The sequence below is a fragment of the Pseudactinotalea sp. Z1739 genome, assembly GCF_049725055.1.
Classification (GTDB): Bacteria; Actinomycetota; Actinomycetes; order Actinomycetales; family Beutenbergiaceae; genus CALKWS01.
In genome coordinates, this window is sequence record NZ_JBMPQA010000007.1 from 168,628 (window position 1) to 220,196 (window position 51,569).

The following is a 51,569-nucleotide window of genomic DNA, read 5'->3' on the forward strand; positions in this document are numbered from 1 at the left end:
CGGGGCCGTCTTCCGGGCTGGTCATTCGATCAGGCTCCGCCCGGTCAGCCGCAGGAAGACGTCCTCCAGGCTGGACCGGCGCACCAGCGTGGCCGCCGGGTGGATGCCGCGTGCGGTCACCGTCTCCAGGGCCGCGTCGCCGTCGCGGACGTAGAGCAGGACCCGGTCGGCGAGCACCTCGACGCGATCGGCGAGATCGCGCACCTGGCCGACGACGTCGTCGTCGTGTTCGGCGAACCGCAGTTCCAGCACCTCCCGGGAGGCGTGCTGGGCGATCAGGGAGCGCGGTGAACCCTCGGCCACGATCCGTCCGGCGTCCATCACCACCAGTCGGTCGCAGAGTTGTTCGGCCTCGTCCATGTAGTGAGTGGTCAGCACCAGGGTGACCCCGGAGCGCTTGAGCTGGAACAGGCGCTGCCACAGGTTGTGCCGGGCCTGCGGGTCCAACCCGGTGGTGGGCTCATCCAGCAGCAGCAGGCGCGGTTCGTTGATCAGGGCGCGAGCGATGGTCAGACGCCGCTTCATCCCGCCGGACAGGCTCTCGACGACGGCGTCGGCCTTGTGGGTCAGATCGGCGAACTCCAGCAGCGGGCCGGCCCGGCGGGCGGCTTCGGCGCGGGACAGCCCGAAGTAGCGACCGTACACGAGGAGGTTCTCAGCGACCTTGAGTTCGGTGTCCAGCCAGTCCTGCTGCGGGACCACGCCCAGTTGGGCGCGGATGTCCGGGCCGTCGCCGGCCGGGTCCATCCCGAGCACGCGTAGGGTGCCGCCGCTCACCGGCGAGGTGCAACCGATCATCCGCATCGCCGAGGTCTTGCCCGCCCCGTTCGGTCCCAGGAAGCCGAAGGACTCCCCTGCCTCCACCGTGACGTCGATGCCGTCCACGGCGGTGAAGTCACCGAAGGTCTTGACCAGGTTGCGGGCTTCGATGAGGGGCATGCCTGGCACTGTAGGACATCGTCGGCACTGCTAGCAACCTATCTTGCTTGCCTGGGGCGTCATCGCCATGCCGGGTATCCGGGCAGGTCCAGCGCACCGTTCCCACCCCACTCCCGCAGTGCCCTGGTGATCGCCTCATCGGCCGCCGCGGCGGTATCGGGGAAGTCATCGGCGGCCTCGGCGATCACCTGGCGCCACCGGCTCACCAGCAGTTGGCGATGATTCGGCGCCAGCGCACCGGCGGGTCCGATGCTGGCCACCTTGGTCCGGGCCGAAGGAAGCAGCCACGCGGCCGAGACCACGGTGAAGATGACGACGGCGCCGCGCACCTGAGCGGGCCAGTGCGGGTCGGTCGCGAGCTGGGGAAGCTGCCCCGACGCGCCCGCGGTGAACTCGGCCAGCATCGCCTCTCGCAACCCCGACGGCGGAGTGAACACGCACCAGCAACTGCTGAACGGCTGCAGTGCGTAGGCGGCGTCGATGGCTACCGGATGTACCGCGGTGCCCTCGGTATCCAGGAAGCGCACCGCAGGTTCGGTCAGCACCGCGTTGTCCGGGCAGGTGTCTCCGGCTGAGATCACCTCGCGGGTGGAGTCGCCGAGCAGCGCTGTGAGCGCCTCGGAGATCTCGGCCCGCGCCGCCTCGGCGTGGCGCACGCCCCAGTCCGCCATCGCATCGAGCCCCGCGCCCGGCAGCGCGGCAATCAGGCGGCGGTTGGTCTCCTCGGCCGGGCCCAGGTCGGCGCGGAACTGCGCCAGCACGTCGGGATCGGCCACCACGTGGCCGCCCAGCGCCCGGGCCCAGCGCAGGCAGGCGGCCCAGGCCGCACCCGGGTCGTCACCCACGAGCAGGTCCGCCAGGGTGGGGGCCGCGCCGATGTCCTCCATCACCAAGGTGGTGTTCGGGGCGTCCTCGGCGAGCAGGGCCGGGGTACCCGGCAGGTAGCGCAGCCCGGCGCGTTCGCGCAGGAAGCCCTCGGTGTGGGCGCCCGCGCCGGCATCGGCTTCGTCCGGGGAGCCACCCTCCGGGGCCAGGAAGGTCTTGACGACCACGCTGCTCCCCCACTGCGCCGGTGCCTGGTTCACCCGGTGCCGGCTCACCCGGGAGCGAGCAGAGCCACCCAGTTCGGTGCCGGGAGCCAGGTCGATGTCGTCGGGAAGATTCGGCGGGAGCACGGTGGACACCGGTTCACCCTAGGACAGCGCCGGAAGCCGGATGTGCGGATTCGCCGCGTGAGATTACCGCTTGCGCGCCTGAGGTTGGCGGTGGTGCCAACGCACGTGCTCGGGCAGGTCGTTGACCACGCAGATCGCCGCCCAGACCTCGCGCGGGGACGTGCCCTGGTCCAGGGCCTCCTGCGCGGTCCGCCCACCGAGTGGCCCCAGCACCATGTCCTTTGCCAGCGATGCGGCGTAACTGCCGAAGGTGTCGGTCATGGCGGACCAGAATTCCGAGTGCTTCACCCGCCCAGCGTAATATCGCCCGGGATGAGTACCGCACTGAACTGGCTGTCCGCCCTGGACCACCCCGAGTTCCTCGCCGACCGCGTCAGCGCCGCACTGCGGCAGTGGCCCGATGGCGACGCCGAGGCCGTCCAGGTGGCCGAGATCGACCCTGCGATCGCCGACACATCCGCCCTGGTCGCCGCGACCGACATCACGCTGGAGTCCAGCGCCAACTGCCTGGTGGTGCGTGCCCGGCGGTCCGGCACCGAGACCCTGGCCGCCGTCCTGGTCCTGGCTACCACGAAGGCGGACATCAACACCGCGATCCGCAAGACGCTCGGGGCGCGCAAGTGCTCCTTCATGTCGATGGACGCCGCGGTGGAGGCCACCGGGATGGAGTACGGCGGCATCACTCCGATCGGACTCCCGCAGGACTGGCCGCTACTGATCGATGAGCGGGTGGTGGCTCAGGACCAGATCGTGATCGGCTCGGGGGTGCGCCGATCCAAAGTGCGCATGCCCGGCCCGCTCGCGCAACAGTTGCCCGGGGCCCAGGTGATCACCGACCTCGCCGTGCCGATCGCCTGAGCCTCGGCCGGGGTCTCCGGGCAGGGTGTCGGTACCTACCGTCACAATAGGGCGGTGAGTGGATCCACTGAGCGCGGACCGGACCCGGGCACCCTCCCGCGGGAGACCACGGCGCCCCTGACCGGGTTCAGCGAGCCGACGACGGCGTGGTTCTCCTCCGCATTCGCCGCGCCGACCGCCGCCCAGTCCCAGGCGTGGGAGGCGATCGCCTCCGGCGATCACGCCCTCGTCGTCGCCCCGACCGGGTCGGGGAAGACGCTTGCGGCGTTCCTGGCCGCGCTGGACGGGTTGCTCACCGGCCCGGACCCGGCCGACCCGGGCCTGCGGTGCAAAGTGCTCTATGTGTCCCCGCTCAAGGCACTGGCCGCCGACGTGGAGCGAAACCTGCGCTCACCGCTGGTGGGAATCACCCAGGCCGCCCAGGCCCACGGCCGCTCGGTACGCGAAGTCCAGGTGGGCGTGCGCACTGGGGACACTCCGGCGGCGCAGCGTCGGGCCTTCGCCACCAGGCCCACCGACATCCTGATCACCACTCCGGAGTCGTTGTTCCTCATCCTCACCTCCGCGGCGCGGGAGGGGCTGCGAGGTGTGCAGCAGGTGATCCTCGATGAGGTGCACGCCCTGGCCGGCAACAAGCGCGGTGCGCACCTCGCGTTGTCGTTGGAGCGGCTCGATGTGCTCACCGAGCGCCCGGTGCAGCGGATCGGACTGTCGGCCACGGTCCGTCCGCCCGAGGTGGTCGCGCGGTACCTGGCCGGGGCACGCCCGATCGCCGAGGGTGGGCGCGAGGTGCGGGTGGTGGCTCCGCGCATCGCGAAGGTCCTGGACATCGACGTGACCGTCCCGGTGCCGGACCTGTCCGACATCGGCGGGGCAGCCAGCAGCGCCGACCCACCGGCCACCGGCGGGGACGAGGAACTGGACCTGTCCGGGTCCGCGGCCGGGCGGCTCCCGGAACTGACCCGCCCGGGCGCAGGGCAGGCCAACTCGATCTGGCCGCACGTGACCGAGCGGATCACAGACCTGATCAACGCCCACCGGGCCACGATCGTGTTCACCAACTCCCGCCGGGGCGCGGAGCGGTTGGCAGCCCGGATCAACGAGTGCCAGGCCCGGCGGCTCGGCCTGGACGATCCCGACCCCGGTGCCGATCAGCCGGCGCAGGCACCCGGCCAGTCCGGCTCCCGCACCGACGTACCGCCCGAGGCGGTGATCGCCGCGGCTCACCACGGCTCGATGAGTCGGGAGGAGCGCGTCCGGATCGAGTCCGCCCTGAAATCCGGGACGCTTCCGGCGGTGGTTGCTACGAGTTCACTGGAACTGGGGATCGACATGGGCGCGGTCGACTTGGTGGTCCAGGTCGGGGCCCCGCCGTCGGTGGCCTCGGCGTTGCAGCGCATCGGTCGGGCCGGACACCAGGTCGGGGAGGTCTCCCGCGGGGTGGTCATGCCGACCCACCGCGGTGACCTACTGGCTGCGGTGACCACGGCCGCCCGGGCCGGGTCCGGGCAGATCGAGCAGGTGCACATCCCGGCCAACCCACTGGACGTGCTCGCCCAGCAGGTGGTGGCCGCCACCGCGGTGCAGGACTGGGACGAGGCCGAACTTGTGGCGTTGGTACGCCGCGCGACTCCCTTCACCGGTCTCACCGACGGGGTATGGCGTGCGGTGCTGGACATGCTCTCCGGGCGCTATCCGAGTGAGGACTTCGCCGAACTGCGGCCCCGTCTGGTGTGGGACCGTCGCAGTCGGACCCTGAGCGCCCGCCCGGGCGCGCTCCGCCTGGCGGCGACCTCCGGGGGCACCATTCCCGATCGTGGGCTGTACGGGGTCTACCTCGTGGGGGAACAGGACCCGCGCCGCGGCGGCAAGCGGGTGGGAGAGCTGGACGAGGAGATGGTGTTCGAGTCCCGCGTCGGGGACACCTTCACCCTCGGCTCGAGCACCTGGCGCATCGAGGACATCACGCCCGACCGGGTCCTGGTCTCCCCCGCCCCGGGCCTGCCGGGCCGACTGCCCTTCTGGAAGGGTGACGCCCCGCCCCGCCCGGCCGAGCTGGGCCGAGCCCACGGGGAGATGATCCGCCACCTCGCCACCGACCCCGACGGCGCCCACGCCCGGGCGGGGCTGGCCGGCCTGGACGACTGGGCGCGGCAGAACCTGCTGACCTACATCGGTGAGCAGGAGCAGTCCACCGGGGCGTTACCGACCGACCGCACGCTCGTGGCCGAGCACTTCCGCGACGAGTTGGGTGACTGGAGAATCGCGATCCACTCCCCCTACGGCGCGGCGGTGCACGCGCCCTGGGCGTTGGTGCTCAGCGCCCGGCTGCGGGAGCGGTTCGGCCTGGACGCCCAGGTGATGCACGCCGATGACGGGATCGTGCTGCGATTGCCCGAGACCACCTGGGCCGAGGATGAGGCACGCGGTCCGCTGGACGTAGGCGAGCTGGTGTTGGCGCCGGGGGATGTGCACGCCGACGTGCTCAGCGCCCTGACCTCCTCGGCGCACTTCGCCGCTCGGTTCCGGGAGGCGGCGGCTCGCTCACTGCTCCTGCCCCGCCGCCGCCCGGACCGGCGCCAGCCGCTGTGGCAGCAGCGTCAGCGCAGTGCCCAGTTGCTCTCGGTGGCGGGCCGGTTCGCCGATTTCCCGGTGGTGCTGGAAGCGGTGCGGGAGTGCTTGCAGGACGACTTCGATGTCACCGCCCTGACGGACCTGATGCGCGCCCTGGATCGGCGGGAGGTGCGCCTGGTGGAGGTGCAGACCCCCCAGCCCTCCCCCTTCGCCCAGTCCCTGGTGTTCGGGTATATCGCGCAGTTCCTGTACGAGGGTGATGCGCCACTGGCTGAGCGCCGTGCCGCCGCGCTGACCCTCGATGCCCGGCTGCTGACGGAACTGCTCGGCGAGGGTGCCGAGGTGGCCGAACTGCTCGACCTCGACGCGCTGAGTTCGGTGGAGGCCGAGGTGGGTCTACGCACCGAGACGACCCGGGCCCGCGACCTCGAGGCCCTGGTGGACCTGATCAGGCGACTGGGGCCGGTGCCGCAGCACGAACTCACCGCGCGCAGTGCCACGCCGCAGGACGTACCCGGCTGGCTGGCGGACCTGGCCGCCGCCCGGCGGGTGCTGCCGGTGCGCGTAGCCGGGCAGGACCAGTGGGTGATCGCCGAGGACGCCGGCCGTGTGCGCGACGCGTTGGGTGTGGCGCTTCCCCCAGGGCTGCCCGAGGACTTCACCGCACCGGCCCCCGATGCTCTCCTGGATCTGGTGCGCCGGCACGCTCGCACCCACGGTCCGTTCCGCGCCGGCGAGGTGGCGCAGCGGTTCGGCCTGGGCGTGGCCACGCTCACCCCCGCGTTGACCGCACTGACCGACCAGGGGGTGCTCGCTGCCGGAACGCTGCGTCCGGCGCAGGCCCATACCGCGGCCAGTGCGGCCATGGCCGGGCCGGACTATTGCGACGCCCAGGTGCTGCGCAGGATCCGGCGCCGGTCGCTGGCGGCGCTGCGCGCCGAGGTAGAGCCGGTGCCCGCCGCGGCGCTGGGAATCTTCTCCCCGCGCTGGCACCAGATCGGACGGTTGCGCGGGGTGGAGGGGGTGCTCAGCACGGTGGAGCAACTGGCCGGCAGCCCGATCGCCGCCTCGGCATGGGAGTCCCTGGTGCTGCCGGCCCGGGTGAGCGACTACCGCCCGGCGATGCTCGATGAACTCACCGCCTCCGGGGAGGTGGTCTGGGTGGGGGCCGGCGCCGGACCGGGCAGCGATGGCCTGCTCGCCCTGCTGCCGGCCGAGGCTGTTGCGGAACTGGCGCCCCCGCCCGATGACGACGCCGCCCACGGCCGGGTGCATCGGGCCGTCCTGGAGGCGCTGGCAGGTGGGGGCGGAGTGTTCTTCCGGGATCTGGTCGCCGGTGTGCGTTCGGCCTCGCCCGCACCGGAGGAGGACGGTGACGACCAGGAGCTCGCGCAGGTCAGCACCGAGGAGGTGGTACGGGCCCTGTGGGACCTGGCCTGGGCCGGCCATGTGACGAATGACTCCCTGGCGCCGCTGCGCGTGTGGATGTCGGCGGGCGGCGCCCGGCCCGGCACCCATGTCGCCGGCCGGCGGCCCGCCCGGCCGCGGTCGCTGCGGGCCGGGGCGTTGCGTGCAGCAGGCTTCGGGGCAGGCGGCCGGCACACCGGCGGCGCGGTGCCCACGCCTCCTTCCGCGATCGGACGGTGGTCGGCGGTACCGGAACGGGCTCCAACGCCCGAGCGGGCCGTCGCCGCAGTGCTGTCGCTGGTGGATCGGGACGGCGTACTGACCCGTGGCGCGGTCGGGACCCGGGTGCCGGGCGGGTTCTCCGCGGCCTACCGGGTGCTGGCCGAGGCGGAGCAGGGCGGTCAGGTGCGTCGGGGGTACTTTGTGGAGGGCCTGGGGGCTGCCCAGTTCGCCCTGGCTGAGTGCGTGGAGCGGCTGCGTGCCGATGCGGCCGAGGTGGAGCGTGATCGTGGGCAGGCAGTGCTGCTGGCTGCCACCGATCCTGCGCAGCCCTACGGCGGTGCGCTGGCGTGGCCGGAGACGGTCACCACCACGGCTACCGGACACCGGCCGGGCCGGAAGGTGGGGGCCAGCGTGGTGCTGGTGGACGGCCGGTTGGTGCTGTACCTGGAACGCGGAGCCAGGAGCCTGCTCTCCTTCACCTCCGCTCCCGCGGCGCTGCAGGCCGCGGCGACCGAACTGGCCCGGTGGGCCGGCGACGGAGCGCTGGGCAGGTTCACGGTGCAGCGCGCAGACGGCGCCGACGCCCTCACCGAACGGAGCCCGCTGGTAGCGGCCCTGACCGAGGCGGGTTTCATCGCCACCCCACGTGGGCTCCGGCTGCGCGCGGGCTCGGGACTGTCGGGGAGCTCGGGTGCCCGAGGGTGACGTCGTGGCCCGAGTGGCGCGCCACCTCACCCGGGCACTGACGACGGGACCCTTGGTGCGTGCCGAACTACGCTGGCCGGGCCTGGGCGATGCCGACCTTACGGGTCAGCAGGTGAGCGAATGCCTCGGCTACGGCAAGCACCTGTTCATCCGCACCGGGAACGGCTGGAGCCTGCACACCCACCTGCGCATGGATGGCACCTGGCGGGTGCGGCGCACCGCCGCCCCGCCCGAAGCGCTCCGAGGTCGTTGGATCCGTGCGGTGCTCGCCACTGCGCGATGGACCTGTGTGGGTTCACACCTGGGCATGATGGACCTGGTGCGTGCTCGTGACGAGCGCCGGCTCATCGCGCACCTGGGACCGGACCTGATGGCGAAGCACCCGGACCTGGATGGGGCCGCGCGGAATCTGCATGCCCAAGGCTCCCGTGGGGTCGGTGAGTCGTTGCTGGACCAACGGGTGGCGGCCGGGATGGGCACCATCTACATGGCCGAGACACTGTGGGAACACCGGCTCAGCCCGTGGTTACCCGCCGACCGGGTGCCAGATCCCCGCGCGCTGTACGCCACGGCGTCGTTCCTCATGCGCCGCAGCGCCGACGCACCCGAACTGACCGCCACCGGGCACCTGGGAGCGGGGCTGCACACCCACGTGCACGACCGGGCCGGGAAGCCCTGCCGGCGCTGTGGTGAGATGATTGCCGTTGCCGAGGTTGCTGCGCCACCGTTGGCACGGCCGGCGTTCTACTGTCCGGGTTGTCAGGAAGGCAGGCGAGCGGGGGCCGGGTATTGAGGTTGCGGGGAGATCCACGGACACCGGTGCTGTCCGCGCTGATCCTGACGATGGCCATGGTCGCGATGGACACCACGATCATCGCCACCGCCGTACCGCAGGTGGTCGGTGACCTCGGGGGGTTCGATCAGGTCGGCTGGGTGTTCTCGGTGTACCTCCTCACCCAGACCGTGACGATCCCGATCTACGGCAAACTCACCGACGTCCACGGCCGCAGACCGGTGCTCGTGTTCGGGGTGTCGGTATTCCTGGCGGCCTCGGCCCTGTCCGCGGCAGCCTGGGACATGGTCGCGCTGATCGCCTTCCGCGCGCTGCAGGGACTGGGCGCGGGGGCGATCGCGGGGACCGTGCAGACCGTAGCCGGGGATCTGTACAGCGTGCGCGAACGCGGCCGGGTACAGGGGTACCTGGCCAGCGTGTGGGGCATCTCGGCGGTGCTCGCCCCGACCCTGGGCGGCTTGTTCGCACAGTACCTGTCCTGGCGATGGATCTTCCTGGTGAACATCCCGATCGGGATCTTCGCCCTGGTGCTGATCCTGCGGGGCCTGCACGAGGACATCGTGCGGCGGCGCCACAGGATCGATTACCCCGGTGCAACGCTGATCCTGATCTCGGCCGGGCTGCTCATCTTCTGGCTGCTTCAGGGCGGTGCCACCTTCCCGTGGTGGTCGGTCACCAGTGTGGTGATGGTGAGCGTGGCCGTCGTGGCCGCAGCCGCACTGGTGCTGGTGGAACGTCGTGCAGCCGAGCCGATCCTGCCACCACACCTGTGGGCGCAGCGCATCACCCTCTCGGCCTACATCGCCTCGGGGGCCGCGGGGATGGCGGTGATCGGCCTATCGGTCTACCTGCCGAACTGGGGGCAGAGTGTGCTCGGGCTGTCACCGATCGCCGCGGGGTTCGTGCTGGCCACGATGAGTATCACCTGGCCGATCACCTCAAGCCTGTCCGCGAAGGCCTACCTGCGAATCGGGTTCCGGGACACCGCCCTGGTCGGCGCCCTGGTCACGGTGCTGGCCGGGGTGGGGTTGAGCCTGCTCGGCCCGGACGCCGGAGTGTGGCAGCCGGTGGCGTGCAGCGCCCTGATGGGCGTCGGGATGGGTCTGTTGTCCACCCCGTTGATGGTGGGCCTGCAGAACACGGTCGGCTGGGACCAGCGCGGAACCGTCACCGGGGGGTTGCTGTACGCCCGTTTCCTGGGACAGAGCATCGGCGCGGCCGGGTTCGGTGCGGTCGCGAACACGGTGCTGCGGCGCCGGGAGGGAGCAGCCGCCGAAGTCGCGATGCATGCGGCGACTCATGCGGTGTTCGTGGCGCTACTGGTGGTAGGCGTGCTGGCCGTGGTGGCTCTGCTCCTCGCGCCCCGGCGGTTTCCCACCCATGCGGTGGGCGGGGAACCGGTCCGGGACGAGGGCTGAGCCCGGGCTCAGACGCCGGCGAGGTCTTCCTGGCCGAACTGCTCGGCCATGGCCATCTGCTCGGCGAAACTGACCGGGACCGTGTCCGGAACGGCGATCCCCTCGACCAGCGCGATGCGGTCGGAGACTTCCCGCAGCACCACCGACAACGGCACGCTCAATGCCGAGGCGATGGAGTTGAGCAACTCCGAGGAGGCTTCCTTCTGTCCGCGCTCGACCTCGGAGAGGTAACCGAGGGACACCTGGGCGGCGGAGGAGACCTCGCGAAGGGTGCGGCCCTGGCGCTGGCGGATGTCGCGAAGGACATCACCGATTTCTCTGCGAAGAACCACCATGGTGCGTCCCTCCTCTCTCGCCCGCATCGAACTCTTGGATGTGTGTGCCGGTGTTGCAGTATTACCGTACCCCGAGATCGCCCGTGGCACCGTCCGGGGAGTGGACGGACGGCCGGCCGGGCGCCTGGAGCGCGGAGAGTGCATACGTGTGATCATTACTTGCTTCAACGCCCGGGCGCATCTTGTTTGTTCCCGGTGGGCCGGATCGCCGCCGCGCCGAGCGCCAGCGCCAGGTCCACCGAGGACGCCCGCAACTGCTCCCGACCCCCGGCGAGTCGGTAGTGCCGTACCCAGACGCCGCCCGGATGGGCGCAGGCCAGATAGATCGTGCCGACTCCCTGCCCGTCCTGACCGGCCGGGCCGGCCACGCCGGTGGTAGCCAGGGTGAGTTCGGTGCCAAGCAGTTGCGCTGCCCCGGTAGCCATCTGCGCGGCCACCAGCGGATGCACCGGTCCGTGCGCCGCGAGCAGACCAGCGTCCACCCCGAGCAGATCCCGCTTGACGTCGGTGGCGTAACTGACAACCGAGCCCCGGAAGGTCGCCGAGGCGCCCGGAACCTGCACGATCCGGTCGGCGAGCAGCCCACCGGTGAGGGACTCAGCCGCGCCCAGGCTCCAACAGGCCGCGCCCAGCCGAGCCAGGAGCGTCGCGGCCGGGTTCTCCGCCGTCTGACCGGTCATGGGCCCGCTACTGCGCGGTGGCACCGCTCCGGGCCACCTTGATGGCTCGAATGAGGTAGTCCAGCCCGGTGACCACGGTCACCAGCACCGCGGCCAGCATCACGACGAACGCAGCGGTCTCGATCCAACCCCCGAGGGTGGCGCCGAGGAGGCCGACCGCGGGCAGGATCATCAGGGCGATGAAGATCACCTGCATGACCGTCTTGAGCTTGCCGCCCTTGGAGGCTGCCATCACCCACCGACGCACCATGATGAATCGCAGGATGGTGATCGCTGCCTCCCGGGCGATGATCGTGATCGTGGCCCACCAGGGCAGGTCACCGAGCATCGAGAGCATGATGATCGCACCACCGACGAGCATCTTGTCCGCGAACGGGTCGGCGATCTTCCCGAAGTTGGTCACCAGGTTGCGGGCCCGCGCGATCGAGCCGTCCAGCTTGTCCGTCAGCGCGGCGAGCAGGAACACCGCCAGCGCACCGACCCGCGACCAGGTGGTGTCCTGCCACAGCAGCACCATGAAGAAGGGGACCATGACGATGCGGAGCATCGTGAGCATGTTCGGCAGGTTCCAGACCTGGCCGGCATGAGGATTGACCGGTTCACTCGTCACCCGCCCAGGGTAAGGGAGATTCACAGGCTCAGCGGCCGGTGAGTTCCCAGGCATCGGTGGAGTCGGCGTCGGAGGCCTCGTCGTCGTACCCGGTGGCCGCTGCGTGCTCGGCGGCCTGCACGCCGGTGTCCTCATGGGACGTCTGGTGCGGCTCGGCATCGAAGGGGATGTCGCCGTCGGACCCGGGGCCGGGCCCGTCGCCGCGCAGCATCGCCAGGGTGGAGGGCAGGTCATCGGGGACCACGAGCACATCGCGTGCCTTGGAACCCTCCGACGGCCCCACGATCTCGCGGGACTCCAACAGGTCCATCAACCGGCCGGCCTTGGCGAAGCCCACCCGGAGCTTGCGCTGCAGCATCGAGGTGGAGCCGAACTGGGTGGAGACCACCAGTTCGGCGGCCTGCAGCAGCAGGTCGAGATCATCGCCGATGTCCTCATCGATCTGCTTCTTGGCCGCCGCGACCGTCACGTCCTCGCGGTAGGTCGGCTTGAGTTGGCCCTTGACGTGATCGACCACGCCGTGGACCTCGGACTCACTGACCCAGGCCCCCTGCACCCGCATCGGCTTGGAAGCGCCCATCGGCAGGAACAGGGCGTCACCCTGGCCGATCAGCTTCTCCGCGCCGGGCTGGTCCAGCACCACCCGGGAGTCGGTCACCGAGGAGGTGGCGAACGCCAGCCGAGAGGGCACGTTGGCCTTGATGAGTCCGGTGACCACATCGACACTGGGTCGCTGGGTGGCCAGCACCAGGTGGATCCCGGCTGCCCGGGCGAGTTGGGTGATGCGCTGGATGGAGGCCTCCACATCGCGCGGGGCCACCATCATCAGGTCGGCCAACTCATCGACGATCACCAGCAGATACGGGTACGGGGCGAGTTTTCGCTCACTGCCCGGCAGCGGGGTGACCTTGCCCGAGCGCACTCCGGCGTTGAAGTCATCGATGTGCTTGTAGCCGAAGGTGGCCAGGTCGTCGTAGCGGGTGTCCATCTCCCGCACCACCCAGTCCAGCGCCTCGGCAGCCTTCTTCGGGTTGGTGATGATCGGGGTGATCAGGTGCGGGATGCCCTCGTAGATGGTCAACTCCACCCGCTTGGGGTCCACCAGCACCATGCGCACCTCCTCGGGCGTGGCGCGCATCAGGATCGAGGTGATCATCGAGTTCACGAAGGAGGACTTACCCGCACCGGTGGCACCGGCGACCAGGATGTGCGGCATCTTGGCCAGGTTGGCCACCACGTAGCCGCCCTCGACGTCCTTGCCCACCCCCATCACCATCGGGTGCTCGTTGCGGCGGGCCGGCCCGGAGCGCAGCACGTCCCCGAGGGAGACCGTCTCGCGGTCGGTGTTGGGGATCTCGATCCCGATGGCCTTCTTGCCCGGGATCGGGGACAGGATGCGCACATCGGCGCTGGCCACCGCGTAGGCGATGTTCTTGCTCAGCGCGGTGACGCGTTCCACCTTCACACCCGAACCCAGTTCCACCTCGTACCGGGTCACCGTGGGCCCGCGGGTGAACCCGGTGACCTCGGCGTCCACGTCGAAGTCGGTGAGCACCGCGGTCAACGCCTGCACCACCCGGTCGTTGGCCTCCGAGCGGGTCTTGTGCGGGGCGCCCCGGGCGAGCATGTCGTCGGTGGGCAGGGTGTAGGTCAGGTCCGGCGTGAGCATCAGCTGCTCAGCGCGCGGTGGTAGCGGCCGGGTGGGAGGCGGTTCGATGACCTCGGTGCCCCCGGCCTCGGTGGCCGCCGACGCGGTCGTCTTCGCCGCGGCGGCCTTGGCCGGCTTCTTCTTCCCGGCCGGAGCAGCGGCCCCGGAGACGGACGCGGCACCAGCACGGGCCTCATCGGTGTCATGGGGATGGCTGAATGCCTCATCGCCCGCGAAGGCGCCGGGGTCGGGCGCCGATCCACCGCCCTTCCTGCGGCCACGACGGCGGTCGGCGCCGCTTGCGGGTGCATCCGGTCCGGCGCCGTCCGCGCCGTGCGGGGAGCCCTCATCCTCGGTGACATCCGCACCGGTGAGCCACTGCCAGGCTTGCACGAACCGGCGCGGAACGGCAGCCACCGGGGTGGCGGTCACCACGAGCAGGCCGAAGACCGCCAGCAGTACCAGCAGCGGAATGCTCACGTAGGTGCTCAGGGCGAGCGACAGCGGGTAGGCCGCCACGTAGCCGAGCAGTCCGCCGGCGCTGAACATCTGTGGCCAATCCGGGGGGCTCGGTAGTCCGCGCGCCACGTGGATCAGACCGCTGACCGCCATGGTCAGGGCACCCAGGCCCACGGTGATCCGGCCGTTCACCTCGCCGCGTTCGGGATGGCGCATCAGCCGGACCGCCATGAACAGCAGGATCAGCGGGATGACGGCGGCCAGCACCCCCACAGAGCCGGCGACCGCGGCGTGGATGACGTCCCCGGCCGCGCCGGAGAGGCCGAACCACACCCGCACCGCGATGATGACCGCCAGGCCCAGCAGCAGGAACGCCAGGCCGTCACGCCGATGAGCCGGATCCAGCCCCTTCGCGCTGGATCCGATCGAGCGGGCGGCACCGCCGACGACGTGGGCGGTGCCCATCCAGATCCCACGCAGCATCCGCACCGGCAGGGAACGCGTGGGTTCCGAACCCTCACCCTTGGACGCGGTGTCCCTCGTCGCGGTGGTACGCGAGGCCGTCGCTGTCTTCTTCCTACGTCCTGGTGGGGCTGACCGTCCGGGGGAAGTCGTCCGGGTCGCCATGGTACCTGCTGTCCTCCTGCCCTCGGGCATCGCTCATACGCGCCCGTCGCTGTCCACTGAACCAGAGGAACGGCAGAATCCTGCGGTGTGACACGCACTCCAGGGGCCCCATCCCCCGGGACCGGCGCGGCTGGGCGGCGCTCAGACGGCGATCAGACCGACGCCGAGCGTCAGCAGACCCGCGATCAGGAAGGAGGCACCGGCGTAGATCAGCACACTCCACCGGTTCGGCGTGCGCCGGTCCGGACCCATCGCGGAGAAGAAGAAGCCCGCCGGCATCAGGATCGCCGCGACCAGCACCCCGGTACGGGCCAGCCAGGCCCAGCCCCCGCTCAGGCCGGAGGCCTCGGTGAGAACCAGGCACACCAGTCCCAGGGTGATGAAGACCCCGGCGTGGCCGTGCCCGGCCCGGAAGGACCGGCGCTGGAAGTCGGTGACCGGGGCCTTGCCGGCATTGATGCGCAGCAGGAAGTAGCCGCCGGTGGTGACGGTGGTGGCCGCCAGCACGGCGATCCCGGCGGTGCGGGTGGCGGCTTCGGTCAATTCGAGCATGGGGCACCTCTCAGGGGCTGGACATCCATTCTCTAACACTGTTATCTAACGCTGTTAGGAAATGGGCGTCAAGCTCTTTAGACTTCCCTCATGCCCCGCCCGCGCCGTTACGACGACGACCTTCGCCGCCGGCTCCTCGACGTCAGTTCCGAAGCGATCAGCCATCGCGGTACCCAGGGGCTGAGCCTGCGCGCCGTCGCCGCCGGGGCCGGGACCACCACGGCGGCGGTGTACGCGTTGTTCGGTAGCCGCGATCACCTCATCGAGGCGGTCACGGCCGAGGGCCTGGCGCGGTTCGCCGCGCACCTGGATGCGGTGGAACGCACCCATGATCCAGGTGCGGACCTGCTCGCCCTCGGCGTGGCCTACCGCCAGAGCGCCCTGGACGACCCGCACTTCTACCGGGTGCTGTTCGGACCGAGGAGCACGGCCAAGCCCAGCCAGCCACAGGAGCACGCCACCTTCGATGCCCTGCGTCAGGCGGTCCGCCGGCTCGTCGGCGGTCCGGAGCCCGACGTCACCGAGCACACCTACCGGTTGTGGTCCGTCGTGCACGGCCTGGTGGACCTGGAACTGGGCGGCCTTCTCCCGGGCACGACGACGCAGCGGGCCGACCGCTACATCGCCACCCTGCGCGCCGTGGGTCCGGCGCTGCTGCGCGGGTAGTGCGGGACGATCAGGCTTCCACGACCACCGGGATCAGCATCGGACGACGGCGCAACCGTCGCGAGGCCCACCGGCCCACCACCCGCCGGATGATCTGCTGGAGCTGATGGGTGTCCACCTTGCCGCTGGCAGCGGCCTCGGTGAGGGCGTCGGTGATCTCCGGGACGATCTCCGATAGCCGCTCATCCCCTTCGGCGAGGCCGCGGGCCTGCAGGTGCGGCCCGGCCACCACCTTGCCGGTGGAGGAGTCGATCGCGGCGAAGATGCTGATGAACCCCTCCTCGGCGAGGATGCGCCGGTCCTTGAGCTCGGCGTCGGTGATCTCTCCCACCGAGGAGCCGTCCACGTAGACGTACCCGCACGGCACCGCCCCGGCGATGCTCGCCTTGCCGTCGACCAGGTCCACCACCACCCCGTCCTCGGCCAGGACCACCCGCTGGGGATCCACCCCGGTGGCCACCGCGAGCGCACCGTTGGCCACCAGGTGGCGGATCTCGCCGTGCACCGGCATCACGTTCTTGGGCCGGACGATGTTGTAGCAGTACAGCAACTCCCCGGCCGAGGCGTGACCGGAGACGTGCACCCGGGCATTGGCCTGGTGCACCACCTTCGCGCCGAGCCGGATCAGGCCGTTGATCACCCGGAACACCGCGGTCTCGTTGCCCGGGATCATCGAGGAGGCCAGCACCACGGTGTCCCCCGGGCCCACCGAGACCCGGTGGTCCTGGTTGGCGATCCGGGACAGCACCGCCATCGGCTCCCCCTGCGAGCCGGTGCTCATCAGCACCACCTGGTCATCGGGCAGGCTATCGACCTTCTTCTGATCGATGAGCACCCCGGATGGCACCTCGAGGTAGCCCAGGTTCTCAGCGATCTTCATGTTCCGCACCATCGACCGGCCCACCAGGGCGACCCTGCGGCCGTGGGCGTGGGCGGCGTCGAGCACCTGCTGCACACGGTGCACGTGCGAGGCGAAGGACGCCACCACCAGCCGGCCCTCCGCGGTCGCGAAGACGCCGTCGAGCACCGGGCCGATCTCCCGCTCGGAGACGGTGAACCCGGGCACCTCGGCGTTGGTGGAGTCGGTCATGAACAGGTCCACGCCCCGCTCCCCCAGCCGGGCGAAGGCACGCAGGTCGGTGATGCGGCCGTCCAGCGGCAACTGGTCCATCTTGAAGTCACCGGTGTGCAGAACGGTGCCGGCCGGGGTGTGCACGGCCACGGCCAGGGCGTCGGGGATCGAGTGGTTCACCGCGACGAACTCACAGTCGAACACTCCGGCCTGGAAGTGCTGGTCCTCGGCGACTTCACGGGTGACCGGCTTGATCCGGTGCTCGGTGAGTTTGGCCTCCAGGAACGCCAACGTCAGTTTCGACCCGACCAGCGGGATGTCCTGACGCATCCGCAACAAGTAGGGCACCGCCCCGATGTGATCCTCGTGGCCGTGCGTCAGCACGATCGCCTCGACATCATCCAGCCGATCGGCGATGTAGTCGAAGTCGGGCAGGATCAGGTCCACCCCGGGCTGGTGGTCCTCGGGGAAGAGCACACCGCAGTCGATGATCAGCAGCCGGCCGTCGTACTCCAGCACTGCCATGTTCCGGCCGACCTCGCCCAGCCCGCCGAGCGGAACGATCCGCAGGCCCCCCTTCGGCAGCGGCCCGGGCAGGTCCAGATCGGGATGGGGATGACTCATGAGCGGTCCTCTTCTTCCAGCCCGTGCAGGCGCAGGGCGGTACGTAGATCAGCAAGTTCTGCCTCGTTGGCGGCGACCAGGGGCGAGCGCACCGCGAGGCTGGGTAGGCGCCCCTGCAGGTACAGTGCGGCCTTGGACATCACCGCGCCCTGACCGGTGCCCATGATCGCATCACACACCGGGGCCAGGTCCGCCGAGAGGTCCCGGGCGGTGAACAGGTCACCGTCGTCGATCGCTTTCACCATCTGGGCGTACTGACCGGCGACGACGTGACCGACCACCGAGACCACGCCGGAGGCGCCATGGGTCAGCCAGGCCAGGTTCAGCGCGTCGTCGCCGGAGTAGTACTCCAGACCGGTGCGGCGCATCCGGTCGAAGCCCGCCGGGACATCACCGGTGGCGTCCTTCACGGCGCGGATGCGGGGGTGCTCGGCGAACCGGTCCAGGATCTCGTCCCCGATCGCCACTCCGGTGCGGCCGGGGATGTCGTACAGCATCGCGGGCAGGTTGACCGAGTCCACGATCGTGCAGATGTGCCGGTAGACACCCTCCTGGGAGGGGCGGTTGTAGTAGGGCGAGACCACCAGCAGGCCGTGGGCGCCGTTGCGCTCTGCCGCCTTGGCGATCCGGGTGGCGTGCGCGGTGTCGTTGGATCCGGCGCCGGCGATGACCATGACCTCCGACCCGACCTCGTCGACGACGGCGGCCACCAGGTCATCCTTCTCGGGCTGGTGGGTGGTGGGCGATTCTCCGGTGGTGCCGTTGACCACCAGGGCGTCGCACCCGGAGGTCACCAGATGGCGCGCCAGGACGCGGGCGCTCGGCACGTCGATGCTGCCATCGGGATGCATCGGGGTGACCATCGCCACCGACACCGAACCGAACGTGCGCGGTGGCACCCTGCGGATGTTCTCAGCCATGCCTAGACGGTACCGCGCCGGGGTCGCGCTCAGGTGAATTGACCGGCGTTGGCGCGTACCCACTGAGTCATCGTCGTGGCCGGACGACCGGTGATCCGCGGAACCGAGTCCATCGCCGCCGGCCCGGGGTCGTAGGTCTCGGCCGCGGTGCCCACGTACCACTCGGCGTGCCCGCCCCACCAACTCTCCGCAGGGCCGGACAGTGCCACGATATGACGCACGCCCGCCTGGCCGGCCAGTGCGCCTACCTGCTGCGCAGTGTCCTCATAAGGCGCCAGGTACATCCGTGCCACGCCGTCGAACACGCCGGCCAGGGAGTCCACATCCCGAGGAACCCGCGGTGCACCTGCACGTGCGCAGGCAGGTGGCGCCGGTGACCAGGATGGGCAGTTGGGCGGCGTCGTCGGTCATCTACCCAGAGCATAGTGCCGGGCCGGGAGCCGGTCGGCGAGGAGGTAGCCTGAGCGGTGATGACTGCCCACTCCCACGGTCCGACCGCCGACGTCTCGGTACGGCCGGCAATCGCCGAGGACGCCGACCATCTCGGCCGCATCCAACTCGACTCCTGGCGGGCCCGGCACCGTGACCATCTGCCCGAACAGGTCCTGGCCGGGCTCGATGCCACCGACTTCGCCGCCGCATGGCGCAGCGCCATCACCGACCCGCCCTCGCCCAAGCACCGGGTGCTGACGGCCACCGCCGGACCGCTCGTGGTGGGGTTCGCGGCCCTGGCCCCAGGGATCGACGGCGACCCGACCGGTGAGGTGGTGGAACTGGCCGTGGACACCGATCACCTGCGGCAGGGGCACGGCTCCCGCCTGCTGGCGGCCTGCACCGACGTCCTCAAGGGCACCGGCGCCGCCAAGACCCGGATCTGGCTGGTCGACGGCGATGAGGTGCGTGAGGCGTTCCTCACCGACGCCGGCTTCGGCCCCGTCGGGGTGCGCCGGGTGCTGCAGGTGGGCCAGGCTCAGGTGAGCGAGCATGCCTGGGCGGCCGACCTGCACGGCTGAGACCACCGGGGCACACGGGCCGCCTGCCCGCACTCAGCCCTGCAGGTCGCGCTCCAGCACGGGGGCGAGCCGGAACGGGATCAACTCACCCATCGCCAGCCACGTCTCGGTGCGGATCACCCCGTCGCAGGCCAGCACCAGTTTGTTCACCCGGTACAGGTCTTCGGCGTCGGTGCACACGCACCGCACCAGGATGTCTCCCCGCCCGGACAGGCCGTGCGCCTGGACCACCTCCGGAATACCTCGCAACTGCTCCACCACGTACTCAAGCCGGGGCTGATCCACTTCGGTGGCCATGAACACCGTGAGCGGATAACCCAGGGACGCCGCGTGCAGCCGGCGGTCGAAGCCCTGCAGCGCGGCGCTGGCCTCCAGGGCCTGCACCCGCGCCTGCACGGTGTTGCGGCTCAGGCCCAGTTCCGCCGCGATCGCCACGATGGTGGCGCGGGGGTTGGCGGTCATCGCGAGCAGGATCCGTCGGTCGGTGTCATCAACACTGATCATAATGACCAATTATAGCGCGTGGCTGCGCTACATATGTAACATTATGCTCAACTGATCCGCTACGGATTGCACCTATTGCCCTGCAGGAGTACCGTCGAACCAAGGCTGGACCTGGCCGCATTGGGGTGCCCACAAGGCGCCCGGGATCATGGAGGTTCTCACCATGTCGACAACGATGTCTCCACCGGATTCCTCCCTCGTGGAGGGTTTGAAGGAACCGTTGCAGGTGCTCGCACCCGATGGCACCCGCACGGCGAATGAACTGCTCGACCCCCACCTGGGCGATATCGATGAGACGGTCCTGACCGACCTGTTCATCGACATGTCCATCGTGCGCCGGATCGACACCGAGGCGGTGGCGCTGCAGCGCCAGGGTGAACTGGGTCTGTGGCCCCCGCTGCTGGGCCAGGAGGGCGCCCAGATCGGGCTGGCCCGGGCCATCAACGACGACGACTTCATCTTCTCCTCCTACCGCGAGCAGGCGCTGGCCTGGTGCCGCGGCGTGGAGCCGGCGGAGATGCTCAGCGTCTGGCGCGGCACCACCTTCTCCGGGTGGGACCCCCAGCAACGCCACATGACCACCCCGCAGATCATCATCGGCGCCCAGGCCCTGCACGCCGCCGGATACGCGATGGCGATCACCGGCGCCGGCGGCAGCGAGATCGCCATCGCCTGCTTCGGTGACGGCGCCACCAGTCAGGGAGACCTGAACGAGGGTCTGGTCTTCGCCTCGGCGTTCAACGCCCCCGTGGTGTTCTTCTGCCAGAACAACCAGTACGCCATCTCCGAGCCGGTCGCGGTGCAGAGCCGGGTTCCTCTGGCTCTGCGGCCCACCGGGTTCGGCATCCCCTCCTTGCGGGTGGACGGCAACGACGTGCTGGCGGTGCGGGCCGCAACCCGGATCGCCGCCGACCGGGCCCGCAGCGGGGGCGGTCCCACCTTCATCGAGGCGGTCACCTACCGGATGGGCCCGCACACCACCAGCGACGACCCGACCCGCTACCGCGACAAGGCGGAGTTGGAGCACTGGGCCGCGCGCTGCCCGATCGCCCGGCTGGAGTCGCACCTGGAGGGCACCGGCGCCCCGATCGAGTCCATCCGCGCCGAAGCCCGGATCCGCTCCGACGCGGTGGCCAAGGATCTGCGCGCGGCCATCACCACGATGACCCCGCCGCCCGCGCACACCCTGTTCGAGCAGGTCTATGCCAGCGAGCACGCCCCGTTGCGCCGCCAGCGCCGCGAGGCCGAACTCCTCGAGGCCTCGCTGGCACCGGAGGGCTCATGACCACGATGACGATGGCGGGCGCCCTGAACGCGGCCCTGCGTGAGCGGCTCGAGGCCGATGACTCGGTGGTGCTGATCGGTGAGGACATCGGCGCCCTCGGCGGGGTGTTCCGGGTAACCGACGGCCTGCAGCGCGACTTCGGCCGGCAACGGGTGATCGACTCCCCGCTGGCCGAGTCCGGCATCATCGGGACCGCGGTGGGGATGGCCTACGCAGGGCTGCGGCCGGTGTGTGAGATCCAGTTCGACGGGTTCGTCTACCCCGCCTTCGACCAGATCGTGGCGCAGGTGGCCAAGCTGCACTACCGCACCCGCGGCACGGTCCGGATGCCCCTGACGATCAGGATCCCCTACGGCGGCGGCATCGGTGCCGTGGAACATCACTCCGAGTCCCCCGAGGCCTACTTCGCGCATACGGCGGGCCTGCGCGTGGTGACCGCCGCCAGCCCGCAGGAGGCCTACCAGACCCTGCGTGCGGCAATAGCCTCGGACGATCCGGTGCTGTTCCTCGAGCCGAAGGCCCGGTACTGGACCAAGGCGGAGGTGGACCCCGGAGCCGAGGCGGACCTGGAGACCGCCCAGGTGGTGCTGCCCGGGCGGGACGCCACCGTGGTGGCCTACGGTCCGATGGTGGCCACCGCCCTGGACGCCGCGATCGCCGCGAGCGACGAGGGCATCAGCCTGGAGGTGATCGACCTGCGCGCCATCTCCCCGATCGACCGCACCACGGTGGCGGCGAGCGTGCGGCGCACCGGCCGCCTGGTGGTGGCCCATGAGGCCGCGGGCAGTTTCTCGGTCGCCTCGGAGGTGATCACCTGTGCCGTGGAGGACTGCTTCGAGCACCTGGAGGCGCGCCCCGAGCGGGTCACCGGGTACGACACCCCGTATCCGCCGGCGGCCCTGGAGGAGGTCTTCCTGCCCGGGATCGACCGCATCCTGGACGCGGTGGACCGCACCCTCGGGCGCAGACACTCCCGCAGCGGTCAGGAGGTGCCGGCATGAGGTCCACCTTCCGGCTGCCCGATCTGGGCGAAGGTCTGACCGAGTCCGAGATCGTCACCTGGCTGGTCGCCGAGGGTGACGAGGTCGAACTGAACCAGATCCTCGCCGAGGTGGAGACCGCCAAGGCGGTGGTGGAGTTACCGAGCCCTTATGCCGGCCGGATCGCCACCCTGCACGCCGAGCCGGGGCAGACCGTGGCGGTGGGGGCCCCGCTGGTCGAGTTCGACGTGAACGGTGCCGACGACGAGGCACCCCCGGGCGCGGACGCGCCGGTGGCCGAGGACGGCGAGGCCGACGCAGAAGATGCCGGGGCAGTACCGGCCGGGGCGGCGGACAGCGGGCCGGCTGAGCAGACTCCCGCAATCGAGCGCCAGTCGGTCCTGGTGGGGTACGGGCCCAAGGTGACCGGCGATGCGCGCCCGACGCGCCGCCGTCGCACGTTCGAGACCACGCCGTACCGGGGCGGAGACGACGACGGCGAGGAGCCGGCCGGGCCGACCCCGCCGGCGATGCCCCCGGTCCGCGCCCTGGCCCGCCGGCTCGGGGTGGACCTGCGCGCCGTCACCGGGTCCGGACCCGACGGGCTCGTGCTGCGCGCCGATGTGCAGCGCGCCGCCGGCCAGGGCCCGGAACCGGGCGGGCGGGCTGACGCCCCCACCGGCCCGGCGACATCCGGCTCCACGTTCATCCCGGTCAGCGGGCTGCGCAAGCACACCGCGCAGGCGATGACGGACTCGGCCTTCACCGCACCGCACGCCAGCGTGCAGTCCACGATCGACGTCACCGCCACCCTGGACCTGCTCCGCCGGGTGCGCGAACAGGCCCGGGGCGAGCGGGCGCCGTCGTTCCTGTCCCTGGTGTGCCGGGCGGTCCTGCGGGCGGTGCGCGCCACACCGAGTGCGAACTCCCACTTCGATGCCGACGCGGGCCGGATCGAGGTGTTCGGCCACGTCAACCTCGGGATCGCGGTGTCCACGGACCGCGGTCTGGTGGTGACCGGCGTGGAGGGTGCCCAGGACCTGGACGCCCGGGCCCTGACCGAGCAGATCGCCACCCAGGCGAGCCGGGCGCGGGATGGGTCGGCCGAGCTGGCCGAACTCACGTCCTCGACCCTGACCGTGACCAATGTGGGCGTGTTCGACGTCGACTCCGGGGTACCGATCCTCAACCCCGGGGAGAGTGCGATCGTGGCGGTCGGCGCGATCCGCACCCGCCCTTGGGAGCACCAGGGACAGGTGGCACTGCGCCAGGTGGTCACGATCACCGTATCCTTCGACCACCGCGTGCTCGACGGCGCGGAGGCTTCGGCCTTCCTGTCCGACATCACGGCGGTATTGTCGGATCCGGCGATCGCACTGATGGGGTGAGCGTGGAGGTACTGAGCACGGCGGTGGCGCCCGAGGTCGCCGCGGACCGGGCGCGGGCGATGGAGCAACTGGTCACCGAATTGCGCGAGGTGACCGCCCGCACCGCCATGGGTGGGTCGGAGCGCGCCCGGCAACGGCACGTCGATCGGGGGAAACTGCTCCCGAGGGAGCGGATCGACCACCTCATCGATCCCGGCACCCCGTTCCTGGAACTGAGTCCGCTGGCCGCGCACGGGATGTACGACGACGAGGCTCCGGCGGCCGGGATCGTCACCGGGATCGCCGTGGTGGCCGGGCGGCACGTGATGATCGTGGCCAACGACGCCACCGTCAAGGGCGGCACGTACTTCCCGATGACGGTCAAGAAGCACCTGCGGGCCCAGGCCGTCGCGGAGCAGAACCAGTTGCCGTGCGTGTACCTGGTGGACTCCGGTGGTGCCTTCCTGCCGATGCAGGACGAGGTCTTCCCCGACCGTGAGCACTTCGGGCGCATCTTCTACAACCAGGCGCGGATGAGCGCGGCCGGGATCGCCCAGATCTCGGCGGTGCTGGGCTCCTCCACCGCCGGCGGGGCCTACGTGCCCGCGATGAGCGACCAGACCGTGATCGTCCGCGAGCAGGGCACCATCTTCCTCGGAGGTCCGCCGCTCGTGAAGGCCGCCACCGGGGAGGAGGTCAGCGCCGAGGAGCTCGGCGGCGGGCAGATGCACACCTCGGTCTCCGGGGTGGCCGACCACCTGGCCGACGACGACGAGCACGCCCTGGACATCGTCCGTGACATCGTGGCCACGCTCCCGGTTGCCGAGGCCGTCCGGCCGGTCGAACCGGTGCGGGATCCGGTGGTGCCGGCCGATTCGGTCAGTTCGGTGGTGCCGACGGACCTGACCACTGCCTATGACGTGCGCGAGGTGATCGCCCGGCTGGTGGACGGCAGTGCGTTCGCCGAGTTCAAGCCCACCTACGGCGCGACATTGGTGACCGGGTTCGCCCGGATCCACGGCCACCAGGTAGGCATCGTGGCCAACGACGGCATCCTGTTCAGCGAGTCCGCTCTCAAAGGTGCCCACTTCATCCAGTTGTGCGACCAGCGCGGCATCCCGCTGCTGTTCCTGCAGAACATCGCCGGGTTCATGGTGGGCGCGGAGTATGAACGCGGCGGGATCGCCAAGGACGGGGCCAAGATGGTCACCGCGGTCGCCACGACGAGGGTGCCGAAGTTGACCGTGGTGATCGGCGGATCGTTCGGGGCCGGGACGTACTCGATGTGCGGGCGGGCCTATGATCCGCGGTTCCTCTGGTTGTGGCCGAACGCCCGCGTCTCGGTGATGGGCGGGGCGCAGGCTGCAGCGGTTCTGGCCACGGTCAAACGCGACCAGATCGAGGGTGCGGGCGGCACCTGGAGTGCTGCGGAGGAGGCCCGGTTCACCGCTCCGATCACGCAGCAGTACGAGGCGCAGGGCAATCCGTACTACGCCACCGCCCGACTCTGGGACGACGGGGTGATCGAACCGGACCAGACCCGCACCGTGCTGGGCCTGGCCCTGGACGTGATCAGCCGGACTCCGCTGCCGCCGCCCCGGTTCGGCATCTTCCGGATGTGACCGGGACGATGACAAGGCTGTTCGATGCGGTGCTGGTGGCCAACCGCGGCGAGATCGCGGTACGGATCATGCGCACCCTCACCCAGATGGGAATCACGTCGGTGGCGGTCTACACCGAGGCCGACGACGACGCCCCGCACGTGCGGGCGGCCACCCGGGCGGTGCCGGTGCCCAGTTACCTCGACGCCGATGCGCTCGTTGCGGCCGCCCGGGGGGCCGGTGCGCAGGCGATACACCCCGGGTACGGGTTCCTGGCCGAGAACGCCGGCTTCGCCCGCGCCTGCGCCCGGGCCGGGCTGGTGTTCATCGGGCCGGGTGCGGAGGCGATCGAGACGATGGGCAACAAGATCGCCGCCCGCGCCGCGGTGGCGGCCCGCGGGGTGGCCACCGTGCCGGGTCTGGCCGAGCCGGGCCTGGATGATGCGGCACTGGTCGCCGGCGCCCAGCAGGTGGGGTTCCCGCTGCTGATCAAGCCGGCTGCCGGTGGTGGCGGCAAGGGCATGCACCGGGTGGACGATCCTGCGGACCTCCCGGGCGCACTGGCCACCGCGCGCCGGGAGGCCGGTGGGGCCTTCGGTGACGACTCCCTGTTCCTGGAACGGTTCATCACCACCCCGCGCCACATCGAGGTGCAGGTGCTCGCCGATACCCACGGGAACGTGGTGCACCTGGGTGAGCGGGAGTGCTCGCTGCAGCGGCGCCACCAGAAGGTGGTCGAGGAGGCGCCCAGTCCGCTGCTCACCCCGGCGCAGCGCGAGCGTCTGGGGCAGGCCGCGATCGAGACCGCACGCGCGGTGGACTACGTCGGCGCCGGTACGGTGGAGTTCATCGTGTCCGGGGCCGATCCCGACGAGGCGTTCTTCATGGAGATGAACACCCGGCTGCAGGTGGAGCACCCGGTGACCGAGGCCATCACCGGAATCGACCTGGTCACCGAACAGGTGCGCATCGCCGCCGGGGCGCCGGTGGGCATCACCCAGGAGGACCTGGTGCTCCACGGGCACGCCATCGAGGCCCGCATCTACGCCGAGGATCCCGACTCCGGGTTCCTCCCGACCGGTGGGCCCGTGCTGCGGGTGTCCCTGCCCCGGGGCAACGGGGTGCGGGTGGACCACGCCCTGACCGCCGGTATGCACGTGGGCAGCGACTACGACCCGATGCTGGCCAAGGTGATCGCCCATGGCCCGAGCCGGCCGGATGCACTGGCCCGCCTGGATCGGGCGCTCAGCGCCACCCATGTGCTCGGGGTGGTCACCAACACCGCGTTCCTGCGGTCGCTGCTGGAGCACGAGGACGTGGTGGCCGGTGACATGGACACCGGGCTCATCGAACGGCACCTAGGCCGCCTCATCCGGACCGAGGCGACCCCGAGCGATTACGCGGTGGCGGCGCTGGTGCGGTGGCAGCACCTGCACCAGGAAGCGACCGCCCGGGGTGAGCCGGATCTGTGGCACACACCGTCGGGGTGGCGACTGGGTGGGCAGGCGCCGTTCGTGGTGCGCTTCGCCGCCTCTGCGGGTTCCACCAGCGAGCCCGTGCGGGTTGCCCTGACCGGAACGCCCCGCGATGCGCGCGCCCGGGTGAACGGGGCGGAACTCGATCTCGGTCTGCGCGAGGCGGCCGTGCGGGTGGACGGCTGGCAGCGGCCGCTGCTCTGGCACGTCCGGGACCGGGTGGTGTGGATCAGTACACCGGGCGGGGACCGCGCGTTCGAGATGCACACCCCCACCCGCCGCAGCGGGAGCACCGAGGCGGCACCCACGCTGGAGTCCCCGATGCCCGGCACCGTGGTGGCGGTCCTGGTGCAGGACGGCGCGCCGGTGCAGGCCGGTACCCCGCTGCTGGCGGTGGAAGCGATGAAGATGGAGCACGTGCTGCGGGCCCCCACGGACGGCGTGGTGCACCTCCGTGTGCGACGGGGGCAGACGGTAACCCGCGGGCAGCAACTGGCACAGGTTCAGGCTCAGGAAGAAGGCAATGATGACTGACGGCGACCGGCCCGAGGCCGGCTCGAGCGATCAGGGCGGACGGCGATTCGTCCAGCGCGGCTTGTACGCCGGTGAGATGCAGATCGGGGCGGTCTACGCCCATCGCCCGGGGCGGACCGTGACCGAGGCGGACAACACGTTGTTCTCCACGATGACGATGAACCCCCAGGCGTTGCACCTGGACGCCGCATTCAGCGAGGGTACCGAATTCGGCCAGCGGCTGATGAACTCGATGTTCACCCTGGCCACGATCGTCGGCGCCTCGGTCTCCCACCTCACCCAGGGCACCTTGGTGGCCAACCTCGGCTTCACCGAGGTGACCTTCCCGCACCCGTTGTTCCACGGCGACACCCTGTACTCGGAGACCGAGGTGAGCGCGATCCGAGCCTCGAGATCGCGCCCGGGTCAGGCGATCGTGACCTTCATCCACACCGGGCGCAACCAACACGGCGATGTCGTGGCCCGGGCGGTGCGCAACGCGTTGATGTACCAGGAGGAGCCGTGAGCACCGCGGCACCCGGCGCCGTCGAACCCTTCGCGCTGGGCCCGGCCCTGCTGTTCTGCCCCGGCGACCGCCCCGAGCGCTTCGCCAAGGCCGCGCAGCGGGCCGATGCGGTGATCCTCGACCTGGAGGACGCGGTGGCCCCCGAGGCCAAACCGGCGGCCCGTGCCGCCGTCGCGGCCGCCGACTTCGACGTCAGGCGAACCGTGGTGCGCATCAACGCCTGCGGCACCGAGGACTTCGCGGCGGACGCGGGTGCCCTGGCCGGGACCGAGGTGCGCTACGTGATGCTGCCCAAGGCCGAGAGCCCCGACGACGTCGCGGCCGTGGTCGCTGCGCTTCCGGCTGTCTCGGTGGTGGCCCTGTGCGAGACCGCCCGCGGGGTGCTGGCGGCGCCGGAACTGGCCGCTCAGGCCGGCGTGGTGGCGCTGATGTGGGGTGCGGAGGACCTCATCGCCTCCCTCGGCGGGACCTCCTCACGCCATCGGGCCGGCACTTACCGGGACGTGGCCCGGCACGCCCGGTCCACTGTGCTGTTGGCGGCCCGGGCGCACGGACGCGGCGCGATCGACGCGATTCACACCGACATTGCCGATGCTGACGCGCAGTACGCCGACGCTCTCGATGCCGCTGCCAGCGGCTTCACGGCCACCGCCTGTATCCACCCGGATCAGGTGGGCGCCATCCGCTCGGCCTACGCCCCCACCGCTGAGCAACTCGACTGGGCCCGCCGCCTCCTGACCGCCGCCGAGGAGGCGGGCACCGGCGTCTTCCGGTTCGAGGGCGCCATGGTCGACGAACCCATCCTTCGCCATGCCCGGCTGCTCGCTTCGCGGGGTGAGCGTTCGTGAGTCCCCGGCGGCGGGCTGCCTGCCCTAAAGGTCGAGGTAGGCGTCCAGTCCCACGGTCAGGCCCGGATGGTCGGCCACCTGGCGCACCGCCAGCAGCACCCCGGGCATGAAGGAGGACCGGTCGAAGGAATCGGTCCGGATGCTCAACTGCTCGCCGGGATTGCCGAAGAGGATCTCCTCGTGGGCCACCAGTCCCCGCAACCGGACGGCGTGCACGTGCACGCCGTCCACGACGGCGCCACGTGCGCCGTCCAGGCTTGAGCTGGTGGCATCGGGTGGCCGGTCCCGGCCGGCCTCGGCGCGGGCAGCAGCGATGCCCTGTGCGGTATGCACCGCGGTGCCGGAGGGGGCATCAGCCTTGTCGGGGTGGTGCAGCTCGATCACCTCGGCCGATTCGAAGTACCGGGCGGCCCGGGCGGCGAAGCGCATCGCCAGGACCGCTGACAGTGCGAAGTTCGGGGCGATCAGCACCCCGGCTCCAGGTCGCTCACTGAGGTGCTCGCGCACCCGGCCCAGTGACTCCTCGGTCCAGCCGGTTGTGCCCACCACCACGTGCACGCCCTGGTCGATCAGGGTGTGCACGTTCTGCTCGGTGACGTCCGGGACGGTGAAGTCCACGGCCACATCGGTGGACTCCGGTGCCACCTGGCCGAGATCATCGCCGGCGTCCAGGCGGTGTGCCAGGTCCAACCCCTCGGCGCCCTCGACCGCCTCGCACACGGTCGCGCCCATTCGCCCGGCCGCGCCGATCACTGCCACCCTGATTGCCTCGCCCATGGTGACCATCGTAGTGAGGCGCGCACCGCCGTCGTCCGCCGTGCCAGGTCGTGGGATCGACACTCAGCCCAGGTCGATCCAGTACCGCCGCTTCGGCACCACGCCGGGGCTCTCCCGGCGCATGTCCTCCAGGACGCCCCCGCACCGGGTGATGATCGCGGCCGATGCCGCGTTGTCGTCGTCACAGGTGACCAGTGCCCGCTGCACGCCCGCCCGTCGCAGCTCCGCCAGGGACAGTTCCAGGATCCTGGTGGCGTAGCCGCGGCGGCGAAACGCCGGGCGCACGGCGTAGCCGACGTGGCCGCCGACCTGCAGCAGGAAGTCGTTCAGTTCGTACCGGATCGAGGTGCGCCCGACGACGTCGGGGCCGACGACGGCGAGCAGATAGTCAGCCCGCACCCGTCCCGGTGCCAGGTTCACGCCCCTGCGCTCGGAGTCGAGGACTCGCAGGATCTCATCCCACGGGCGGTCCGCGCCGGAGAGGAACGTGAAGCGCTCGGAGTCCACCTCGCTCGCGGCGCGGCGCACCTGCGCCTCGTCCCGGGGCCCGGGAGGTCGCAAGACCAACTCCTCGGGAGCGACCCCGGTCATCGTGCCGGTCGGGAGGCGGCGGCCCGGGCCAGTGCGGGGCCGGCGACGTCCTCGGCGAAGGGACCCACGACCACGAGGTGGCGCGGTCGCGCGTACAACTCGGAGGCCAGTGTGCGTACCTGCTCGGCCGTGACCGAGCGGATCTTCACCAGAGTGTCCTCGATCAGGTGCAACTCCCCCAGGCTGATCTCTGCCCGGCCGAGGCGGGCCATCCGGGACCCGGAGTCCTCCAGGCCGAGCACCATCGAACCGCAGATCTGCCCGATCCCACGGTCCAGTTCCTCCTGGGAGATCCCATTGGTGGCCAGAGAGGCCCACTCCGACTCCAGCAGCGCGCTCACCTCGGCGACCTTGGCCGGGGTGCATCCGGCATACAGACCGAACGCGCCGGTCTCGGTGTAACCGGTAGCGAAGGAGTACGTGGAGTAGGCCAAGCCGCGCTTCTCCCGGATCTCCTGGAACAGCCGCGAACTCATCGACCCACCCAGCACCGCGTTCAGGACCGAGAGCGTGAACCGGCGGTCATCACCGGCTCGCAGACCCACGCCGCCCAGGATGACGTTGGCCTGCTCCGTGCTGCGCCGCACCGTGGTGGCCGTTCCGGCGGTGGGGAGCGCACCGGTGTGCCCGGCGAAACGGCGTGATGCCGGTGCCGCCCCGGCCTCGATGGGCCAGCCGCCGGCCTGCACGGCACCGAGCACCTGCGCGCAGATCTGCTCGTGATCCACCGAACCAGCCGCGGTGATCACCAGTTCGGACGGGACGTAGGTGCGCTCGTAGTGGTCCAGCACCGCCTGGTGCGGGAGCTGCCGGATCGTCTCCGGTGTGCCCCCGATCGGCCGCCCCAGCGGATGGGCACCGAAGACGGCGGCAGCGAACGTCTCGTGCGCCACGTCGAGTGGGTCGTCCTCGTTCATCGCCAGCTCTTCGAGGATCACACCGCGTTCGTTCTCGAACTCGGCCTCCGACAAACCGGCGCAGGTGACCATGTCCAGGATGACGTCGGTGGCCATCGGCAGGTCCGCATCCAGCACCCGGGCGAAGTAGCAGGTGTGCTCCTTGCCGGTGGCGGCATTGGCCTCCCCGCCCACGGCATCGAAGGCGGCCGCGATGTCCAGCGCACTGCGCCGCGGGGTGCCCTTGAACAACAGGTGCTCGAGGAAGTGGGTGGAACCGTGGTGCCCAGTCTCCTCATCGCGCGACCCCACCGCGACCCAGGCGCCCAGGGCCGCCGAACGCTGCCCCGGGACCGCCTCGGTCAGGACCCGGATTCCGCCCGGCAGGACCGAGCGGCGCACCAGGGCGCCGGACTCGGCCTGCAGGGAGATCTCGGTCCCGGGCGTTCCGCCCGGGCCGAGGACCAGATCAGCCACGCTCGGTTCAGTCCTGCTCCGACGTCGCCTCGTCGGCCTGGCCATCCTCGTCCTCGACCACCGCGTGCAGGGAGAGCTTCCCGCGCGGGTCGATCTCGGCCAGTTCGACCTGGATCTTCTGGCCCACGCCGAGGACGTCCTCCACGGAGTCGATCCGCTTGCCACCCACCAGGCGTCGCACCTGGGAGATGTGCAGCAGTCCGTCCTTGCCGGGGGTCAGGGACACGAACGCACCGAAGGACGTGATCTTGACGACCGTGCCGATGAACCGCTCGCCCACCTCGGGCATCTGCGGGTTCGCGATGGCGTTGATCGCCTGCCGTGCGGCTTCGGCGGAGGGGCCGTCCACCGCACCGATGAACACGGTGCCGTCGTCCTCGATGGAGATGTCGGCGCCGGTGTCGTCCTGGATCTGGTTGATCATCTTGCCCTTGGGGCCGATGACCTCACCGATCTTGTCCACCGGCACGGTCACGGTGATGATCCGCGGAGCGGTCGCTGCCATCTCGTCCGGGGTGTCGATGGCCTCGGCCATGACGTCCAGGATGTGCAACCGGGCCTCACGGGCCTGGCTCAGGGCGCCGGAGAGCACCGTGGCGGGAATGCCGTCGAGCTTGGTGTCCATCTGGATGGCGGTGATGAACTCCTTGGTGCCGGCGACCTTGAAGTCCATGTCGCCGAAGGCGTCCTCGGCGCCGAGGATGTCGGTCAGCGCGGCGTACTTGGTCTCACCGTCCACGGTGTCGGAGACCAGTCCCATGGCGATACCGGCCACCGGGGCGCGCAGCGGCACACCGGCGTTCAGCAGCGACAACGTGGAGGCGCACACCGAACCCATCGAGGTCGACCCGTTGGAGCTCAGTGCCTCCGAGACCTGCCGGATGGCGTAGGGGAACTCTTCCCGCGCCGGCAGCACCGGCAGGATGGCCCGCTCGGCGAGGGCCCCGTGGCCGACTTCCCGGCGCTTGGGGCTGCCCACGCGGCCGGTCTCACCGGTGGAGTAGGGCGGGAAGTTGTAGTTGTGCATGTACCGCTTGCGGGTCTGCGGCGACAGGGTGTCCAGCTGCTGCTCCATCTTGAGCATGTTCAACGTGGTCACACCCAGGATCTGGGTCTCTCCGCGCTCGAACAGTGCCGAGCCGTGCACCCGGGGCAGGACCTCGACCTCGGCGGACAGGGTGCGGATGTCCTCCAGCCCACGTCCGTCGATACGGAAGGAATCGGTCAGGATCCGGCGGCGGATCGTCTGCTTGGTCAACTCCCGGAAGGCTGCGGACAGTTCCTTCTCGCGGCCCTCGAAGTCACCCTGCAGGGCCGCGACGGTCTCATCCCGCACGGCGTCCATGCGGTCCTCGCGCTCGGCCTTGCCGGCGATGGACAGGGCTTCCTCGAGTTGGCCGGCGGCCCGGGCCTGTACGGCCTGGAATGCGTCGTCGGCGTAGTCGGGGAAGAGTGGGTAGTCCTGGGTCTCCTTCGCCGTGCGGGCGGCCAGGTCCACCTGGGCCTGGGCGAGCTGGCGGATGAACGGCTTGGCCGCCTCCAGCCCTTCGGCCACGACCTGCTCGGTCGGGGCAGTGGCACCGGACTCGGAGATCAGGGTCCAGGCGTTGTCGGTGGCCTCGGCTTCGATCATGGCGATGGCCACGTCCGCGTTGCCATCGGCACCGGTCACGATCCGCCCGGCCACGACCATGGAGAACACCGCGCGCTCCAGTTCGGAGTAGCGCGGGAAGGCCACCCACGCACCGTCGATCAGGGCGATGCGCACCGCACCGACCGGGCCGGAGAACGGCAGGCCGGAGATCTGGGTGGACAGCGAGGCGGCGTTGATCGCCAGCACGTCGTAGGAGTCGTCGGGGTGGATGGCCAGGACGGTCTCGACCACCTGGACCTCGTTGCGCAGGCCCTTGACGAACAGCGGACGCAGCGGCCGGTCGATCAGGCGGCAGGCCAGGATCGCCTCGGTGGAGGGGCGGCCCTCCCGGCGGAAGAACGAGCCGGGGATCTTCCCGGCGGCGTACTGGCGCTCCTCGACGTCCACCGTCAGGGGGAAGAAGTCGAAGTGGTCCTTGGGGTGGCGCCCGGCCGTGGTGGTGGACAGCACCATGGTGTCCTCATCCAGGTAGGCGGTGATGGCGCCACCGGCCTGCTTGGCCAGACGTCCGGTCTCGAACCGGATGGTGCGGCTGCCGAACGAGCCGTTATCGATGACGGCTTGCTCGAATTGGATCTCGGGTCCCTCCATGGGTGCCCTCCTTCGGTGTTCGCCGGGCTCCCGGCGGCCATCGATCGAGGCCCACGGAGCTCCGCTCCGGAGGCCACTACCGAGGACCATCTGGGACCCGGTGGGGTTTGACAATGTGTTGAGTTGTGGCGCCGCTACGGCGCCCGTGACACGGCAACCGGTCCGGACCTGGAGTGGTCCGGACCGGCGGTGTTGCTATCGACGCAGACCGAGCCGCTCGATCAGGGCGCGGTAACGCTCGATGTCGTTATCGCGCAGGTAGCCCAGGAGCCGGCGGCGCTGACCGACCAGCAGCAGCAGACCGCGACGGGAGTGGTGGTCGTGCTTGTGCTCCTTGGAGTGCTCGGTCAGGTCCGAGATGCGCTTGCTGAGCAGGGCGACCTGGACCTCCGGGGATCCGGTGTCGCCGTCGTGCGTGGCGTAGTCGGCAATGATTTGCTTCTTCACAGCGGCATCGAGGGCCACAGGGATCTCCTTCTGTCAGGGTTGTTGCGCGGAGCTCCGGGGCAGGTTCACCCGGGCATGGGACAACCGCGGCCGATCTGACGGCAACGCTCAGCCTAGCACCCACCGCCGCTGGTGACGCAGGCCGCACCGACGGATCGTGGTGATCCACACCACGCCGCTCAGGAGTTCCGGGTCCGCACCTGCTCCGGGGTGGGGTAGTCCGGTGCGGGCACACCGAGTCGCTCGGCGGCATCGCGCACGTCCTGCTGCATCTGACGGACCAGGGCATCGATCCCCTCGAAGCGCACCGTGGGACGCAGCAGGTAGCTGAACTCCACCACCACTTCCTCGCCGTACAGTTCCAGATCCCAGCGGCCCAGGACATGGGCCTCGACCTGGCGCGCCAGGCCGTCGAACGTGGGGTTGGTGCCCACCGAGATCGCTGCCGGCAACCGTTCGGCGGTCCTGGTCCCGGGATAACGCAGCAGCCAACCGGCATACACCCCATCGGCGGGCACCGCGCCGGTGGCGTCGGCGTCCAGGTTGGCGGTGGGGAACCCGAGGTCGCGACCGCGCGCATGACCGCGCACCACCATCCCGCGCATCCGGTGCGGCCGGCCCAGCACCTCAGTGGCGGCCTCGACGTTGCCGGCCGCGAGCAACTCGCGCACCCAGGTGGAGGACCAGCGCCGCTCCCCCGGGTCGGCGACGTCATGGACCACGTGCACGTCGAACCCGTGCCGGTGACCCAATCCGGTCATCGTGGTGCGGTCCCCGGAGTTGCCGCGCCCGAAGCGCACATCAGCGCCGACGACCACGGCCCTGGCCTTGAGTGCGTCCACCAGGTAGCGCTGGACGAACGTCGAGGCGTCCTGGGCGGCGAAGTCCAGGGTGTAGTCGATCACCAGCGCGGCATCCAGGCCGTGTTCGGCGAGCAGGTCGAGCTTGTCGGACAGTCCGGTGAGCAATTCCGGTGCCGCTTCGGGACGGTGCACCTGGGCGGGGTGTGGATGGAAGGTCAGCGCGACCGCCATCGCCCCGGCCTCCCGGGCAACGTTGACCGCCGCCTCCAGCACGGCCCCGTGCCCGCGGTGGACGCCGTCGAAGTTGCCGATCGTCACCACACTGGCATCCAGGCCCGCCGGTATCGCCTCGATCCCGTCCCAACGCTGCACCCTGGCTCCCTTCTGCGGCCCACTGCCGGACCGGTGCGAGGCTAGCCTGCCATCACTTCCGCCCGTGCGGGAACTCCAGGGGCGTCGTCGTGCTTCTCCTCACTCCGGATCCGGTGGCCCGCCCGGGCGGGTGAGCCCTGACCGTGGCCTACCGGGGCAAGGGCAGCGGCCCGTCGGCCGGGCGGCCCGCGGCGAGGAGCCGGCCAGAGGAGGAGTCCCCACGCGGCAGTGACAGCACTGCCAGCGAGGCCGTCGGCACGCGCATCCGGTCGCCGCTGAACTCACCCACGAGGTCCTCCAGCGCGGGATTGTGACCCACCAGTGCAACGGTCCGCGCCGACTCCGGAAGGCCTGCGATCACCCCTGCCAGGGCGCGGGGTGAGAACGTGTAGGCATCCTCGTCATAGACCACCTCCCCCGCGCCGGGCCCGCCGGCCTCGGCGATCGCGGTGTCGATCAGGTCCCACGTGTGGCTGGCCCGGGTGGCCGGGGAGACGACCGCCAGATCCAGCCGCACCTCGTGCTGACACAGCCACCGGCCCACGGCCGGCGCCTGGCGACGCCCACGCGCCGTCAGCGGTCGCTGTACGTCGCTGACCGGCACCGACCAGTCGGACTTGGCGTGCCGGATCAACACCAGTGTGTGCATGAGGGCCTCCTTCAGGCGGGGTCCAGGACCAGCACCGGCTTCAGGCGCTCACCGTGCGGCTGCACGAGAGCCACCACGTGCCCGTCCGGGTGCATCGCCGCGAGCGGGAGTGCCTGTGCGACCTCCGGGGCTCCCGGTGCGGGTCGGTCGATCGCCTGCCCGTAGCGAAGCGCCCGGGCCTCCGGCTCCGGCAGCGCCAGCACATCGAAGACGGCGGAGCACGCCGCGGTCAGGTCCTGCACCTGTAGGTGGTGCCCGCCCTCGTCGTCCGGGCTCGGCAGTTCCTGGGCTTGGGCGAGGCTGAAGCCACCCACCCTGGTGCGCCGCAACGCGACCAGGTGCCCCCCGGTATCCAGGGCCGCGCCCAGATCCCGGGCCAGGGCCCGGATGTAGGTGCCCGAGGAGCACACCACCCGCACCGGCACGTCGAGCACGGCGGTGCCGTCCTGCGCCCGGTCAGGTGTCGCCGGACCGGTCTGTTCGAAGACCGCGATGTGCACCGGGCGCGACTCGAGCACCACCTGCTCTCCCGCACGGACGCGGGCGTAGGAACGCTTCCCGTCGACCTTGATCGCCGAGACGCTGCTGGGCACCTGCTCGATCGCGCCGGTCAATGCTGCCATCGCCGCGGGGAGGGCCTTCGCGGTGCCGTCGGAGCGGCCGGCACCGGCGGTGATCTCCCCTTCGGCGTCGTCGGTGCTGGTGTCCTGACCGAGCCTGATGGTGGCGGTGTACTCCTTGTCCGCACCCACCAGGTAGGTCAGCAACCGGGTGGCCCGGTTGATGCCGAGCACCAGCAGGCCGGTGGCCATCGGGTCCAGGGTGCCCGCGTGGCCGACCTTGCGGGTGCCGGCCAGGCGGCGCACCCGCGCCACCACATCATGGCTGGTCCACCCGGGAGGTTTGTCGATCAGGACCAGCCCGTCGTCCACCATCAGTCCTGCGCGGGCTCATCCGCGGTCGGCACGCTCTGCCGTTCGGCCTGCTCGACCTGGTCGGCCGGGGCGCGGTAGGGGTCGGCCTCGCCGGCGAAGGTGGCGCCCTCCCGACGACGCGCCAGTTCGGCGTCCTTGGCCGCGGCTTCGCGCAGGGCCTGCTCCAGGTGCGCGGCGGTCTCCGGCAGTGCGTCGGGGACGAACTCGATGCTGGGGGTGAGTCGGATGCCGAGTTGGCGACCCACCTCCGAGCGGATCAGCCCGCGCGCCGAGGCCAGTGCGGCGGCACTGGCCTCCCGGTCGGCATCCTCGCCCAGCACCGTGTAGAACACGGTCGCCTGCTGCAGGTCACCGGTCACACGCACGTCGGTCACGGTGACGAAGCCCAGGCGCGGATCCTTGATCCGGGTGTCCAGCAGGGTGGCGACCACCTCGTGGATCCGATCAGCGACCTTACGGGCGCGGGCGTTGTCGCTCATGGAACTCCTTCACTACGGTCGTCCTGCGGGCACGGGCCGGACGGCGACCGATTCCGGTGCCGCCCGGCCCATGGTGTGGTACCTCAGGCGCGGGACTTCTCCTGCGTCTCGAACGTCTCGATCACATCACCGATCTGGATGTCCTTGGCGCCCAGTCCGATACCGCACTCGAAGCCCTCGCGGACCTCGGTGACGTCATCCTTCTCCCGGCGCAAGGAGTTGATGGTGAGGTTGTCGGAGACGACCACCCCATCGCGCAGCAGCCGCGCGTTGGCGTTGCGCCGGATGATTCCCGAGCGCACGATCGACCCTGCGATGTTGCCGGCCCGGGAGGAGCGGAAGATCTCCCGCACCTCGGCGCTGCCGAGCTGGACCTCCACGTACTCGGGCTTGAGCATGCCCTTCAGGGCCGCCTCGATGTCCTCGATGGCGGAGTAGATGACCGAGTAGTACTTGATCTCCACGCCCTCCCGGTCGGCCAGGGTGTTGACCCGGTCGTCCGGACGCACGTTGAAGCCCAGGATCACCGCGTTGTCCACGGTAGCCAGGTTCACGTCGTTCTGGGTGATCGCACCCACACCGCGGTGGATGATCCGCAGTGCGACCTCGTCGCCCACGTCGATCTTGAGCAAGGCGTCCTCCAACGCCTCCACGGCACCGGAGACGTCGCCCTTGATGACCAGGTTGAGGGTCTCCACCTTGCCCTGCTCCAGAGCCTGGGTGAACTCCTCCAGGGAGATCCGCTTGCGACGCTTGGCCAGGGTAGCGGCCCGCTCGGCGGCCTCGCGCTTGTCGGCGATCTGCCGGGCGGTCCGGTCATCGGGGGCCACCAGGAAGGTGTCTCCCGCGCTGGGCACCGAGGTCAGCCCCAGTACCTGGACCGGCATCGAGGGCAGCGCCACGTCCAGGTTCTCCCCGTGGTCGTCGAACATGGCACGCACCCTCCCGTAGGAGGTGCCAGCCACGATCGCATCGCCCACGGCAAGGGTTCCCGACTGGACCAGGACCGTGGCCACCGCACCGCGACCGCGGTCCAGTTTGGCCTCGATCGCCACTCCGCGGGCGTCCTTGTCCGGATTAGCCGTCAGTTCCAGCGCCGCATCGGCAGTCAGCAGGACCGCCTCGAGCAGGTCATCGATACCGGTGGCCTCACGTGCCGAGACCTCCACGAACATGGTGTCGCCGCCGTATTCCTCGGCCACCAGGTTGTACTCGGTGAGCTGGGAGCGGACCTTGTCCGGGTTCGCGTCGGGCAGGTCCACCTTGTTCACCGCGACCACGATCGGCACGTTTGCGGACTGGGCGTGGTTGATCGCCTCAACCGTCTGGGGCATCACGCCATCGTCCGCCGCGACCACCAGGATCGCGATATCGGTGACCTTGGCACCACGGGCACGCATGGCGGTGAACGCCTCGTGACCAGGGGTGTCGATGAAGGTCAGGCCACGGTTCTCACCCTCGTGCTCGGTGTGCACCTGGTAGGCACCGATGTGCTGGGTGATGCCACCGGCCTCGGTGGCGCTGACCTCGATCTGCCGGATCGCGTCCAGCAACCGGGTCTTACCGTGGTCGACGTGACCCATCACGGTCACCACCGGCGAGCGGGGCTCCAGGTCCTCCTCGCTCTCACCCTCCTCCTCGGCCTGCAGGTCGATGTCGAAGGAACCGAGCAGCTCACGGTCCTCCTCCTCCGGGGAGACGATCTCGATGACGTAGCCGAGTTCGGCGCCCAGGGTGGCGAAGGTGTCCTCATCCAGGGACTGCGTGGCCGTGGCCATTTCACCAAGGTGGAACAGCACCGTGACCAGGGACGCCGGGTTGGCGTCGATCCGGTCGGCGAAGTCGCTCAGCGAGGCACCCGCACGGATCCGGATGACGGTGCTGCCGTCACCACGGGGTACCTGGACGCCGCCCGGCGACGGAGCGGACTGCTGCTCGAACTCCTGGCGCTTGGCGCGCTTGGACTTCCGGCTCCGGGCCGGACGGCCACCGGCGCGACCGAACGCGCCCTGAGTGCCACCACGGCCGCCGCGGCCACCGGGACGGCCACCGAAACCACTACGCGGACCACCGCCGGGACCACCAGGGCCACCGCCGGGACCGCCACCACGGCCACGACCGCCACCGCCACGGGCGGGTGCACCCGGGCGTCCGACGGCGCTCTTGCCGGGCATCATCTGGGGCGAGGGGCGCGGGCCGCGGGTGTCGGAACCCGCACCGGCGCCACTGCGCGGACCACCGGGGCGCCCGTCACCCCTGCCACCGGGACGGGGCATGCCCTGGGAGGGCGCGAACGGGTTGTTACCCGGACGCGGCGCGCCGCCCCCGGGCCGCTGGCCACCACCGCGCGGACCACCGGGGCGCGCATCACCCCTGCCACCGGGACGGGGCATGCCCTGGGAGGGCGCGAACGGGTTGTTACCCGGACGGGCCCCGGGCTTGGGGCCGGGGGTGGGTCGAGGCGGCGCGGGCTTACTGGCCGCCGGTGCCTGCGGACTCTCCTCCGGCTCGGTCGCTTCCGGCTGGGCGGGCTCGGCCTGCTCCGGCTCGGGCTCGGGCTCGGGCTCGGGCTCGGGTGCCGGCTTGGGCTTGGGCGCCGGCTTCGGCGCAGCCTTGGGTGCCGCCTTGGTCTTGGCGGGCTTGGGCTCCGCCTTCTCCCCCTCGGGCGGCGGGGGGAACGCCTCGCGCAGCCTGCGCTGCACGGGCGGTTCGATCGTGGACGATGCCGACTTGACGAATTCGCCGAGTTCACTCAACTTCGCCATGACGGACTTACTGTCGACGCCGAGCTCCTTAGCGAGCTCGTGGACGCGGACCTTGGCCACATCTCTCCTGTCCTCGGCCCGCCCAGGACAGGGTGGACCGCTGTTAGTGGTTCGTACTCATCGCTGGGGACTCATCGGGTTCCCATAGTGTGTCGACCCGCTCTCTGTTCGACTGATCAACGGTTCATGTGCGGCGAACCACTCCAGAACAGCGTCCATAACTACTGGTTCACTCAGACGCAGGGCCCGGGAGATCGCTCGCTTTCGCACGGCACGGTCCAGGCAACCAGAATGCGGATGCACCCAGCAACCTCGGCCCGGCGCGCGTGCCGCCGGATCCACGATCACGGCCTGTGCCGCTATCGATCGATCCCGCACCAAGCGCACCAAGTCGGACCGCGGGGCCCGTTCCCGGCACCCCACACACGTGCGAACCGGTCCCAAGCCCGTCGACAAGTGTACTACTCCCCCGGCTCGTCCGGTCGAATGTCGATCTTCCAGCCGGTCAGCCGGGCCGCCAAGCGGGCGTTCTGCCCCTCCTTGCCGATCGCCAGCGAGAGCTGGTAATCGGGCACCACCACGCGGGCGGAACGGGCCTGCTCATCGACGATCTCCACACTGGAGACCCGCGCCGGTGACAACGCACTGGCCACGAACTCGGCCGGGTCCTCGGAGTAGTCGACGATGTCGATCTTCTCGCCCTGCAACTCCGCCATCACCGCCCGGACACGTTGTCCCATGGGCCCTATACAGGCTCCCTTGGCGCCCAGGCCGGGCACGGTGGAGCGCACCGCCATCTTGGTACGGTGCCCCGCTTCCCGGGCCAGAGCGGAGATCTCCACCGATCCGTCGGTGATCTCCGGGACCTCCAGGGCGAACAGTCGCCGCACCAGGTTCGGGTGGGTGCGCGAGACCGTGATCGAAGGCCCCTTCGGCCCGCGAGTGACATCGAGCACATAGGCCCGGATCCGGGTGCCGTGGGTGTAGTCCTCTCCTGGCACCTGCTCGTGCGGGGGCAGTACCGCCTCAACCCCGCCGACGTCGATGAACACCATCCGCGGGTCCCGACCCTGCTGGATGATGCCGGCGATCACCTCGTCCTCCTTGCCGCGGAAGACCCCGAGCACCTGGTCGTCCTCAGCGTCCCGCAGGCGCTGCATGATCACCTGGCGGGCGGTGGCGGTGGCGATCCGGCCGAAGTTGTCCGGGGTGTGGTCGAACTCCGGGCCCAGGTCGTACCCGGGGCCGGACGGGTAGGCCTCGGCGGGCGCGCCGTCCTCCTGGTTCTGCTCCGCGGGATCCGCCGGGACCTCGCGCTCGATCCGCTCCCGGGCATAGACGGTCACGTGGCCGCTGCTGCGGTCCAGCTCCACGCGGGCGTCCGCCAGGGCCCCCGGGGTGCGGTGGTAGGCGGACTCCAGTGCCTGCTCGATCGCCCCCACCAGTACGTCCAGGCTGATCTCGCGCTCCCGCTCGATCATCCGCAGGACACTCATGTCCACGTCCATGCCGACACTCCTTCCAGAAAACCTCGAACAGACAGGGGGACCTTCAGGCGTCGGCCGGGGAGCCGAACTCCACCTCGACCGTGCCCTGGCGGACCTCGTCCCAGGTCAGGACCAGCGGCTCCGGTGCCGGTGCGCCGCGCCGGTTCGGAGGCTGCTGCACCTGCAGACCGTCGTCGTCGGCGGCCACGATACGCCCCCGCACGATGCCTTCGGTCGTCGTCACCGTGGCCAGCCGGCCCACGGCGCGCCCGAAGTGGCGCGGCTGCGTCAGTGGGCGCGAGATGCCGGGGGTGGTCACCTCGAGCTGGTAGGGGCCGCGGAGCACGTGGTCGACGTCGTCCAGGCGGTTGGAGACCGCCCGGGAGACCTCGGCCAGCTGGTCCGAGGAGACACCCCCGGGGCCTTCCGGCAAGTCGATCACCACGATGAGGGTCCGGTTGCGGCCGGAGCCGCCGACGGCGACCTCCTCCAGATACAGGCCCTGCTCGGACACCACGGGCGAGAGTGCCTGGAGCAGTACGGCAGAGACGTCTGACGGGCTCATGGTTCTCACCTCGTGTGAAGTTGTCGGCGGGCGGTGCTGATGCCACAGCCTAAGGCCCGAACGTGGCACGATCAACGCGTGCAGATTTCCACGTCCGCCCCCCGGGGGCGAACCCGACGGTACCGGCTGAGCGTGGTCCTGGCCGTTCTCCTGATCCTCACCGGGTGCGGGGTCCGCCTGGATGTGCCGCCGGCGCCCGCGCCCGTTCCCGAGGGCCAGGACGAGGTCCGCCAGGAGGCGGCCCAGGCTGTTTCGGTGATCCTGCAGAGCGCCGAACTGGCGATCCCGGACGCACCGGAGCAGGTGGGCGGGGTCCTGCAGGCGGTGGCTGCTGACGCGCAGGCACATCTGGAGGCGCTCGGCGGAGTGTGGGAACCACCGCCCCGGCCCGAACCGGAGGACCCGGAGGACGCCCCGCCGGCCCAGCCCGAGCCCATCACCGCCGCCGGTGCATCGGATGTGCTGGCGGCACTGGAGGCAGCGGCACCGCAACTGCGTGGCGGCGCCGCGGGCGTCGAGCCCGACCTGGCCGTACTCCTGGTCTCGGTATCGGCCAACCAGCACGTGCACGCCCGGGACCTGGCCGGCGCGCTCGGCGCGGACCCGGCGCCGCCCCCGGCTGAACCGGCCGACCCGGCCGATGCCTATCCAGCCGCCTTCGGCCCCGAGGCCGCGCCGCTGTGCCGGGCGCTGGATGCCGCCGGGTACCTGGCGGAGGTGCGGGCCGGCCGGGCCAGTGGGGAGGAGGCGGCCCGGTTGGCCGAGCGGGCCCAGGAACTGCGGGCCCAGGCCGAACTGGTCGCCACCCGTGGCGGGTTCTCCGGTACCGAGGAGGACCCACGGGAGATCGCCTACGCCCTGGCGTTCGAGGACCTGCCCGCCCAGGCCCAGGCCCTCGCCCTGACCCGCGTGCCGGCGTGGCTGAACCTGCTCGAGTCGGCCGAGGAGGGCGCTGACCGGGAGTTGATCGCCATTCAGGTCATCACGGCTGCGCTGGCGGTGCACGGCCGGGGCGAGCCGGTGCCGACGTTCCCGGGGCGGGCCGGCTGAACCCGGTGCCCCGAGGTCGCTAGAGGCCGGCTTCGGCCAGCCGGTGCCGTACCTCCGTGGCCGCCACGCCCGCCTGGATGTCGTGCCGGGCGCCGCTGGCGCGTTCGCGAAACTCCACCACGCCATCGGCCAGCCCGCGTCCGACCACCAGCGTGTACGGCACCCCGAGCAGTTCGGCGTCGGCGAACTTCACCCCGGCGGAGACCTTCGGGCGGTCATCGAGCAGCACCTCCACGCCCTCGGCATCCAGGTCGGCGGCGATCTGCTCCGCGGTGGTCAGCACGTGTGGATCCTTACCCGTTGCGACGATGTGCAGATGTGCCGGGGCGACCTGCACCGGCCAGCACAGCCCGTTCTCGTCGTGGGTGGCTTCGGCGATCGCGGCCAACACCCGGGTGACGCCCAGGCCGTAGGAGCCCATGGTGACCACCCGGGTCTTGCCGTTCTCGTCGAGCACGTTCAGGCCCAGGGCCGCAGCGTAGGTGGTGCCCAGCGCGAAGACGTGTCCGATCTCGATGCCGCGGGCCAGCTCCAGCGGTCCGGACCCGTCCGGAGCCGGGTCGCCGGCGCGCACCTCGGCGGCCTCGATGGTGCCGTCAGCGGTGAAGTCCCGCCCGGCGACCAGGTCGAAGACGTGCTTGCCGGGTTCGTTGGCGCCGGTCATCCACACCGTGCCCGGCACGATACGTGGGTCGAGCAGGTAGCGCGCCGCTCCGGTACCGGCCGAACCGTCGGAGTCGTCCTGGTCGCGCGGAGCCCCATTGGGACCCAGGACCGCGGGCCCCATGTACCCGGGCACGAGTTCGGGCCGGTTGGCCAGGTCCTCGTCGGTGGCGGCCTCCACCAGCGCCGGCTCCATCGCGGCCTGCAGGCGATCCATATCCACCTGCCGGTCTCCGGGAACACCGACTACGAGCACCTCCCGGCGCCCGTCGGGGTGGGTGGCGGTGATGGCCACGTTCTTCAGCGTGTCCGCTGCCTGCCAGGGGCGATGGCTGCGGGGGAAGTGGTCATTGGCGAAGTCCACCAGGGTCTCGATGGTGGGAGTGTCCGGGGTGTCCTCCACGTGCGCGGCGGGCACGCCCGTGGCGTCGGCGTCCGGCGGCACGGGCGTGGTGACGGCCTCGATGTTGGCCGCGTACCCGCCCGGGGAGCGCACATACGTGTCCTCCCCCACATCGGAGGGGTGCAGGAACTCCTCGGAGAAGGATCCGCCCATCGCCCCACTCATCGCCGAGACGATCACATAGTCCAGCCCCAGTCGGTCGAAGATACGCTCGTAGGCATCGCGCTGGGAGGCGTAGGAGACTCTCAGAGCCTCCTCGTCGATGTCGAAGGAGTAGGCGTCCTTCATGATGAACTCGCGCCCGCGCAACAGCCCGGCGCGGGGACGGGCCTCGTCGCGGTACTTGGTCTGGATCTGGTACAGCATCAGGGGCAGGTCCTTGTACGAGGAGTACAGATCCTTGACCAGCAGGGTGAACATCTCCTCGTGCGTGGGGGCCAGCAGGTAGTCGGCCTCCTTGCGGTCCTGGAGCCGGAAGATGTTCGGACCGTACTCCTCCCACCGGTTGGAGGCCTCGTAGGGCTCCTTGGGCAGCAGCGCGGGGAAGTGCACCTCCTGGGCGCCGGAGGCATTCATCTCCGCACGCACGATCGCCTCGATCTTGCCCAGCACCCGCAGTCCCAGCGGCAGCCAGGAGTAGATCCCCGGCGCGGCGCGGCGGATGTAGCCGGCCCGCACGAGCAGTTTGTGGCTGGCGACCTCGGCGTCCACCGGGTCCTCACGCAGGGTTCGGACGAACAGCGTCGACATTCGCAGTATCACGCGGCCGAGTCTATCCACCACCGCGCTGCGGCCCGTCCCGGTCCGCGTGCACATCGGGCGCCGGCGCGTGAGGCATCGCCCGAGCGGCTCTGCCAGAATGAGCAGGTGCCAGAGATGCCCGAGGTCCAGGGGCTGGTCCAGGCGCTGCACGCGCAGTTGACCGGCCGGGAGATGCGCGCGGTGCACGTGGTCTCCTTCCCCGCGCTGAAGACCTACGACCCACCGGTCACCGCCCTGCACGGAGCGCACGTCGCCGGCGTGCAACGGCATGGGAAATGGATCGACATCGCTGCCCGCACCGGCGAGGACGAGGTGCACCTGGTCTTCCACCTCGCCCGCGGTGGATGGGTGCGCTGGCACGAGGAGGCACCGACCCGCTCGCCTCGACCGGGCAAGTCCGGCCTGGCGGTGCGGGTGCTGCTCGACCGGGGGGCTTTCGACCTGACCGAAGCCGGCACCACGAAGAAGCTCGCCGTGCACGTGGTGCGCAGGGCCGTCGACGTGGAGCGGATCGCCACGCTGGGGGTGGACCCGCTCTCGGCGGAGTTCACCCGGGCCCGCTTCGAGGAGTTGCTCGATGTCCGGAACGCCCAGGTCAAGGGCGTGCTGCGGGACCAGAGCCTGATCGCCGGGATCGGCAATGCCCACTCCGATGAGATTCTGCACGCCGCCCGGCTCAGCCCGTTCGCGCTGACCCGGTCCCTGGACTCCGGCGCCCGGGACCGGCTGTTCGCCGCGATCGAGAGCGTACTGACACGTGCGATCGAGGCAGCATCGGGCAAGGGGCCGGCCGACCTGAAGGATGTGAAGCGCTCGGGGATGGCGGTGCACGGACGCACCGGTCAGGCGTGCGCAGTGTGCGGCGACGTCATCGCCCAGGTCTCCTTCGCCGACTCCTCCCTGCAGTACTGCCCCACATGCCAGACCGGCGGTAAACTCCTGGCCGACCGCCGCATGTCTAGACTCCTGCGCTGACCGTCCCGGCCCAGGGGTGCTGCCAGGGGCTAGAGGAGGATGGTGGCGAAGGTGCCGACCTGGCGAAAGCCCGCACGGTGGTAGGTGGCCAGGGCGGAGGTGTTGTAGGAGTTCACATAGAGCGACACGATCGGGGCGAAGTGTGCCCGGGCATGGTGGATGACCGCGGCCATCCCGGGTGCAGCCAGCCCCCGGCCGCGATGGCGGGGGTGCACCCAGACGCCCTGGACCTGGGCCACACCCAGGCCGACGGTGCCGAGCTCCGCCTTGAACACCACCTCGCGCCCCCTTGGTCCCTCATCGATGCGCACCAGGGATCGGCCCTGATTCACCAGCGCCTTGATCCGGCGCTCATAGCCGCCACCGGCGGTCAGCGGTGAGTATCCGACCTCCTCGGTGAACATCGCGACGCACGCCGGGATGAGGATGTCCAGGTCCTCCGGGGTGGACTGCCGCACACGCGGGTCGGCCCCGATCGCGGGATCGTGATCGATCATCAACGACGGCTGGTCCGAGCGCACCTCCCTGGGCGGGCCGAGGTGACGGCGCAGCAGCGGCCACAGGGCCAGCACCTGTTCCGCCGGGCCCACCAGGGAGGAGAATCGCTGGCCGCGCCGGCGCACATGCTCGGCCAGCGCCTCCAATCCCTCCGGTGGCAGGTCGAGCGGCACCAGGTTGCCCGCAGCCAGGCACAATCCGAGCAACTCCTCCGAGCGCATCGCGCACAGCACCTGGGCACGGCTGTAGACGTTGTCCGACAAGGCCTCCACGTACTCGGCCAGCAACGCCGCGGCCACCGGGTCGACCGCCGCCCGGGCCCGCACCCGCTCCACGCCGACCACGCCGGCCTCGACGATGGATACCGGCTCGCCCGCCAGTTGCAGATGGCCCGACCGTTCCCGTCGGGGGCGGGACCGTCGCCGCGGCCACTCACGCATGTCGCTCAGGAGACGCTGACCTGCGGGGCCCCGGCATCGTCGTCGACCTCCATCTCGGCGGCGATCCGGTTGGCCTCGGCCAGGAGCGTCTCGACGATCAACTCCTCCGGCACGGTCTTGATGACCTCTCCCTTGACGAAGATCTGGCCCTTGCCGTTGCCGGAGGCCACGCCCAGGTCGGCCTCGCGAGCCTCACCGGGACCGTTGACGACGCAGCCCATCACCGCGACCCGCAGCGGCACGGTCAGGTGTTCCAGGCCCGCGGTGACCTGATCGGCCAGGGTGTACACGTCCACCTGTGCCCGGCCGCAGGAGGGGCAGGAGACGATCTCCAGTTTGCGCTCGGCCAGGTTCAGGGACTGCAGGATCTGCAAGCCCACCTTGACCTCCTCCACCGGCGGGGCGGACAGCGACACCCGGATGGTGTCCCCGATGCCCTGGGACAACAGCGCCCCGAACGCGGTGGCGGACTTGATCGTGCCCTGGAAGGCCGGACCGGCCTCGGTGACCCCCAGGTGCAGCGGCCAGTCGCCCGCCTCGGCGAGCAGTTCGTAGGCGCGCACCATCACTACTGGGTCGTGGTGCTTCACCGAGATCTTGAAGTCGGTGAAGCCGTGCTCCTCGAACAGGGAGGCCTCCCACACCGCCGACTCCACCAGTGCCTCCGGGGTGGGCTTTCCGTACTTGGCGAGCAGGCGTTTGTCCAGGGAACCGGCGTTCACCCCGATCCGGATGGAGACTCCGGCCTCGGAGGCGGCCCGGGCGATCTCCTTGACCTGATCATCGAACTTTCGGATATTGCCGGGGTTGACCCGTACGGCTGCGCAACCGGCGTCGATCGCGGCGTAGACGTACTTGGGCTGGAAGTGGATATCGGCGATCACGGGGATCTGGGACTTCTTGGCGATGATCGGTAGTGCGGCAGCGTCCTCGGTGGTGGGCACCGCCACCCGCGCGATGTCGCATCCGGCGGCAGTCAGTTCGGCGATCTGCTGCAAGGTGGCGTTGATGTCGGTGGTGGCGGTGGTCGTCATCGACTGCACCGTGATCGGCGCCTCCGAACCCACCTTCAGCGGACCGACATTGATCATGCGGGTCTTGCGCCGGGGCCGCAGCACCGGGGGCGCCGCTTTGACGGTGGGGATCCCGAGATCGACAGGTACGCTCACGCCCTCAGTGTAAGTGGTCGGTACCCGGTCAGGTCAGTGTGATCGGGTCGATGATGTCGGCCACGGCCAGCAGCAGACTCATCCCGATCATCACGATCACCACCACGTAGGTCAGTGGCATCAGCCGGGCGGTGTCCACCGGCCCCGGGTCGGCCCGCCCGAAGAGGCCCGCCACACGGCGCCTGGCCCCCTCGAACAACGCCCCGGCGAGGTGTCCGCCGTCCAGGGGTAGCAGCGGGATCATGTTGAACACGAACAGCGCCATGTTCAGCGAGGCGATCAGGGAGAGCATGTCCGCGGTGCGCTCGGCCGGACCGTAGTCACTCAACTCCACCGAGGTGATCTCCCCGGCGAAGCGGCCCACGCCGATCAGGCCCATCACACCGGGGTCACGTTCGGCGTTGCCCAGCAGTGATTGCGTAATGCCGACCAGCCGTTGAGGCAGGGTCACCACCACCCGCACGGTGCCGCTGAAAACGTTCCAGACCACCTCCGGGACCGCCGTGATCGGCTGGCGCACCAGTTCTCCGGCCGGGCTGATCCCCACGAACGGCACCTGGGTGGTGCGGACCTGCCCGTCCGGGCCCAGCACGGGCCGGCCGTCGTCGTCGACCATCGGACGCTCCTCCAGCGCCGGGGTGACGGTCAAGGTCACCTCCTCACCCGCGCGTTCCACGACCACCTCGGCGGGACCGGTGCCGCCCTGGACGATCGCCTCGGAGACGTCCTCCCAGCCGCTCACCGCGGTGCCGCCCCAGGACACGATCACGTCGTCGGGCTCCAGTCCGCCCTGGCGTGCCGGGGCCGCCCGGTCGGTGTCCGTGCACTCCCTGCTCTCTCCGGCCGGGAGCACACACTCCGAGACCGAGCCCAGCCGGTTGGTGGGCATGAGTTGGCCGATGGTGGTAAGGATGATCGCGAACAGCACGGTGGCGATGATCAGGTTCATCACCGGGCCGCCGAACATCACGCCGAGCTTGCGCGGCACCGTCAGGGCGTAGAACGAGCGATGCTCCTGGCCGGGGACCACCTCCTGGGCGGAGAAGGTGCGGGCGTCCTGGGCGGCCCGGTCCATCCAGCCACGCACACCGGTGCGGTCGGTCGCGTGGGTACTCTCGGCCCGCGCCGGCGGGAACATCCCCACCATCCGCACGAAACCGCCCAGGGGCAGCATCTTGACGCCGTACTCGGTCTCGCCGCGCTTGGTGGACCACAGCGTCTTGCCGAACCCGACGAAGTAGTCGGTCACCCGGACGCCGAACAGTTTGGCCGGGACCAGGTGCCCGATCTCGTGCAGGGCGATGGACACGATGATGCCCACCACGATCACCCCGACGCCGAACCAGAACTCCATGGGCTCCTTCTTCCCCTTCGTGCACCAGGGTTAGCGTACGTCCTCCGGCCCCGGCTACCGTCGCCCTCAGCCCGCCAAGCGGGTGCGCAGCCATGCGGTGAGCACCGCCCCTTGTGCGTGCTGGAAGGCTCGCAGCGTCGGCAGACCGGGTGGCGGGGGCTGAGCGGACCCGTGCAGGAACAGGCCCAGCAGCACGGCCAGCACCGCATCCACCTGCTCCGGCGTACCGCCCAGGTCGGCCACCGCGCGCAGATGGGCGGTGAGGTCGGCCACGGGGTCATAGAGCCGCGCGTTCAGGGCCAGGCCCAGGGCGTCGAACCAGGGCGCCCCGCGGCAGGCCCAGGGCCAGTCCACGATCCGTACCCCCTCCGGGGTCACCAGCAGGTTGTCCGACCGGGCGTCCAGGTGCACGATCGAGTCCCCGGCCAGCGCCGGGCCTACCCCCTCGGACAACTCGATGAGCGGTGCGGCGTGCGCGGCCACCCACGGGTCGAGGCGGTGGCTGCGCGGTCAGCCGGCGCACCAGGGTCGCCTCCTCGCTCAGGCCGAGCAGGGTCGGTGCCCAGGCCGCGGCCGGAAGGACCGCCAGTACGTCCGCCTCCTGGACCACCAGGTCCACCGAGTGCGCGTTCGTGTCGGCACCGCAGGCCTTGACGAAGGCACGTCTACCGGCGGAGGTGACCACTCTGGCCGCCACGCCGGGTGAGAATCCGCCGCGCTGGGTATGCGCGCGCGGCACCGGCGCCCCCAGCGCAGCCTCAACGAGGCGTTTGCACCGGGCGTGGCAGGTCGGTCCAGGCCAGCCTGGGCCCGTACGGCTGGACGGGGGCGGTCCCGGGTGCCGGCTCAGACCATATGAGGGTGGTGGGGTTCTGAGTCTTGACGGGTCCAGGGCCTCACGGTGCAGATTCGTGGATCATCCCCCAGAGTGGCTGGGGGTGCCGACATGCAGCGGAGGCCCTGGTGTTCAGTGAGGTTACGGCGATTGGGTTGGATGTGCACGCGCGTAGCGTGCGAGCGGCGGCGTTGGACACCTCGACCGGTGAGTTGATCGAGGTGGGGCTACCTGCGGATGGCGGGCAGGTCACCGAGTGGGTGGCAGGTATCGCGGCTGGTCATGGGCCGGTGCACGCAGCGTACGAGGCGGGCCCGACGGGTTTCGGGCTCGCCCGGAAGCTGATCGCGGCGGGGGTGCCGGTCACGGTCGCGGCGCCATCGAAGATCCTGCGTCCCGCCGGGGAGCGGGTCAAGACCGACAAGCGCGACGCGCTGCTTCTGGCGCGGTTGCTGCGGATGGAGGAGCTGGTGGCGGTGCGCGTCCCGACGGTGGCCGAGGAGGCCGCCCGGGACCTGGTGCGTGCCCGTGATGACGCCCGGGTGGAGTTGATGGCTGCCAGGCACCGGCTGAGCAAGCTGCTGCTGCGCCGGGGGATCGTCTACGACCAGGGCAAGGCGGCCTGGACCGGGGTTCACGACGCGTGGCTGCGGCGGGTCCGCTGGGAGGGGCTCGAGGATGCCGGGGCCGGGACTCTGGCGGCGTTCGACGCCGCCTACGACGCGGTCACCACGATCGGTGCCCGCCGGGACCGCCTCGACCGCGAGATCCTCACCGCGGCCGCGGACAGCGAGTTCACCGCGACCACTCGCCGGCTGGGCTGCCTGCGCGGGATCTCCACCCTGACCGGGTTCGCCCTCGCGGTGGAGATCGGCGACTGGCACCGGTTCACCGGCCGCACCATCGCCTCCTACCTCGGCCTGGTGCCCAGTGAGCACTCCTCGGGCGGCACCCGACACCTGGGTGCGATCACCAAGACCGGCAACACCCACGCCCGCCGGCTGCTGATCGAGGCCGCCTGGCACCACAAGAGCGCCTACCGGCCCGGGAAGACCATGCGGGACCGGTGGGCCCTGGCGCCCGCCACCGTGGCCGCGCGCGGCGACGCCGGCAACCGGCGCCTGCACCACCGCTGGCAGGTCCTGACCAGCCACAAGAAGAAGCACACCATCGCCAACACCGCGATCGCCCGCGAACTCGCCGGCTGGTGCTGGTCCCTGGCCACCATGGACTAGCCACCCGAAAGCTCGTTCGCCGGCCACCGGGCCGGGGAGCATGCAGCGTGAGGAGCGCACCAGCGATTCGCCTGTGAGCAGCCGGCACCCGCCGGCCACGCTCGACCTCAGACACGCTCGGACGCTCTCGCCGGAACACGGTCATGCGGTAACCAACCCGCGCATATCAGACTGACCACGCGTCACCAGACACGCCGCACCCCGACCCGCCCCCAGCGAACGACGAAGCGCCGCCAGACACGGCCAGTCCGGCGGCGCTTCACCCTGCCCACTTGACAAACAAGCCCCACATATCAGGCGA

General features: G+C 70.6%; 47 protein-coding genes (1 of these 47 running past the window's edge). 16 read left to right on the top strand and 31 right to left on the bottom strand.

Annotated elements, in window-relative coordinates:
* The 4 genes in view from ACO0LV_RS11140 to ACO0LV_RS11155 are tightly spaced (at most 59 nt apart) and all read right to left on the bottom strand, a layout consistent with a single transcriptional unit that may run on beyond the window.
* On the bottom strand, window positions 1-25 hold the beginning of the coding sequence (locus tag ACO0LV_RS11140) for an ABC transporter permease (protein WP_424787968.1). The gene continues 842 nt to the left of window position 1, outside the view; only the first 25 of its 867 coding nucleotides appear in the window; it begins with the start codon at window positions 23-25; the stop codon falls past the left edge of the window.
* A complete protein-coding gene (locus ACO0LV_RS11145; protein WP_424787969.1) occupies window positions 22-939 on the bottom strand; it encodes an ABC transporter ATP-binding protein in 918 nt (305 codons plus the stop codon). The genes ACO0LV_RS11140 and ACO0LV_RS11145 overlap by 4 nt, the downstream gene beginning before the upstream one ends.
* 59 nt (window positions 940-998) lie before the next feature.
* Window positions 999-2,123, bottom strand: coding sequence for a hypothetical protein (locus ACO0LV_RS11150; RefSeq protein WP_424787970.1), 1,125 nt, complete (start codon window positions 2,121-2,123; stop codon window positions 999-1,001).
* Between the two features lie 54 nt (window positions 2,124-2,177).
* Window positions 2,178-2,402: a DUF3046 domain-containing protein gene (locus ACO0LV_RS11155; protein ID WP_424787971.1), complete on the bottom strand. Its 225-nt coding sequence runs from the start codon at window positions 2,400-2,402 to the stop codon at window positions 2,178-2,180.
* A gap of 24 nt (window positions 2,403-2,426) precedes the next feature.
* On the opposite strand from ACO0LV_RS11155, the gene ACO0LV_RS11160 reads away from it, so the two are divergent.
* The 4 genes from ACO0LV_RS11160 to ACO0LV_RS11175 are packed head-to-tail and all read left to right on the top strand — an operon-like array spanning window position 2,427 to window position 10,091.
* Window positions 2,427-2,972: a YbaK/EbsC family protein gene (locus ACO0LV_RS11160; RefSeq protein WP_424787972.1), complete on the top strand. Its 546-nt coding sequence runs from the start codon at window positions 2,427-2,429 to the stop codon at window positions 2,970-2,972.
* A 54-nt stretch (window positions 2,973-3,026) separates the two neighbouring features.
* Window positions 3,027-7,880 (top strand): DEAD/DEAH box helicase, encoded by a 4,854-nt coding sequence (locus tag ACO0LV_RS11165; RefSeq protein ID WP_424787973.1) that lies wholly within the window; start codon window positions 3,027-3,029, stop codon window positions 7,878-7,880.
* A complete protein-coding gene (locus ACO0LV_RS11170) occupies window positions 7,867-8,673 on the top strand; it encodes a DNA-formamidopyrimidine glycosylase family protein (protein WP_424787974.1) in 807 nt (268 codons plus the stop codon). The genes ACO0LV_RS11165 and ACO0LV_RS11170 overlap by 14 nt, the downstream gene beginning before the upstream one ends.
* 26 nt (window positions 8,674-8,699) lie before the next feature.
* Complete coding sequence (locus ACO0LV_RS11175) at window positions 8,700-10,091, top strand: MDR family MFS transporter (protein ID WP_424787975.1); 1,392 nt, start codon at window positions 8,700-8,702, stop codon at window positions 10,089-10,091.
* Window positions 10,092-10,099: 8 nt separating this feature from the next.
* Here ACO0LV_RS11175 and ACO0LV_RS11180 read toward each other — a convergent pair whose 3' ends face one another.
* The 5 genes from ACO0LV_RS11180 to ACO0LV_RS11200 all read right to left on the bottom strand — a co-directional run bounded on the left by ACO0LV_RS11180 (window position 10,100) and on the right by ACO0LV_RS11200 (window position 15,002).
* Window positions 10,100-10,426, bottom strand: a complete 327-nt coding sequence (locus ACO0LV_RS11180; RefSeq protein ID WP_424787976.1) for a helix-turn-helix domain-containing protein — start codon at window positions 10,424-10,426, stop codon at window positions 10,100-10,102.
* 164 nt (window positions 10,427-10,590) lie between these two features.
* Window positions 10,591-11,106 carry a CinA family protein gene (locus ACO0LV_RS11185; RefSeq protein WP_424787977.1) on the bottom strand — a complete coding sequence of 172 codons (516 nt, stop codon included), beginning with the start codon at window positions 11,104-11,106 and terminating at the stop codon, window positions 10,591-10,593.
* Window positions 11,107-11,113: 7 nt separating this feature from the next.
* A complete protein-coding gene (gene pgsA / locus ACO0LV_RS11190; protein WP_424787978.1) occupies window positions 11,114-11,716 on the bottom strand; it encodes a CDP-diacylglycerol--glycerol-3-phosphate 3-phosphatidyltransferase in 603 nt (200 codons plus the stop codon).
* A gap of 28 nt (window positions 11,717-11,744) precedes the next feature.
* On the bottom strand, window positions 11,745-14,288 hold the full coding sequence (locus ACO0LV_RS11195) for a DNA translocase FtsK 4TM domain-containing protein (protein ID WP_424787979.1): 2,544 nt from the start codon (window positions 14,286-14,288) through the stop codon (window positions 11,745-11,747).
* 303 nt (window positions 14,289-14,591) lie between these two features.
* Window positions 14,592-15,002: a hypothetical protein gene (locus ACO0LV_RS11200; RefSeq protein WP_424787980.1), complete on the bottom strand. Its 411-nt coding sequence runs from the start codon at window positions 15,000-15,002 to the stop codon at window positions 14,592-14,594.
* Between the two features lie 90 nt (window positions 15,003-15,092).
* On the opposite strand from ACO0LV_RS11200, the gene ACO0LV_RS11205 reads away from it, so the two are divergent.
* A complete protein-coding gene (locus ACO0LV_RS11205; protein ID WP_424787981.1) occupies window positions 15,093-15,668 on the top strand; it encodes a TetR-like C-terminal domain-containing protein in 576 nt (191 codons plus the stop codon).
* A 10-nt stretch (window positions 15,669-15,678) separates the two neighbouring features.
* Here ACO0LV_RS11205 and ACO0LV_RS11210 read toward each other — a convergent pair whose 3' ends face one another.
* The 3 genes from ACO0LV_RS11210 to ACO0LV_RS11220 are packed head-to-tail and all read right to left on the bottom strand — an operon-like array spanning window position 15,679 to window position 18,607.
* Complete coding sequence (locus ACO0LV_RS11210; RefSeq protein ID WP_424787982.1) at window positions 15,679-17,364, bottom strand: ribonuclease J; 1,686 nt, start codon at window positions 17,362-17,364, stop codon at window positions 15,679-15,681.
* Window positions 17,361-18,284: a 4-hydroxy-tetrahydrodipicolinate synthase gene (gene dapA / locus ACO0LV_RS11215; protein WP_424787983.1), complete on the bottom strand. Its 924-nt coding sequence runs from the start codon at window positions 18,282-18,284 to the stop codon at window positions 17,361-17,363. Before dapA ends, ACO0LV_RS11210 begins: the two co-directional genes overlap by 4 nt.
* Before the next feature lie 29 nt (window positions 18,285-18,313).
* Window positions 18,314-18,607 carry a hypothetical protein gene (locus ACO0LV_RS11220; protein ID WP_424787984.1) on the bottom strand — a complete coding sequence of 98 codons (294 nt, stop codon included), beginning with the start codon at window positions 18,605-18,607 and terminating at the stop codon, window positions 18,314-18,316.
* Between the two features lie 147 nt (window positions 18,608-18,754).
* Here ACO0LV_RS11220 and ACO0LV_RS11225 point away from each other — a divergent pair, with 147 nt between their 5' ends.
* Window positions 18,755-19,297, top strand: coding sequence for an N-acetyltransferase family protein (locus ACO0LV_RS11225; protein ID WP_424787985.1), 543 nt, complete (start codon window positions 18,755-18,757; stop codon window positions 19,295-19,297).
* A gap of 33 nt (window positions 19,298-19,330) precedes the next feature.
* Here ACO0LV_RS11225 and ACO0LV_RS11230 read toward each other — a convergent pair whose 3' ends face one another.
* Window positions 19,331-19,801 carry an Lrp/AsnC family transcriptional regulator gene (locus ACO0LV_RS11230; RefSeq protein ID WP_424787986.1) on the bottom strand — a complete coding sequence of 157 codons (471 nt, stop codon included), beginning with the start codon at window positions 19,799-19,801 and terminating at the stop codon, window positions 19,331-19,333.
* A gap of 175 nt (window positions 19,802-19,976) precedes the next feature.
* On the opposite strand from ACO0LV_RS11230, the gene ACO0LV_RS11235 reads away from it, so the two are divergent.
* From ACO0LV_RS11235 to ACO0LV_RS11265, 7 genes are read left to right on the top strand one after another with little or no spacing between them, the layout of a single operon-like run.
* The gene (locus tag ACO0LV_RS11235) at window positions 19,977-21,086 is read left to right on the top strand and encodes a thiamine pyrophosphate-dependent dehydrogenase E1 component subunit alpha (RefSeq protein WP_424787987.1); all 1,110 of its coding nucleotides are present in this window, start codon (window positions 19,977-19,979) and stop codon (window positions 21,084-21,086) included.
* Window positions 21,083-22,087, top strand: a complete 1,005-nt coding sequence (locus ACO0LV_RS11240; protein ID WP_424787988.1) for an alpha-ketoacid dehydrogenase subunit beta — start codon at window positions 21,083-21,085, stop codon at window positions 22,085-22,087. The genes ACO0LV_RS11235 and ACO0LV_RS11240 overlap by 4 nt, the downstream gene beginning before the upstream one ends.
* Window positions 22,084-23,454 carry a dihydrolipoamide acetyltransferase family protein gene (locus tag ACO0LV_RS11245; RefSeq protein WP_424787989.1) on the top strand — a complete coding sequence of 457 codons (1,371 nt, stop codon included), beginning with the start codon at window positions 22,084-22,086 and terminating at the stop codon, window positions 23,452-23,454. The genes ACO0LV_RS11240 and ACO0LV_RS11245 overlap by 4 nt, the downstream gene beginning before the upstream one ends.
* Window positions 23,455-23,456: 2 nt before the next feature.
* A complete protein-coding gene (locus ACO0LV_RS11250) occupies window positions 23,457-25,055 on the top strand; it encodes a carboxyl transferase domain-containing protein (RefSeq protein WP_424788019.1) in 1,599 nt (532 codons plus the stop codon).
* Window positions 25,056-25,063: 8 nt separating this feature from the next.
* Window positions 25,064-27,043 (top strand): acetyl/propionyl/methylcrotonyl-CoA carboxylase subunit alpha, encoded by a 1,980-nt coding sequence (locus ACO0LV_RS11255; protein WP_424787990.1) that lies wholly within the window; start codon window positions 25,064-25,066, stop codon window positions 27,041-27,043.
* Window positions 27,036-27,548, top strand: a complete 513-nt coding sequence (locus ACO0LV_RS11260) for a MaoC family dehydratase (protein ID WP_424787991.1) — start codon at window positions 27,036-27,038, stop codon at window positions 27,546-27,548. Before ACO0LV_RS11255 ends, ACO0LV_RS11260 begins: the two co-directional genes overlap by 8 nt.
* Window positions 27,545-28,396: an HpcH/HpaI aldolase/citrate lyase family protein gene (locus tag ACO0LV_RS11265; protein ID WP_424787992.1), complete on the top strand. Its 852-nt coding sequence runs from the start codon at window positions 27,545-27,547 to the stop codon at window positions 28,394-28,396. The genes ACO0LV_RS11260 and ACO0LV_RS11265 overlap by 4 nt, the downstream gene beginning before the upstream one ends.
* A 24-nt stretch (window positions 28,397-28,420) precedes the next feature.
* Here ACO0LV_RS11265 and dapB read toward each other — a convergent pair whose 3' ends face one another.
* The 13 genes from dapB to rimP form a co-directional block, all read right to left on the bottom strand.
* Window positions 28,421-29,173 carry a 4-hydroxy-tetrahydrodipicolinate reductase gene (dapB, locus tag ACO0LV_RS11270; RefSeq protein WP_424787993.1) on the bottom strand — a complete coding sequence of 251 codons (753 nt, stop codon included), beginning with the start codon at window positions 29,171-29,173 and terminating at the stop codon, window positions 28,421-28,423.
* A 63-nt stretch (window positions 29,174-29,236) separates the two neighbouring features.
* Entirely contained in the window at window positions 29,237-29,734 is a 498-nt protein-coding gene (locus ACO0LV_RS11275; protein WP_424787994.1) for a GNAT family N-acetyltransferase, read from the bottom strand.
* Window positions 29,735-29,760: 26 nt separating this feature from the next.
* Window positions 29,761-31,137 carry a M16 family metallopeptidase gene (locus tag ACO0LV_RS11280; RefSeq protein ID WP_424787995.1) on the bottom strand — a complete coding sequence of 459 codons (1,377 nt, stop codon included), beginning with the start codon at window positions 31,135-31,137 and terminating at the stop codon, window positions 29,761-29,763.
* A 7-nt stretch (window positions 31,138-31,144) separates the two neighbouring features.
* Window positions 31,145-33,382, bottom strand: coding sequence for a polyribonucleotide nucleotidyltransferase (locus ACO0LV_RS11285; protein ID WP_424787996.1), 2,238 nt, complete (start codon window positions 33,380-33,382; stop codon window positions 31,145-31,147).
* A gap of 195 nt (window positions 33,383-33,577) precedes the next feature.
* The gene (gene rpsO, locus ACO0LV_RS11290; protein WP_424787997.1) at window positions 33,578-33,847 is read right to left on the bottom strand and encodes a 30S ribosomal protein S15; all 270 of its coding nucleotides are present in this window, start codon (window positions 33,845-33,847) and stop codon (window positions 33,578-33,580) included.
* A gap of 161 nt (window positions 33,848-34,008) precedes the next feature.
* On the bottom strand, window positions 34,009-35,004 hold the full coding sequence (locus tag ACO0LV_RS11295) for a bifunctional riboflavin kinase/FAD synthetase (RefSeq protein WP_424787998.1): 996 nt from the start codon (window positions 35,002-35,004) through the stop codon (window positions 34,009-34,011).
* A 148-nt stretch (window positions 35,005-35,152) separates the two neighbouring features.
* Window positions 35,153-35,653: a SixA phosphatase family protein gene (locus ACO0LV_RS11300; RefSeq protein ID WP_424787999.1), complete on the bottom strand. Its 501-nt coding sequence runs from the start codon at window positions 35,651-35,653 to the stop codon at window positions 35,153-35,155.
* 11 nt (window positions 35,654-35,664) lie between these two features.
* Window positions 35,665-36,588 carry a tRNA pseudouridine(55) synthase TruB gene (gene truB / locus ACO0LV_RS11305; protein ID WP_424788000.1) on the bottom strand — a complete coding sequence of 308 codons (924 nt, stop codon included), beginning with the start codon at window positions 36,586-36,588 and terminating at the stop codon, window positions 35,665-35,667.
* Window positions 36,588-37,067, bottom strand: a complete 480-nt coding sequence (gene rbfA / locus ACO0LV_RS11310) for a 30S ribosome-binding factor RbfA (RefSeq protein ID WP_424788001.1) — start codon at window positions 37,065-37,067, stop codon at window positions 36,588-36,590. Before rbfA ends, truB begins: the two co-directional genes overlap by 1 nt.
* 83 nt (window positions 37,068-37,150) lie before the next feature.
* On the bottom strand, window positions 37,151-39,892 hold the full coding sequence (infB, locus tag ACO0LV_RS11315) for a translation initiation factor IF-2 (protein ID WP_424788002.1): 2,742 nt from the start codon (window positions 39,890-39,892) through the stop codon (window positions 37,151-37,153).
* Between the two features lie 57 nt (window positions 39,893-39,949).
* Window positions 39,950-40,255 carry a YlxR family protein gene (locus ACO0LV_RS11320; RefSeq protein ID WP_424788020.1) on the bottom strand — a complete coding sequence of 102 codons (306 nt, stop codon included), beginning with the start codon at window positions 40,253-40,255 and terminating at the stop codon, window positions 39,950-39,952.
* 38 nt (window positions 40,256-40,293) lie between these two features.
* Window positions 40,294-41,340 (bottom strand): transcription termination factor NusA, encoded by a 1,047-nt coding sequence (gene nusA / locus ACO0LV_RS11325; RefSeq protein WP_424788003.1) that lies wholly within the window; start codon window positions 41,338-41,340, stop codon window positions 40,294-40,296.
* 43 nt (window positions 41,341-41,383) lie between these two features.
* Entirely contained in the window at window positions 41,384-41,884 is a 501-nt protein-coding gene (rimP, locus tag ACO0LV_RS11330) for a ribosome maturation factor RimP (RefSeq protein ID WP_424788004.1), read from the bottom strand.
* Between the two features lie 78 nt (window positions 41,885-41,962).
* Here rimP and ACO0LV_RS11335 point away from each other — a divergent pair, with 78 nt between their 5' ends.
* Entirely contained in the window at window positions 41,963-42,934 is a 972-nt protein-coding gene (locus ACO0LV_RS11335; protein ID WP_424788005.1) for a hypothetical protein, read from the top strand.
* Window positions 42,935-42,953: 19 nt separating this feature from the next.
* Here the strand turns inward: ACO0LV_RS11335 and ACO0LV_RS11340 are convergent, their stop codons facing one another.
* The gene (locus tag ACO0LV_RS11340) at window positions 42,954-44,762 is read right to left on the bottom strand and encodes a proline--tRNA ligase (protein WP_424788006.1); all 1,809 of its coding nucleotides are present in this window, start codon (window positions 44,760-44,762) and stop codon (window positions 42,954-42,956) included.
* A gap of 105 nt (window positions 44,763-44,867) precedes the next feature.
* On the opposite strand from ACO0LV_RS11340, the gene ACO0LV_RS11345 reads away from it, so the two are divergent.
* Window positions 44,868-45,737 carry a DNA-formamidopyrimidine glycosylase family protein gene (locus ACO0LV_RS11345; RefSeq protein WP_424788007.1) on the top strand — a complete coding sequence of 290 codons (870 nt, stop codon included), beginning with the start codon at window positions 44,868-44,870 and terminating at the stop codon, window positions 45,735-45,737.
* A gap of 29 nt (window positions 45,738-45,766) precedes the next feature.
* On the opposite strand, the gene ACO0LV_RS11350 is transcribed toward ACO0LV_RS11345, so the two are convergent.
* The 4 genes from ACO0LV_RS11350 to ACO0LV_RS11365 all read right to left on the bottom strand — a co-directional run bounded on the left by ACO0LV_RS11350 (window position 45,767) and on the right by ACO0LV_RS11365 (window position 49,681).
* Window positions 45,767-46,675 (bottom strand): GNAT family N-acetyltransferase, encoded by a 909-nt coding sequence (locus ACO0LV_RS11350; RefSeq protein WP_424788008.1) that lies wholly within the window; start codon window positions 46,673-46,675, stop codon window positions 45,767-45,769.
* Window positions 46,676-46,680: 5 nt separating this feature from the next.
* A complete protein-coding gene (gene ispG / locus ACO0LV_RS11355) occupies window positions 46,681-47,844 on the bottom strand; it encodes a flavodoxin-dependent (E)-4-hydroxy-3-methylbut-2-enyl-diphosphate synthase (RefSeq protein WP_424788009.1) in 1,164 nt (387 codons plus the stop codon).
* A gap of 28 nt (window positions 47,845-47,872) precedes the next feature.
* On the bottom strand, window positions 47,873-49,198 hold the full coding sequence (locus tag ACO0LV_RS11360) for a M50 family metallopeptidase (protein WP_424788010.1): 1,326 nt from the start codon (window positions 49,196-49,198) through the stop codon (window positions 47,873-47,875).
* A gap of 66 nt (window positions 49,199-49,264) precedes the next feature.
* Window positions 49,265-49,681 carry a hypothetical protein gene (locus tag ACO0LV_RS11365; protein WP_424788011.1) on the bottom strand — a complete coding sequence of 139 codons (417 nt, stop codon included), beginning with the start codon at window positions 49,679-49,681 and terminating at the stop codon, window positions 49,265-49,267.
* Window positions 49,682-50,161: 480 nt separating this feature from the next.
* Here ACO0LV_RS11365 and ACO0LV_RS11370 point away from each other — a divergent pair, with 480 nt between their 5' ends.
* Entirely contained in the window at window positions 50,162-51,268 is a 1,107-nt protein-coding gene (locus ACO0LV_RS11370; RefSeq protein WP_424788012.1) for an IS110 family transposase, read from the top strand.
* Window positions 51,269-51,569 lie beyond the last annotated feature (301 nt).

Coding starts and splice junctions, on each gene's coding strand:
- ACO0LV_RS11145 (WP_424787969.1), bottom strand. CDS start 939: ATGCCCCTCATCGAAGCCCGCAACCTGGTCAAGACCTTCGGTGACTTC.
- ACO0LV_RS11160 (WP_424787972.1), top strand. CDS start 2,427: ATGAGTACCGCACTGAACTGGCTGTCCGCCCTGGACCACCCCGAGTTC.
- ACO0LV_RS11180 (WP_424787976.1), bottom strand. CDS start 10,426: ATGGTGGTTCTTCGCAGAGAAATCGGTGATGTCCTTCGCGACATCCGC.
- ACO0LV_RS11185 (WP_424787977.1), bottom strand. CDS start 11,106: ATGACCGGTCAGACGGCGGAGAACCCGGCCGCGACGCTCCTGGCTCGG.
- ACO0LV_RS11195 (WP_424787979.1), bottom strand. CDS start 14,288: ATGGGCACCGCCCACGTCGTCGGCGGTGCCGCCCGCTCGATCGGATCC.
- ACO0LV_RS11200 (WP_424787980.1), bottom strand. CDS start 15,002: ATGCTCGAATTGACCGAAGCCGCCACCCGCACCGCCGGGATCGCCGTG.
- ACO0LV_RS11205 (WP_424787981.1), top strand. CDS start 15,093: ATGCCCCGCCCGCGCCGTTACGACGACGACCTTCGCCGCCGGCTCCTC.
- ACO0LV_RS11210 (WP_424787982.1), bottom strand. CDS start 17,364: ATGAGTCATCCCCATCCCGATCTGGACCTGCCCGGGCCGCTGCCGAAG.
- dapA (WP_424787983.1), bottom strand. CDS start 18,284: ATGGCTGAGAACATCCGCAGGGTGCCACCGCGCACGTTCGGTTCGGTG.
- ACO0LV_RS11225 (WP_424787985.1), top strand. CDS start 18,755: ATGACTGCCCACTCCCACGGTCCGACCGCCGACGTCTCGGTACGGCCG.
- ACO0LV_RS11230 (WP_424787986.1), bottom strand. CDS start 19,801: ATGATCAGTGTTGATGACACCGACCGACGGATCCTGCTCGCGATGACC.
- ACO0LV_RS11235 (WP_424787987.1), top strand. CDS start 19,977: ATGTCTCCACCGGATTCCTCCCTCGTGGAGGGTTTGAAGGAACCGTTG.
- ACO0LV_RS11240 (WP_424787988.1), top strand. CDS start 21,083: ATGACCACGATGACGATGGCGGGCGCCCTGAACGCGGCCCTGCGTGAG.
- ACO0LV_RS11245 (WP_424787989.1), top strand. CDS start 22,084: ATGAGGTCCACCTTCCGGCTGCCCGATCTGGGCGAAGGTCTGACCGAG.
- ACO0LV_RS11255 (WP_424787990.1), top strand. CDS start 25,064: ATGACAAGGCTGTTCGATGCGGTGCTGGTGGCCAACCGCGGCGAGATC.
- ACO0LV_RS11260 (WP_424787991.1), top strand. CDS start 27,036: ATGACTGACGGCGACCGGCCCGAGGCCGGCTCGAGCGATCAGGGCGGA.
- dapB (WP_424787993.1), bottom strand. CDS start 29,173: ATGGGCGAGGCAATCAGGGTGGCAGTGATCGGCGCGGCCGGGCGAATG.
- ACO0LV_RS11285 (WP_424787996.1), bottom strand. CDS start 33,382: ATGGAGGGACCCGAGATCCAATTCGAGCAAGCCGTCATCGATAACGGC.
- ACO0LV_RS11300 (WP_424787999.1), bottom strand. CDS start 35,653: ATGCACACACTGGTGTTGATCCGGCACGCCAAGTCCGACTGGTCGGTG.
- truB (WP_424788000.1), bottom strand. CDS start 36,588: ATGGTGGACGACGGGCTGGTCCTGATCGACAAACCTCCCGGGTGGACC.
- rbfA (WP_424788001.1), bottom strand. CDS start 37,067: ATGAGCGACAACGCCCGCGCCCGTAAGGTCGCTGATCGGATCCACGAG.
- nusA (WP_424788003.1), bottom strand. CDS start 41,340: ATGGACGTGGACATGAGTGTCCTGCGGATGATCGAGCGGGAGCGCGAG.
- rimP (WP_424788004.1), bottom strand. CDS start 41,884: ATGAGCCCGTCAGACGTCTCTGCCGTACTGCTCCAGGCACTCTCGCCC.
- ACO0LV_RS11350 (WP_424788008.1), bottom strand. CDS start 46,675: ATGCGTGAGTGGCCGCGGCGACGGTCCCGCCCCCGACGGGAACGGTCG.
- ACO0LV_RS11360 (WP_424788010.1), bottom strand. CDS start 49,198: ATGGAGTTCTGGTTCGGCGTCGGGGTGATCGTGGTGGGCATCATCGTG.